At 43.3% G+C, this 57155-nt stretch carries 59 protein-coding genes and 1 pseudogene (2 of these 60 cut by a window edge); 29 read left to right on the top strand and 31 right to left on the bottom strand.

Annotated elements, in window-relative coordinates:
* Positions 1-246: the end of an adenylosuccinate lyase gene (gene purB, locus ASULF_RS02460; RefSeq protein WP_048098279.1), read on the top strand. Its footprint begins 1095 nt before the window's first position; the window shows 246 of its 1341 coding nt (coding positions 1096-1341); the start codon falls outside the window, past its left edge; the stop codon is at positions 244-246.
* A gap of 19 nt (positions 247-265) precedes the next feature.
* Here the strand turns inward: purB and ASULF_RS02455 are convergent, their stop codons facing one another.
* The 5 genes from ASULF_RS02455 to ASULF_RS02435 all read right to left on the bottom strand — a co-directional run bounded on the left by ASULF_RS02455 (position 266) and on the right by ASULF_RS02435 (position 3416).
* Positions 266-1240, bottom strand: a complete 975-nt coding sequence (locus ASULF_RS02455; RefSeq protein WP_236609706.1) for an NOG1 family protein — start codon at positions 1238-1240, stop codon at positions 266-268.
* Between the two features lie 26 nt (positions 1241-1266).
* Complete coding sequence (locus tag ASULF_RS02450; protein WP_015590113.1) at positions 1267-1542, bottom strand: hypothetical protein; 276 nt, start codon at positions 1540-1542, stop codon at positions 1267-1269.
* 135 nt (positions 1543-1677) lie between these two features.
* Entirely contained in the window at positions 1678-1998 is a 321-nt protein-coding gene (locus tag ASULF_RS02445; RefSeq protein ID WP_015590112.1) for an SHOCT domain-containing protein, read from the bottom strand.
* Between the two features lie 655 nt (positions 1999-2653).
* Complete coding sequence (locus ASULF_RS02440) at positions 2654-3040, bottom strand: hypothetical protein (protein ID WP_048098091.1); 387 nt, start codon at positions 3038-3040, stop codon at positions 2654-2656.
* A gap of 7 nt (positions 3041-3047) precedes the next feature.
* Positions 3048-3416, bottom strand: coding sequence for a TrmB family transcriptional regulator (locus tag ASULF_RS02435; protein ID WP_048098090.1), 369 nt, complete (start codon positions 3414-3416; stop codon positions 3048-3050).
* 54 nt (positions 3417-3470) lie between these two features.
* Here ASULF_RS02435 and ASULF_RS02430 point away from each other — a divergent pair, with 54 nt between their 5' ends.
* The 5 genes and pseudogenes from ASULF_RS02430 to ASULF_RS02410 all read left to right on the top strand — a co-directional run bounded on the left by ASULF_RS02430 (position 3471) and on the right by ASULF_RS02410 (position 9612).
* Positions 3471-4337 carry an ABC transporter ATP-binding protein gene (locus ASULF_RS02430; protein ID WP_015590111.1) on the top strand — a complete coding sequence of 289 codons (867 nt, stop codon included), beginning with the start codon at positions 3471-3473 and terminating at the stop codon, positions 4335-4337.
* Positions 4334-5433: pseudogene (locus tag ASULF_RS02425) on the top strand (ABC transporter permease). The gene ASULF_RS02430 and the pseudogene ASULF_RS02425 overlap by 4 nt, the downstream one beginning before the upstream one ends.
* The gene (locus ASULF_RS02420) at positions 5430-7004 is read left to right on the top strand and encodes a COG1361 S-layer family protein (RefSeq protein WP_015590110.1); all 1575 of its coding nucleotides are present in this window, start codon (positions 5430-5432) and stop codon (positions 7002-7004) included. Before ASULF_RS02425 ends, ASULF_RS02420 begins: the two are co-directional and overlap by 4 nt.
* 638 nt (positions 7005-7642) lie before the next feature.
* Positions 7643-8956 carry a phenylacetate--CoA ligase family protein gene (locus tag ASULF_RS02415; protein ID WP_015590109.1) on the top strand — a complete coding sequence of 438 codons (1314 nt, stop codon included), beginning with the start codon at positions 7643-7645 and terminating at the stop codon, positions 8954-8956.
* Positions 8953-9612, top strand: a complete 660-nt coding sequence (locus ASULF_RS02410) for a hypothetical protein (protein WP_015590108.1) — start codon at positions 8953-8955, stop codon at positions 9610-9612. Before ASULF_RS02415 ends, ASULF_RS02410 begins: the two co-directional genes overlap by 4 nt.
* Here ASULF_RS02410 and cca read toward each other — a convergent pair.
* Together cca and thpR are read right to left on the bottom strand one after the other, a co-directional pair.
* Positions 9596-10942: a CCA tRNA nucleotidyltransferase gene (cca, locus tag ASULF_RS02405; RefSeq protein WP_015590107.1), complete on the bottom strand. Its 1347-nt coding sequence runs from the start codon at positions 10940-10942 to the stop codon at positions 9596-9598. The two genes, ASULF_RS02410 and cca, sit on opposite strands and share 17 nt — an antisense overlap.
* 10 nt (positions 10943-10952) lie before the next feature.
* On the bottom strand, positions 10953-11501 hold the full coding sequence (thpR, locus tag ASULF_RS02400) for an RNA 2',3'-cyclic phosphodiesterase (RefSeq protein WP_015590106.1): 549 nt from the start codon (positions 11499-11501) through the stop codon (positions 10953-10955).
* 46 nt (positions 11502-11547) lie between these two features.
* Here thpR and ASULF_RS02395 point away from each other — a divergent pair, with 46 nt between their 5' ends.
* Together ASULF_RS02395 and ASULF_RS02390 are read left to right on the top strand one after the other, a co-directional pair.
* Positions 11548-12612, top strand: a complete 1065-nt coding sequence (locus tag ASULF_RS02395; RefSeq protein WP_015590105.1) for an AAA family ATPase — start codon at positions 11548-11550, stop codon at positions 12610-12612.
* Between the two features lie 66 nt (positions 12613-12678).
* Positions 12679-13281: a helix-turn-helix domain-containing protein gene (locus tag ASULF_RS02390; RefSeq protein ID WP_015590104.1), complete on the top strand. Its 603-nt coding sequence runs from the start codon at positions 12679-12681 to the stop codon at positions 13279-13281.
* A 23-nt stretch (positions 13282-13304) separates the two neighbouring features.
* Here ASULF_RS02390 and ASULF_RS02385 read toward each other — a convergent pair whose 3' ends face one another.
* Both ASULF_RS02385 and ASULF_RS02380 read right to left on the bottom strand, forming a co-directional pair.
* A complete protein-coding gene (locus ASULF_RS02385; RefSeq protein WP_015590103.1) occupies positions 13305-14498 on the bottom strand; it encodes an acetyl-CoA C-acetyltransferase in 1194 nt (397 codons plus the stop codon).
* A gap of 33 nt (positions 14499-14531) precedes the next feature.
* Positions 14532-15113, bottom strand: coding sequence for a DUF502 domain-containing protein (locus tag ASULF_RS02380; RefSeq protein WP_015590102.1), 582 nt, complete (start codon positions 15111-15113; stop codon positions 14532-14534).
* Positions 15114-15504: 391 nt separating this feature from the next.
* On the opposite strand from ASULF_RS02380, the gene ASULF_RS02375 reads away from it, so the two are divergent.
* Positions 15505-16377: a UbiA family prenyltransferase gene (locus ASULF_RS02375; protein ID WP_015590101.1), complete on the top strand. Its 873-nt coding sequence runs from the start codon at positions 15505-15507 to the stop codon at positions 16375-16377.
* Here the strand turns inward: ASULF_RS02375 and ASULF_RS02370 are convergent.
* The 3 genes from ASULF_RS02370 to ASULF_RS02360 form a co-directional block, all read right to left on the bottom strand.
* On the bottom strand, positions 16366-17712 hold the full coding sequence (locus ASULF_RS02370) for a hypothetical protein (RefSeq protein WP_015590100.1): 1347 nt from the start codon (positions 17710-17712) through the stop codon (positions 16366-16368). The genes ASULF_RS02375 and ASULF_RS02370 overlap by 12 nt on opposite strands.
* Positions 17713-17848: 136 nt before the next feature.
* Positions 17849-20134, bottom strand: a complete 2286-nt coding sequence (locus tag ASULF_RS02365; protein WP_236609703.1) for a hydrophobe/amphiphile efflux-3 (HAE3) family transporter — start codon at positions 20132-20134, stop codon at positions 17849-17851.
* Entirely contained in the window at positions 20112-21980 is a 1869-nt protein-coding gene (locus ASULF_RS02360; protein WP_015590098.1) for a COG1361 S-layer family protein, read from the bottom strand. Before ASULF_RS02360 ends, ASULF_RS02365 begins: the two co-directional genes overlap by 23 nt.
* A gap of 64 nt (positions 21981-22044) precedes the next feature.
* Here ASULF_RS02360 and ASULF_RS02355 point away from each other — a divergent pair, with 64 nt between their 5' ends.
* The gene (locus ASULF_RS02355; protein WP_015590097.1) at positions 22045-22749 is read left to right on the top strand and encodes a TrmB family transcriptional regulator; all 705 of its coding nucleotides are present in this window, start codon (positions 22045-22047) and stop codon (positions 22747-22749) included.
* 122 nt (positions 22750-22871) lie between these two features.
* On the top strand, positions 22872-24518 hold the full coding sequence (gene ilvD / locus ASULF_RS02350; protein ID WP_015590096.1) for a dihydroxy-acid dehydratase: 1647 nt from the start codon (positions 22872-22874) through the stop codon (positions 24516-24518).
* A gap of 56 nt (positions 24519-24574) precedes the next feature.
* On the opposite strand, the gene ASULF_RS02345 is transcribed toward ilvD, so the two are convergent.
* The 4 genes from ASULF_RS02345 to mer all read right to left on the bottom strand — a co-directional run bounded on the left by ASULF_RS02345 (position 24575) and on the right by mer (position 29714).
* Positions 24575-24862: a hypothetical protein gene (locus tag ASULF_RS02345; RefSeq protein WP_015590095.1), complete on the bottom strand. Its 288-nt coding sequence runs from the start codon at positions 24860-24862 to the stop codon at positions 24575-24577.
* A gap of 4 nt (positions 24863-24866) precedes the next feature.
* On the bottom strand, positions 24867-27167 hold the full coding sequence (locus tag ASULF_RS02340; protein ID WP_015590094.1) for a penicillin acylase family protein: 2301 nt from the start codon (positions 27165-27167) through the stop codon (positions 24867-24869).
* A gap of 55 nt (positions 27168-27222) precedes the next feature.
* The gene (locus tag ASULF_RS02335; protein ID WP_015590093.1) at positions 27223-28641 is read right to left on the bottom strand and encodes a flippase activity-associated protein Agl23; all 1419 of its coding nucleotides are present in this window, start codon (positions 28639-28641) and stop codon (positions 27223-27225) included.
* Between the two features lie 77 nt (positions 28642-28718).
* The gene (mer, locus tag ASULF_RS02330; RefSeq protein WP_015590092.1) at positions 28719-29714 is read right to left on the bottom strand and encodes a 5,10-methylenetetrahydromethanopterin reductase; all 996 of its coding nucleotides are present in this window, start codon (positions 29712-29714) and stop codon (positions 28719-28721) included.
* A gap of 117 nt (positions 29715-29831) precedes the next feature.
* Between mer and ASULF_RS02325 the strand changes: the two genes are divergently transcribed.
* The 5 genes from ASULF_RS02325 to ASULF_RS02305 are packed head-to-tail and all read left to right on the top strand — an operon-like array spanning position 29832 to position 34026.
* Positions 29832-30374: an HD domain-containing protein gene (locus ASULF_RS02325; protein WP_015590091.1), complete on the top strand. Its 543-nt coding sequence runs from the start codon at positions 29832-29834 to the stop codon at positions 30372-30374.
* Between the two features lie 56 nt (positions 30375-30430).
* Positions 30431-31669 (top strand): 2,3-bisphosphoglycerate-independent phosphoglycerate mutase, encoded by a 1239-nt coding sequence (locus tag ASULF_RS02320; RefSeq protein WP_015590090.1) that lies wholly within the window; start codon positions 30431-30433, stop codon positions 31667-31669.
* Positions 31662-32558 (top strand): acyltransferase, encoded by an 897-nt coding sequence (locus tag ASULF_RS02315; protein WP_174269874.1) that lies wholly within the window; start codon positions 31662-31664, stop codon positions 32556-32558. Before ASULF_RS02320 ends, ASULF_RS02315 begins: the two co-directional genes overlap by 8 nt.
* The gene (locus tag ASULF_RS02310) at positions 32548-32850 is read left to right on the top strand and encodes a DUF2095 family protein (RefSeq protein WP_236609702.1); all 303 of its coding nucleotides are present in this window, start codon (positions 32548-32550) and stop codon (positions 32848-32850) included. Before ASULF_RS02315 ends, ASULF_RS02310 begins: the two co-directional genes overlap by 11 nt.
* Positions 32851-32859: 9 nt before the next feature.
* Entirely contained in the window at positions 32860-34026 is a 1167-nt protein-coding gene (locus ASULF_RS02305; protein WP_015590087.1) for a redox-regulated ATPase YchF, read from the top strand.
* Positions 34027-34357: 331 nt separating this feature from the next.
* Here ASULF_RS02305 and ASULF_RS02300 read toward each other — a convergent pair whose 3' ends face one another.
* Entirely contained in the window at positions 34358-34555 is a 198-nt protein-coding gene (locus ASULF_RS02300) for a hypothetical protein (RefSeq protein WP_144060469.1), read from the bottom strand.
* Positions 34552-34989 carry a PIN domain-containing protein gene (locus tag ASULF_RS02295; RefSeq protein ID WP_015590085.1) on the bottom strand — a complete coding sequence of 146 codons (438 nt, stop codon included), beginning with the start codon at positions 34987-34989 and terminating at the stop codon, positions 34552-34554. Before ASULF_RS02295 ends, ASULF_RS02300 begins: the two co-directional genes overlap by 4 nt.
* A gap of 205 nt (positions 34990-35194) precedes the next feature.
* Here ASULF_RS02295 and yjeH point away from each other — a divergent pair, with 205 nt between their 5' ends.
* The 6 genes from yjeH to ASULF_RS02265 all read left to right on the top strand — a co-directional run bounded on the left by yjeH (position 35195) and on the right by ASULF_RS02265 (position 40430).
* On the top strand, positions 35195-36466 hold the full coding sequence (gene yjeH / locus ASULF_RS02290) for an L-methionine/branched-chain amino acid transporter (RefSeq protein ID WP_015590084.1): 1272 nt from the start codon (positions 35195-35197) through the stop codon (positions 36464-36466).
* A gap of 220 nt (positions 36467-36686) precedes the next feature.
* Positions 36687-37322, top strand: coding sequence for a DUF655 domain-containing protein (locus tag ASULF_RS02285; RefSeq protein ID WP_015590083.1), 636 nt, complete (start codon positions 36687-36689; stop codon positions 37320-37322).
* Positions 37323-37365: 43 nt separating this feature from the next.
* The gene (gene rsmA / locus ASULF_RS02280) at positions 37366-38100 is read left to right on the top strand and encodes a 16S rRNA (adenine(1518)-N(6)/adenine(1519)-N(6))-dimethyltransferase RsmA (RefSeq protein WP_236609701.1); all 735 of its coding nucleotides are present in this window, start codon (positions 37366-37368) and stop codon (positions 38098-38100) included.
* Entirely contained in the window at positions 38093-38644 is a 552-nt protein-coding gene (locus ASULF_RS02275) for a HemK2/MTQ2 family protein methyltransferase (protein ID WP_015590081.1), read from the top strand. The genes rsmA and ASULF_RS02275 overlap by 8 nt, the downstream gene beginning before the upstream one ends.
* A gap of 11 nt (positions 38645-38655) precedes the next feature.
* Complete coding sequence (locus tag ASULF_RS02270) at positions 38656-39309, top strand: DUF166 domain-containing protein (RefSeq protein WP_015590080.1); 654 nt, start codon at positions 38656-38658, stop codon at positions 39307-39309.
* Entirely contained in the window at positions 39306-40430 is a 1125-nt protein-coding gene (locus ASULF_RS02265; protein ID WP_015590079.1) for a coiled-coil domain-containing protein, read from the top strand. Before ASULF_RS02270 ends, ASULF_RS02265 begins: the two co-directional genes overlap by 4 nt.
* Here ASULF_RS02265 and ASULF_RS02260 read toward each other — a convergent pair.
* Complete coding sequence (locus ASULF_RS02260) at positions 40399-40641, bottom strand: hypothetical protein (protein WP_015590078.1); 243 nt, start codon at positions 40639-40641, stop codon at positions 40399-40401. The two genes, ASULF_RS02265 and ASULF_RS02260, sit on opposite strands and share 32 nt — an antisense overlap.
* A gap of 349 nt (positions 40642-40990) precedes the next feature.
* Positions 40991-41155, bottom strand: a complete 165-nt coding sequence (locus ASULF_RS11845) for a hypothetical protein (RefSeq protein ID WP_169336379.1) — start codon at positions 41153-41155, stop codon at positions 40991-40993.
* 262 nt (positions 41156-41417) lie between these two features.
* Between ASULF_RS11845 and ASULF_RS02255 the strand changes: the two genes are divergently transcribed.
* Genes ASULF_RS02255 through ASULF_RS02245 form a run of 3 tightly spaced genes read left to right on the top strand, consistent with a single transcriptional unit; the run spans position 41418 to position 43817 of the window.
* Complete coding sequence (locus tag ASULF_RS02255; protein WP_015590077.1) at positions 41418-42332, top strand: MetQ/NlpA family ABC transporter substrate-binding protein; 915 nt, start codon at positions 41418-41420, stop codon at positions 42330-42332.
* A gap of 22 nt (positions 42333-42354) precedes the next feature.
* On the top strand, positions 42355-43092 hold the full coding sequence (locus tag ASULF_RS02250) for an ABC transporter ATP-binding protein (protein WP_015590076.1): 738 nt from the start codon (positions 42355-42357) through the stop codon (positions 43090-43092).
* On the top strand, positions 43053-43817 hold the full coding sequence (locus tag ASULF_RS02245) for an ABC transporter permease (RefSeq protein ID WP_015590075.1): 765 nt from the start codon (positions 43053-43055) through the stop codon (positions 43815-43817). The genes ASULF_RS02250 and ASULF_RS02245 overlap by 40 nt, the downstream gene beginning before the upstream one ends.
* A 6-nt stretch (positions 43818-43823) precedes the next feature.
* Here the strand turns inward: ASULF_RS02245 and ASULF_RS02240 are convergent, their stop codons facing one another.
* Both ASULF_RS02240 and gatE read right to left on the bottom strand, forming a co-directional pair.
* Positions 43824-44684 carry a hypothetical protein gene (locus tag ASULF_RS02240; protein WP_015590074.1) on the bottom strand — a complete coding sequence of 287 codons (861 nt, stop codon included), beginning with the start codon at positions 44682-44684 and terminating at the stop codon, positions 43824-43826.
* Positions 44685-44688: 4 nt separating this feature from the next.
* Positions 44689-46551, bottom strand: coding sequence for a Glu-tRNA(Gln) amidotransferase subunit GatE (gene gatE / locus ASULF_RS02235; RefSeq protein ID WP_015590073.1), 1863 nt, complete (start codon positions 46549-46551; stop codon positions 44689-44691).
* Between the two features lie 49 nt (positions 46552-46600).
* Between gatE and ASULF_RS02230 the strand changes: the two genes are divergently transcribed.
* Positions 46601-46975: an ACT domain-containing protein gene (locus ASULF_RS02230; RefSeq protein WP_015590072.1), complete on the top strand. Its 375-nt coding sequence runs from the start codon at positions 46601-46603 to the stop codon at positions 46973-46975.
* Between the two features lie 3 nt (positions 46976-46978).
* On the opposite strand, the gene ASULF_RS02225 is transcribed toward ASULF_RS02230, so the two are convergent.
* Entirely contained in the window at positions 46979-47614 is a 636-nt protein-coding gene (locus ASULF_RS02225; protein WP_015590071.1) for a metallophosphoesterase family protein, read from the bottom strand.
* 94 nt (positions 47615-47708) lie between these two features.
* Positions 47709-48230, bottom strand: a complete 522-nt coding sequence (locus ASULF_RS02220) for a gamma carbonic anhydrase family protein (RefSeq protein WP_015590070.1) — start codon at positions 48228-48230, stop codon at positions 47709-47711.
* An 88-nt stretch (positions 48231-48318) separates the two neighbouring features.
* Here ASULF_RS02220 and ASULF_RS02215 point away from each other — a divergent pair, with 88 nt between their 5' ends.
* Positions 48319-49299: a DUF1616 domain-containing protein gene (locus ASULF_RS02215; RefSeq protein ID WP_015590069.1), complete on the top strand. Its 981-nt coding sequence runs from the start codon at positions 48319-48321 to the stop codon at positions 49297-49299.
* Between the two features lie 72 nt (positions 49300-49371).
* Here the strand turns inward: ASULF_RS02215 and ASULF_RS02210 are convergent, their stop codons facing one another.
* From ASULF_RS02210 to ASULF_RS02190, 5 genes are all read right to left on the bottom strand, one after another.
* On the bottom strand, positions 49372-49929 hold the full coding sequence (locus ASULF_RS02210) for an Lrp/AsnC family transcriptional regulator (protein ID WP_015590068.1): 558 nt from the start codon (positions 49927-49929) through the stop codon (positions 49372-49374).
* A gap of 321 nt (positions 49930-50250) precedes the next feature.
* A complete protein-coding gene (locus ASULF_RS02205; RefSeq protein ID WP_015590067.1) occupies positions 50251-51207 on the bottom strand; it encodes an NOL1/NOP2/sun family putative RNA methylase in 957 nt (318 codons plus the stop codon).
* On the bottom strand, positions 51204-51746 hold the full coding sequence (locus tag ASULF_RS02200; protein ID WP_015590066.1) for a ferredoxin domain-containing protein: 543 nt from the start codon (positions 51744-51746) through the stop codon (positions 51204-51206). Before ASULF_RS02200 ends, ASULF_RS02205 begins: the two co-directional genes overlap by 4 nt.
* A 39-nt stretch (positions 51747-51785) precedes the next feature.
* The gene (locus ASULF_RS02195) at positions 51786-52637 is read right to left on the bottom strand and encodes a UbiA family prenyltransferase (RefSeq protein WP_015590065.1); all 852 of its coding nucleotides are present in this window, start codon (positions 52635-52637) and stop codon (positions 51786-51788) included.
* The gene (locus tag ASULF_RS02190; RefSeq protein WP_015590064.1) at positions 52634-53332 is read right to left on the bottom strand and encodes a phosphoglycerol geranylgeranyltransferase; all 699 of its coding nucleotides are present in this window, start codon (positions 53330-53332) and stop codon (positions 52634-52636) included. The genes ASULF_RS02195 and ASULF_RS02190 overlap by 4 nt, the downstream gene beginning before the upstream one ends.
* A 498-nt stretch (positions 53333-53830) precedes the next feature.
* Here ASULF_RS02190 and ASULF_RS02185 point away from each other — a divergent pair, with 498 nt between their 5' ends.
* The gene (locus ASULF_RS02185) at positions 53831-54361 is read left to right on the top strand and encodes a ribbon-helix-helix protein, CopG family (RefSeq protein WP_048098089.1); all 531 of its coding nucleotides are present in this window, start codon (positions 53831-53833) and stop codon (positions 54359-54361) included.
* A 32-nt stretch (positions 54362-54393) separates the two neighbouring features.
* The gene (locus tag ASULF_RS02180; protein WP_015590062.1) at positions 54394-55689 is read left to right on the top strand and encodes a DUF22 domain-containing protein; all 1296 of its coding nucleotides are present in this window, start codon (positions 54394-54396) and stop codon (positions 55687-55689) included.
* Between the two features lie 12 nt (positions 55690-55701).
* On the opposite strand, the gene mtnP is transcribed toward ASULF_RS02180, so the two are convergent.
* Together mtnP and ASULF_RS02170 are read right to left on the bottom strand one after the other, a co-directional pair.
* On the bottom strand, positions 55702-56550 hold the full coding sequence (mtnP, locus tag ASULF_RS02175) for an S-methyl-5'-thioadenosine phosphorylase (RefSeq protein WP_015590061.1): 849 nt from the start codon (positions 56548-56550) through the stop codon (positions 55702-55704).
* Positions 56547-57155 carry the 3' portion of a phosphoribosyltransferase gene (locus ASULF_RS02170; RefSeq protein ID WP_015590060.1) on the bottom strand. The gene runs 90 nt beyond the window's last position, so the window shows 609 of its 699 coding nt (coding positions 91-699); its start codon lies beyond the right edge, outside the window; its stop codon occupies positions 56547-56549. The genes mtnP and ASULF_RS02170 overlap by 4 nt, the downstream gene beginning before the upstream one ends.

Here is a 57155-nt window from a genome sequence, read left to right as displayed (position 1 = left end):
GTTATGATTGAACTGACTAAAAGAGGTGTTGGGAGGCAGAGTGCTCACGAGATTTTGAGAGAATCGGCGATGAAGGCTTACGAGAGAAAGCTGAGTCTTTTCGAGGCTCTGAAGGACAACGAAGAAGTAAAGAAGTACATATCTTCAGATGAGCTAAAAGAGCTTCTGAAAGCTGAGAACTACCTCGGTACTGCAAAGAAGAGGGTTGAGATCGTTGTTCAATCCATCAGGGAGCTTCTGTCTTAGCTTGCTTACATGAGCCTGATTAGTTCAGCCCAGTTAGTGTACTCCTGATAATTTTCAATACCTCTTCTATTCCCTCTTTTGTATAGGCTGAGTAAGCTGGCTTATCCCTGAAGTCATGCAGGTCTGCCTTGCTGTAAACAGCTATGATCGGAACCCTGAACTCCCTCTTTATCTCTTCCAGAAGAGATTGCTGCTTCTCTACCTCAAACCCGCATGTTTCTGTTGGATCTATGACGAAAACAATGCAGTTCGCAAGGTACTTCAGGCTCAGAATCGCCTTCCTCTCTATCTTGTTCCTTTTCTGTATCGGCCTGTCGAGCAGACCTGGAGTATCAATTATCTGAAATGTAACTCCGTCTATTTTGCCTTTCCCGACAAAAATCTTCTTTGTTGTGAATGGATAGCTCGCCACCTCAGGCTGTACGGTGGATATCGCTGAAACAAGGCTCGACTTCCCAACATTAGGGTAGCCCGCCACAACCACAGTGGGCTCATCACTCAGCGTTGGAATCTCCCTCATCTTCTGCTTTGCTGAGTTCAGAAACTCCAAGCTATCTCCTATCTGCTCAACAATTGAGGCTATCCTTCCATATGTGGATTTCAGAACGATATCCGGATTCTTTCCACCCTTTATCTCCCTTATTCCCTTATTTATGACCTTCTGTATCGTCGTATCAGCCCATGATAGCGCTCCAAGACTCTTTCTGAGGTTTCCTATCCCAACAAGAATGTCTACAAGCTCCCTGTAGAAATCGGGCAGGTTGTTATAGCTCGGATGGGCTGAGATGATTCTGTCAAAGTAGTCCTTGAAGACATTTGATAGTGTTGAGAGCTTGTTTATAGCCCTCTCCTTTTTATTTCTTCCTACAACCTTTGAAGCCCTCCTGAAAGCTTTATCTATCAGCTCCTCAGCCGTGAGAACTGTTGGGAGCTTTCTCGGCTCGAATTTTCTGTGAGCAACATCAATTGCTTCATCAACCATTTCATCGGACATAATCAACATTCAATATTAAATAAAAATCAGGAGACATAATTCTCATTCTCTGATATTCCAAAAGCCAGATCCTGTATCATTTTGGATGTCAAACCCATTAAAAGCGGATCGTCATTGAGTATTTCCTTGATCAGGAGCAGAAATGCACCCTCTCTGAGTTCCTGACTCTTTATGCTATCGAGTAACTTGATCAGCTTTACAGCAAGCTTGTATATTTCAGCCAGTTTCGTATCATCATCCACATCTTCAATATCTTCGATGTCTTCATCTATGATCTCAAAGATTTCATCATCAAATTCCATTTACTTCACCTTTCCAACAAGTTTATTTATCTTTAACCTATTACTTTGGCAATTTAAAACTCTTTCTCTGTTTTGTTGAGTTTTATGAAAATGTAAAATTATGATAAATTGTTGCTGAGCTTTTGCCTGCTGAGCCTATTTCTCCAGTTCCTCCTTCATCCTTTTGAACTCTTCCTCGCTTATCTCTCCCCTTGCATACCGCTCTTTCAGGATATACATAGGCTCATCCCTTTCAGACTTTCCGGAAGTTTCTCTTATCACGATGTATATCAGGAGAAATATCAACCCAACCATGGGCAGGATGACGAGAATAAACCAGAGCGGCCCGTTCATTCCCCTCTTATTGGCATCCTGATATACTAGATAGCCTATAGCCAGAAAGATTATCCACCAGAATATGTTAAATCCATAGAAGAATCCGAAAGGATAACCGAACTGATGCATGAATCCATCCATGAATAATACTAGGAGTGACCAATCATAAATCTTTCTGTTTACATTCTGTTTATTGGCTTTTCACTTATGCATAATCCCCTGCAAGCAGTTATACGGTTGCAGGCAGATCATTTCTCCAAAAAATTTTAACACCATGAATGATGCATATCTAATTTAACAAATAGTTAAAACATCACGTTATTTGACACTTATGTGCAAACAAGCTATCACCTTTTTTGGAAAAAACCAAATTTACCACGTTCTATTTCCTGTTCTGTTTCAAATGATTGGAAAGTAGAGATAGATGAATTATAAACATGCTCCGTCGACTAATCCTCAATTAACCTCTCCTTCATCCTAATTTTTCCCTCAACTCTTTACAGCCTTATAGATCGTCTGGAACCCCTCCAGATTTAATGCCCTCCTTAGCACTTCGCGCTAATTCTAAACTCTTCCTCTATATCCCTGTAGCTTAAATTAAAATACCGTACAAATACATGGCTATTAACTACCAAAACTCGACTTCTTCGCCCCCTTTTTACTCGTGTGTCTCGGTAAGCTTTTTCTACAAAACACGTAACACTTCCTAGCTACCATCCCCTCTTCTTTACCGCATCCTCTTACCGTTCATTAAAATTTTTCAATAGGGCACATCTTTGAACAATATTCTCCCTCCTCATAATGTGAAGCTTTCCCATAAACTCTCAAACATGACCTTCTGAAGCAAAACTATCATTGGAATCATGATTGTGACTGCAACAAGCTCTTCGCCTTCTCTGAAAGCTAAAACGGATTTTTTACCATCCGATATACCAAGAAGACTCGGTTTGAATCTCACTCCATCAAAGATGTATCCATCGAGGAGTTTGGCAAATTTTCTGAAGAAACCGCCCGATTTCATCAGCTTCTCCTTATCAATTACCTTGAACGACTTAACTGGAACTGAGATCTTCTCGTAAAGCAAAATCCTTGTAATCTCTGGTTTTGAAATGCTAACTGTAAACTCAGAATCTATTACGAAGAGAAGGAGCTCCTCCTCTGCCCAATTCAAGAGCTCCTTCACTTTGCTCTCAACTGCAAATTTTTCCCCTCGAAACCCAGACGTGCTGGATCCTCTCCCTCCTCTCTACCTTTATCTTTTCTACCAGAGTCACGAACTCCTTTATCCTACTCACCATCTCCTGCTGAAGCTTTTCTGCAACTTCCGACGGCTCCAAAGCTCTGAAGATGGTAGGATTTCCCGGCTGAACCTCAATAAAACCCTTTTCAGCGAGCTTCTTTAGCACATCGTAAACCTTCGTCCTTGGAATTTTAGAATAATCACTTATCTCTCTCGCAGACGCTTCGCTTAGATGTACGAGAGTCACGAAAGCTTTTGCTTCGTAAGGTGTCAAACCAAAACCCCTTAGCTTTTCAACAACTTCATTTATCTCAATCATGTAACCAGCTTTAGTGACAACAAATTTTTAAATTTTTGCTCATAAAGAATTTGTATGGGTATTCTGGAAATCGAGAACCTCACAGTGAGATTCGGAGATTTTCTCGCTGTAAAAGATTTCAGCTTGAAGGTCAGGAGAGGAGAAATCCTCGGATTGCTTGGTCCAAACGGAGCTGGAAAGACTACTACTATAAGGGCGATTTTCGGAATGGTGTCTTATGAAGGCAAGATCAGAATCAACGCCGGTTCAATAGGCTGGATGCCTCAGAATTCCCCCCTCTATCTGAATCTGACGGTTGAGGAGAACATGAGGTTCTTCACATCCCTCCATGGAATAAGGAATGCGGAACAGAGGATCGAGGAGTTGCTGAGGCTCGTGAACCTATACGATTTCAGAAAGAGGCTCGTCAGAAATCTCAGTGGTGGGATGAAACAGAGGGCAATGCTTGCCTGCGCGATGATCCACGATCCCGATTTGCTGATCCTCGACGAGCCGACTGCAGGGGTTGATCCACCACTTAGAAAAACCTTCTGGGAACATTTCGAGGAGCTTAACGCTGAGGGAAAGACCATTCTCGTAACCACTCACTACATGGATGAGGCCGAGAACTGCGATCGAATAGTTCTGATGAGGAACGGGACAAAGATTGCGGAGGGTAGTCCTGAAGATGTCAAAAGGTGGGCTCTGGGTGGTGAAATTGTCAGAATCAGGGTTGATGACAGGCAGAGAGCTTTCAGATTGCTCTCTTCTGCTGACTACGAAGTTGTAGTTGATGATTGGGTTGCTGTAAAAACTGCAATGGCATCGCCCGAAGTTCCAAGAATAGTTGATCTTCTCAAGGCAGGAGGAGTTGAAGTTAAAGAGGTTGAGACTGTCAAAGCAACGCTCGAAGAGGCTTTTTTGAGGCTGGTGGAAGGATGAGGGTTGAGAAAATATACTCGGTGTTTCTCAAGGAGCTGAGAGTTATAGCGAGGGAGAGGAGATTGCTTGCTATAGTGATAATGCAGCCGATAATCCTCGTCTCCATCTTCGGCTATGCCTTTTCTGGAGAGATAAAGAACGTTGGCATTGCGGTTGTTGATGACGACGACAGCGAACTCTCGCAAAAACTCATCTCCGCTCTCCACTCAAGTGATGCGTTCGACATAAAGTACTTTGTTTACAGCAGGAGCGAGGCAATAGAGCTTATAAGGCTCGGTAAGGTACATTCCGCCATCTACATCCCGAAAATTTTGAAAAAGATTTTAGAAATGGTTCCGCTGTTTTGGAGGTTTACGTGGATGAGTCTAACTACAATGTGGCGAATTCTGCTGTTAAGGGGATAAACGCGATAGCTTCAGAGTTTTCAAAGAGTCTTTTTGGTGGTATAGCTGTTGAGCAGAGATACGTCTTCACGACAAAGAGCAGGCTAATAGACTTCATAGCTCCCGCTATCATTGGAGTAGTCACTCAGATGCTTGGCCTGATTCTGTCGTCAAGCTCAATTGCGAGAGAGAGGGAGGAGGGGACACTTGAACTCATCTTCTCAACACCGCTGAAGAGTTCCGAGTTAATTCTGGGAAAATTTGTCGCTGTGACAGCGATAATAATGCTTGATGTCTTCGTTGTCATGATTATAACCCATTTCGCCTTCGATGTGGAGATAAGGGGAAACCTCGCTCTTCTCATCCTCGCCCTGCTGCTATTTCTGACAGGCTCGATAGGTGTCGGTCTTGCGATTTCGGCTGTTTCAGCAACACAACTGCAGGGAATTCAGGCTTCAATGCTCTTTGCCCTGATAAGCATTTTTCTCTCCGGATTCTTCTACCCCCTCGAAAGCATGCCTGAAGGAGCGAGGATGATAGCCTATTTCGTCCCCTTAACTTACGCCAACATAGCTTTTAGGGAGATTATGATAAAGGGAAACGGTTTAGAAGTCGTTTATCCCCACATATCGATTTTGTCCATCTATACTCTCGTCAGCGTCTCGATTGCGATTTTGCTGTTAAGAAAGGTTATTGGAGGTGGTAGGAGATGAGAAGGATCTTATTATTTGCGGTTTTTCTGGTTTTGGTAGTTGGCTCAGCAAATGCTTATCTCGTTTCCGATGAGCCCAAACTGGACGCACACACCTTAACCAAATCTGTTCAGGCTGGAAAGATTCAGGAACTGAAAATAGTTATACTTAATGCAGCAAAGCATGAGTGGAGCGAGAGAGGGACTTTGGAGAAGGAAATAGCATATAACATGTCGCTAAATGCCTACAATCTGACTTTAGAACTTGAATCGGACGAGATAAAAATCCTTACCGAGAGAGTCAGAATACCGGTTCTGCCTGCCAATTCTCAGCAAGTAGTTAGCTTCCAGATCTCAGTGCCAAATAACCTTTCAGGAGAGCATACACTGACTTTAAGGGTAAACTATGAGAGAATAAGGTACGTAGATGTTACTGGGAATCTGTCAGGTAGCTACGAAGTCGACTATTATTACAGGGACGAGACGGTCGAGATTCCAATAAAAGTCGAGATTCTACAAACTGCTGAGCCTGAGTTCAGAGTTTATCCGCTGAAATCAACCCTCTACGCTTCAGAGCAGGATAGGATTGCTTTGCAATTGGCAAATGTTGGTTTGTCCGATGCGAGGAATGTAGAGGTCACTCTGGAAGGAATAGAGGTTATTCAACCTGGAAAGGTCATAGTGCCTCATCTTGGCCCATCATCGATTACTGTTGTCGAATTCGATGTTGTAGCACCAGAAAGGGAAGGAGAATTAAATGTAAAGGCAAGAATAAACTACACATACTTCGATGGGGAAAGATGGATCGATGGATTCGATGAAGTTACATTCAAAATATTCGTCGAGAAAATTGGAAGGGGTATTGAATTTAGTATTGGCAAAGATGAGCTTGAGAGGGGAGAAAGCGGAGTCATTGATCTATTCGTGATGAACAACTACCTCTATCCGATTAAGGGACTTGAACTGGTTATTTCAGAGCCTGATGGAATAGATTTCTCTGCAACGAAGTTTTTAATTGGATATCTAAATTCTGGAGAAGTTAAAGTAATCGGAATTCCATACAACGTTGACGAAAATGCGGATTTTGGAAATGGGGAGATAATGATTCAGGCTAAATACACAATATTGGCTTCAAAGCTCGAAGAGAGAGAAATCACAAAATCTATCAAGATAGTTGTTAAAGAAAACCCTGATTTCATAGTTTTGAATAAGCCCATCGTATACCACGGGGAGAACATCGTAAAGCTTGAAGTTATGAATGTTGGTGGGTATGCAAAGAATGTTCACTTCAAGCTGAATCCTAGTCCGGGGATAAAACTGAAGATGCCAGAAGCGTACATTGCTGAGCTAAAGAGGGATGAAAGAGCGAACATTAGCTTCAGAGTAGACGTTGATGATGATGTGATAGCGGGAAACGAATACAGAATCGACATCACCTATAAAGCTGAAAATACAGAAGGGGAGGAAATTTCAGACAGCTTCTACGCGTACTTGTTTGTCGAGGAGAAGAGCTGGGTTGAAAGGAACACTTTGATAATAGTCGCTGCGGTGATAGCGATTGCGATATTGTTGGCAATGTTGAAAAGGCGTTGATCGTTAGAGATGAACATGCGGAGACGGGTTTAACGGGGTGTTGGCTCACCCTTGCTTCTGAGGGTGGACGACGCATCTGAGAGTAAAAGCTCGATGTGGGTATGGATAGCGTGAAACCCTCAGAAGCTAGAATCACCCACTAGAGTGGGGGTGAGTGTCAATAACTGGCTGAGTGTAGGGTGCATACATTGTATTTGTTCTATTTATTTTTTGTTGTTATCTTGGCAGCACCAATGGGGAAATATAGAACCAACTATTGCTGAAAAGATTAAAAACTACTCTTAATTAACAATGAAAGCAGGAAGTTAAATCCATCAAAGAATAATTTATAAGCCTGTAAATTAAATTTAGAATTTCTTTTAGTATAACACTCAAACTACATTAAATTTCACCAAAAGAAAGTTAACATGCCTCTATATTTTTTATTAAATATTACAATTAAATTTCTATTATGATTATCTTGAGTTACTTTGTGAAGTACTGTGAAGCGGGGAGCTTTCTTTGCGACTTTTTGTAAAAATTGAGGACTTCTTTATCTTCGAGGAGTGGTTTCAGGAGCTTCAAAAATCAAAAAAGTTTCAATCAAAAAACTTTAAATCCATTGATACTATGTAACACATAAACAAGGGAGGTTCATCATGTATTCGGACAAATACTGGGAAAAAGAGGAGATAATGCCGCTAAAGGAGATTGAGGAGCTTCAGATGAAAAGATTAAGGTTCACTTTAAAAAATGCCTATGAGAATGTTCCGTTCTATCACAGGAAGTTTAGAGAGGCCGGAATAAAACCAGAGGATATAAAAAAGAGAGAAGATATGGCAAAGGTTCCGTTAACGGTAAAGGAGGACTTGAGGGAGAACTATCCCTTTGGACTCTTTGCAGTGGATAAAAAGGAGATCATAAGGATCCACACCTCCTCTGGCACTTCTGGAAAACCAAAGGTTGTGGGGTACACAAGAGATGACCTTGAGAACTGGATAAACATGGTTGCCAGGTGTCTGTACATGGTTGGAATTAGAGACCATGATGTCTTCCAGAACATGGTGAGCTACACCTTCTTCACTGGAGGGCTTGGATTCCATTACGCTGCCGAGAGGATTGGGGCAATGGTTGTACCATCAGGCACGGGCCAGACAGAGAAGCAGATCCAGTACATGTTCGATTTTGGCACAACGGTTATACACGCAACCCCAAGCTATGCGATGCACATAAAGGAGGTTGCTGAGGGCATGGGAATCGATCCCAGAGAGATCGGGCTGAGAATCGGATGCTTCGGTGCAGAACCATGGAGCGACAACACGAGAAAAAGGCTGGAGGATGCCTACGACATAAAGGCCTATGACTCATATGGATTGAGCGAGATGAACGGGCCCGGAGTTGCCTTCGAGTGTGAGGAGCAGTATGGACTGCACATATGGGCAGATCACTACTTCATAGAGATAATAGACCCAGAAACCCTTGAACCTGTTTCTGACGGAGAGAAAGGTGAACTTGTCCTGACCCCTCTGACCAAGCAAGCCCTGCCCCTGATCAGATATAGAACAGGAGATATAACCTACATCCTCGACGAGGGCAAATGTAGCTGTGGAAGAACCCATCCCAGGATACACAGGATACTCGGAAGAAGCGACGATATGGTCGTCATCAGAGGGATAAATGTCTTCCCAAGCCAGATAGAGGATGTCCTGATGAGAATTCCCGAAGTTGGAGACCACTTCCAGGTGCTGATAACGAGAAATGGATCTTTAGATGAGATAACGGTTAGAGTCGAGATGGTCGATGAGGTTTTCACAGGAGAGCTTTCAGACTTCCAGAGAATCCAGCAAAAGGTTCAGAGAGAGCTGTATAAGGAGCTCAATCTGAGAACGAATGTTGAGCTTGTTGAGAAAGGAACCATAGAGAGATTCAAGCTGAAATCGAAGAGGGTTATAGATATGCGAGACAACTTATGAAGACAGCCATCGCTAAGATAAACTCATACATGGAGAGGGTTCCGGAGGTAAGAAGGCTCTGCGAGAGGTGTCTCAGGACTGAGAGGTATGATGGAAATGTAGCAGCAATGGTGGTGGATGCCTCCTTCGTTTCCATAGGCCTTAACTACTTCAATGTAATAGTTCCCGCAGTGCTGAGGTTCAAAGAGACCTTCGGAGACATCAGTCTCTCGGAGTTTCTCGAAATTCCAGAGGATAAACTTTTTTCAATCTGGAAGAACAGAAGAAGCTGGAGAACTGCAAGAAATGTTGCGGAAGCGTTGCTCTCATTCGGCAAATCCGATAGAGAAATGCTGAGAAACTGGGCTTCTGAGTCCAGCCTTGATGGATGGAAAGAGGATGTCATAGGCAGGATAAAGGGAGTCGGGATCAACACATATCAGTATCTGAGGATGATGGGTGGGATAGACACCGTAATGCCAGATAAAATCGTGAGAAAGGTCTTTACCGAAATTTTTGGCAGTGTTCCAAAGAAGGACATAGAGTTCATAAAGTGGGTAGAAGATATTTCAAAGAAAACAGAGTACAGGAGCATCGAACTGTGCTGGATGACATGGTTCGTTCAGTATGATGACCTTAAAATAAAGAAGTATTTGCAGATCATGGAGAAAGCTTAAAGAACTCAAACAGGAAGGGGGCGATGCCTTCAATTTCCAGAATTTCTCTGCCTGAAAGCAGCCTGCAATTAACGATTTCTTCAGAAATGTTCTTCCCAAGCGATTTCGGATGTTTTCTTATGTAATCCATAACCGCCTCCTCTGGCTTAACATGCTCTCTGGTTGCGAAAGAGCAGTATCTTCCATTTTCAATAAAAGCACTGTAATCTTTCCTTTTTTCCCTGAACTTCCTTACATTTTTCCAGTCTTCAAAAGGAGGTCCAATAATTTTCCTTATGCTGGATAACCTGCTAACCTGAGTCTCAAATATCAGAATGCAGCTATCTTCGGTTACAGTGTAACCTGAGTTTAAAGGCATGAAATCCTGATCCTCAAGAACCTCAAAGAGCTTCTTCCTCGCCTTTTCAAGCTGGGTGTAGAGGTTATCCTCTACAATATCCGGTTTCCTGAAGATTAGAGAGAATATGGTTGTTCCTCTTCTATCCATCTCTTTTTCAACCCTGCTTTTTGCTATCTCAGGATCTATTTCCTTTTTGATGAAAAACTCTATTTTTGGACTGCTGTAGAAGTCCCGGCATATCTCAACGAACTTCGCGAAGTTATCCAAGCTGAGGTTAGCTGAGACATTTCTCTTGCTGTCTACCGGATCCACAACGAAAAGGACATGGTTCCTCTCAAATCCTTCATTCCCTCCAACCTCTATCTTCAACCCCCTCCTCCAGTTTATGGCCCTCTTAACAAGTTCCTTAAAGCTGCCGTAGTGTATTATCAGTAGCTCACAGAGGTATCCAGAGAAACCCCTGACCTGGTATTCCGCACCGTATATTCCGTTGGCCTTCAAAAACCCTTTCAGAATTCTCACATCATTTTCCTTTCCCTTCAGCCTCTCATACACCCAGTCATGATGAAAAGGAGTTCTGTCAACAGCGGATTTAATCTTTTCAGCACTTTTGAGCTTGTAGCAGGGAACTACATCCACCTCCACACCCATAACTGTACCATGTATGTATGGGTGTGAAGCGTATCTGGCTTCCCAGCTATCGAGCAGTCTTTTCCCTATCTCAAGCCCGATTCTCTCCAGATCTTTCTCGCTAAAATTTTCCGGGAACAGTATGAAGAGGTCAAGCTCAAGATTACCCTTCAACCAGGTATTCCTCGGAAAAGATCCAAGAAACCTGTACTCCAGTTCAGGATAATCCTTCAAAACATCTACAACCCTATTTTCAAGCTCTTTTTTTGCGAGATTTCCCTTTCTAACTTCGTCTTCATCCGGAACAACAAGCTCCAGTATTTTTGGTAGCAAAATCTCGAATTTTTCATCAAACTCCATCGCTATGCACCTATTTAAGCTCAAAAACCTCTACATCTTCATATATTGGTCCCTTAGGCGTTAGCGTGCTCTTTTTCAGCACAAATTTTTCAACAACCATATCTCCAAATTCTCTGTCTTCATATCCTTCCAGCAAATTCAGAATCCTAGTTTTATCCGATGGATTCAGTCTTTTAATCCTCGCTATGGTCGCATGTGCCTTGAACCTGTTCTCCCTCTTGAACTTCAGCTCAGCCAACCTCTTTTCAACCTCTTCAGCGAGAATGTTTATTTTTGAGTCGTCTTTTACACCAACCCAGATAACCCGCATTCTCGATATATTCGGGAAAAATCCAATGCCACGGAATGAGAGTTCAAACTTCTCAAAATCTATCTCCCCAAGCTTCTCCGTGATCTTATTCAGCTTACTTTCCTTCACTTCCCCAAGAAACTTCAGCGTTATGTGAAGGTTCTCCTTTTCAACCGTTTTTACTCCATTAAACGGAGTGAACGATCTCGTCAGTCTGTAAACTTCCTCCCTCACATTTTCACTCAGATCTACTGCTACAAACAGCCTCATACCAAGGGTAAAGAATATTAACAGGTTGAAATACTTTACCAATTAAATGACCAAGAAACAATCGAAGAACTCGGAAGTCAAGTATCTGATTCTCAAGCCCCTCGGTTATCCGCTGAAGGCGAGCTATCATGAGTATCCTACCGTAGATAACCTGAGGGTTTTTGAGAAGTATGCGAAGGATCAGTGGAAAGGAGAGTTTGTAGCCAAAGGCAAACTCCTGTTTGATATGAGGATGTTTCCCGATTTCGCATTTGAGGTCGTCAACCTCGATCCGGAATTCGGTATCATTGGAGAATCAACGATAATTTTTGTTGAATCTCAGAATAAAACCTTTGAGACCGAGATCGTTAGAGATGTAACGCTTGATGATGTTGTCGGGCATGAGGAGGCAAAGAAGAAGGTCAGAATCATCCTCGAATACCTCAAGAATCCGGAAAAGTTCGGAAAGTGGGCACCAAAGAATGTACTGTTCCACGGATATTCCGGAACGGGAAAGACCATGATGGCCAAGGCTCTCGCAAATGAGGCAAAGGTTCCCTTCCTGTCAATTAAGTCAACCAAGTTGATAGGAGAGCATGTCGGCGATAGTGCGAGGAGAATACACGAGCTGTATGATAGAGCGAGGAATCTCGCTCCATGCATTGTCTTTCTCGATGAGTTCGATGCGATAGCCCTCGACAGAAACTATCAGGACCTGAGAGGGGATGTCTCAGAGGTTGTCAACTCCCTGCTCACGGAGCTTGATGGTATCCAGAGCAATGAGGGTATCTGCACGATCGCAGCCACGAACAGAATCGAGATGATTGACTACTCTATCAAGAGCAGGTTTGAGGAGGAGATCATGTTCGATCTGCCATCATTCAACGAGAGACTAGAGATTCTCAGGAAAAACTTCAAGGACTTCCCGCTAAAGGTGAAGGCGAACCTAGAGATAGTTGCAAGCAACACCGAAGGGTTCTCTGGCAGAGATCTCGTTGAGAAGGTCATAAAACCAGCTCTGCACAGAGCCATAGCCGACGGCAAGGACTACATAGAGACCAACGACCTGATCACATCGATTATGAGGGTGAAGAAGCCCGCTGGAACTCCTCCAAAGCAGATGTTTGTCTGATCCATTTTAACCCTAAGCCAACAAAGTATGATAAAAGTAATTAAGCTATCCTGAATATCTATGCCCATGTTAAAGATCCAGATAAAGACAAAGCTTCCAGAGAACTGTGCCCTCTCAACCCTCAAGGAAATCTCAAAGGAGGTCACCCTCAAAATCGAGGGCTTAACCATATCCAAGAACAGAATCAAAGGACTCGTTAACCTCAAGGCCACGAAGGTCGGTGAGATTCTCGAAAACCTTCCATCCTTCTGCGATGGACTGGCCGTTTCCCAGAAAGAGGCCAAGGTTCTTATAAGGGAGCATACCTGCCTTGTTGCATATCCAATTCTTGAATCCGGCTGCATAATTACCGATGTCGATTTTGATAAGCAGAACATATTCTGGGATATAATATGTGATGATGATTCATTCATAACCCTGATCCGGAATTTAGAGGACTACGATGTTGATTTTGAGATAACCTACAAGGGAAAGCCGGAAAGCGATGAGAAAATAACCTACAGAGAGGAGGAGGTTCTGAGGATAGCCCTGCAGAAAGGATACTTTGACTACCCGAAGAAAATAAAGCTCGAGGAGCTTGCCAGCTACTTCGGCATAGCCCCATCAACACTGTCCGAGATCCTCAGGCGTGCTCAGAAAAAGGTTCTTGAGAGGTATTTTAAGGCCTGATGTTAAGGTTCACATTGCTCACATTAAACCCGCTCTATAACCATCGCAATTCCCTGTCCACCCCCTATGCATGCTGTAGCTACACCGTAGTCAGCCTCTTTCTCCCTGAGCGTTCTCGCAAGGGTGCCGATCAGCCTCGCTCCCGTCGCTCCAAGAGGGTGTCCAATCGCTATAGCCCCTCCATGCACATTCACCCTCTCAGGCTCAATACCAAGCTCATGGACTGCGTAGAGCGTTACTATGGCAAAAGCCTCGTTGATCTCCCAGTAGTCTATATCCGATAGCTTTAAATTCGCCTTCTCCACAGCCTTTTTACTTGCCGGCACGGGACCCTTTCCCATAACCGCTGGATGCACACCCGAATAGCCGAAAGCTTTTATTTTTGCCAGAGGTTCCAGACCGAGCTCTTTAACCTTCTCAGCAGACATCAAAAGAAGGGCTGAAGCTCCCGCATTTAGCGGAGAGGAGTTTCCGGCGGTTATAACACCGTTCGGCATAAATACTGGTGGCAGGTTGGAGATCTGCTCCAGAGTTGTATCACCTCTTATCGACTGATCGCTTTCCACAACGATCACACTACCATCAGCCTGCTCCGCAGATATCGGAGTTATTTCTCCCCTGAAATATCCGCTTTTAAGGCTCTCATATGCGAGCCTGTGGCTTCTCAATCCCCATTCATCGAGGTCTTCCTTGGTTATATTTTTAGCCTCCTGAAAAAGTCTTTCTGCAGTCAGACCCATGACAAACCCGATGTTCATCTCGTATTTCTTATACCTCTCATCCTGAATGAGCCTGAAGTTCGGGCTTATGTGCTGATTCTCCATTCCCATCGGAACCCTCGTCATGTGCTCATACCCGCCAGCTATTGCGACATCACAAACTCCAGCCATGATCTCGAGCGATGCCGTCTGGGCTGAGGCTATCGAAGATCCGCACTGCATATCTGTGATCATTGTTGCAGTCTCCACAGGGTACTCTGCCAGCAGCGAAATTCCTCTACCACCATAGGCCCAGTTCTCCCACACTCCAAAAGCACAGCCCATCACTATTCTTTCAACTATTTCTTTGCTGATGCCGGCCTTTTCAACGATTCTATCCAGAACAATTTTGGCCAGCTCATCTCCCCTTATTTTATGGAAAACATCCTTTTCCGGCTTCTTGGGTCTGCTTCTCGAGAATGGAGTCCTCACATAATCGACAATGTAAACTTCTCTCATGAACGAAAATCAAAAATGATAATATTTAAAAATTTAGATTTGCTGCGTAAATCCTCCGGAGATTACAACCTTGAGCGCATCCTCAACCTTCACATCCAGATATATCACCTCCTCTTCCGGCACTAGAATTACGAATCCAGAAGTTGGATTCGGAGATGTCGGCACGAAAACATTGATCAGTTTCTTCCCTGTTTTCTCTATCGCATCCTCTATCACCGATCCGGTTGTAAAACCAAGGGTGTAAACACCTTTCCTTGGATACTCAATTAAAACTACACCTTTGAGTCTCTCAGCTTCAGATACAAGAATAGCTTTGGTTGCCTCCTTAACCCCGACATAGATTGTCCTTATGATAGGTATCCTCCGCACCTGAGTTTCTGCATAACCCAGTATTCTGTTGCCCAGCGTGAATCTTCCAAGCAGACCGAAAAGAAATATTGTGAGTACCACTACAAGCCATCCCATCCCCGGAATGTAGTGTCCTGATTTTGCCAGATACGGGTATAAAAAGTCCTCGATGTACTTAAAAACCCAGAATATTAGGAAGAGAGTTGCGGAAATCGGCACAAAGATTAGCAACCCAGTTACAAATATGTTCTTGATTTCCTTTTTCATGCTGGTTTATTGGGTTCAGAGCTAATAACATTTTCATCGAAAATATTAGCTAAAGATAATGTTTAACCAAAAATAGTAAAATTTAAATTGGATTGAAAGCAGCACTATCATGCAATGTTTAGAAAAATTTTTATATATTTGGGAGTTCGAAATGGGCTTTTCTCCAAATTAAATTTGATAGATAATCGAACTATTATTTCTGATTTTCTGCTTAATCGATTAGAGAGTTTCATTATCGTATCAATAATCATAGTAATTATAATTAGTATTTCTATATTAAGAAAAAATTTAAATACTTGTAATTAAACCAAATAACGGTGATAAAAATGAAGGACAGGAGAAGAGAGGCTGAGGAGACATTCAAGAAGATAAAATTGTTCATGAGCTAAATATGAAACTTGCAAAAGATATTTTTTTACTTTCTTGTACACCTCTATCAATTTTTTACCCGATACCTCTGATTCAACTGTTTATTTTCGCTCTCTCCGGAAACAGAGAGATTGGTGATTTAATAAACACAATACTATTTACATTTCCATTTTTTGCTGCTGTAAATCTATTCAACCATGTCAACGATATTGAAGAAGATTTGCTGGCTGGAAAAAACAACATATTCTCAGACAAGAAGATCAGAAATCTTGGTTTAATCATCGTTTTAGTGCTGTATTCCTCATCGATATTGTTTTATTTCAGCATTAAAAGCGAGTATATAATCTACCCAATCATAACATTGATTTTTACATGGCTGTACTCTGACAAAATAGTGTTTGGTAGATACATTAAAAGGTTAAAAGAGCATTACATCACTGAGGTTCTAACTTACACTGTGACAGCCGTAACCTTCGCTCTATCGATTTGGTTTATTGTATCTGACTTTAATGTACGGGCATACTGTGCTGTAGCGGTAGTTCTATTCATAAACCTGTGGACGGTATTTTTAAAGGATCTAAAAGATGTGTCATCTGATAAACTTGCCGGATTATATACTATGGCTGTTAAATTCAGCCCTGAGACGCTATACACAGCTTCCACAGTTATACTAATCGCACTGTACTTATCGATTTTTTTGTTCTCAATGAATAACATTTTACCAAGACCAGCAATATTAGTTTCATTTGTGGGATTTTTTCCAGCCACAGTTCTTATAAAATTGGTAAAATCTGAGTGGGATTTCGCTTCAGTACATAAATATATTAGAATAATTCCCCAGATAAATATACTCAGCTTAGTTTTTTTGACAGTTATAATAGCATTAAAATTCTAATAACGTTGTTGATCCATAAGTTGTAAAATATAAACTATCCTTTATATTCGTGAAATATTTCGTGCTACTTTCAAAACTCATTGAAGGATTAGATGTAAAAAGAACTAACTTATTATTGCTTCCAATTCTCTCACTTAATCGTGTTAAATTACTACCAAAAGCAGGAATTACATTGATATCCATAAACAATATGTCAAAATTATCTAATTTCCTAAAATTAAAAATTTCCAAAAACTTGTCAATACCACCCTTAAAACTTTCCCCCACGAAAAAACAAGAATCAACAAAAAGATCTAAATTAAAAATTGAAGGATATACCTTCACAGGAGAAGTTATTAATCCCAATGGTGCACATCCGAAAGTAGCTTTACTAGTGAAGAGCAACCCATATGGTGAAACCATCTCAACCCTGCCCCTTTCAAGCTTGTTGATGAACTTGTTTTCATCTATTTCCTCGAAAGCTCTTCTACTTTTCAGAAATTCAATGGATGGCACACCATTGATCTCGCCTATCGCAACATCTGCCTTAACAACTTCAACTTCTTCAACATAAGAAAAATAACCCCTAATTATCTCCTCAACCTCTTCCAAACTACTACCTCTCTCTGGAAAGATGTCGTGATACATGGCGTTAACTTTTCCCTTAAAACACATTACAGCCAGCCCTCTTCCAATATCCCGATAATTCGCGAGAATGACTGGCATATTCGGCTGAGCTTCAATCGGCATCAGGTTCATCCCTATGATCTTAGCATTGCAATGTCTACCAAGTCCTTCAAGGACTTCATCAACAGGGTATATAAAGTTCTCTCTATAATACCTTGAAATATTTCTTAAAATCTCTTCTTTCTCCTCCTTCGTTCCTTTATTCCTGTATGAGACATACTGAATCCTATCCTTCAAAAATGCCTCCAGAAACCTCAGCTTACTAGGAAAATAGAATGCGGGAAACATAGCAAGCACAACATCCCATTTATCACCAATCTTTCTGCCAACTCTCTCACTTACAACCCTTGCATCATTACCACTTTCCCAGAAAACCTGAACCTTACCATCAAAATTCGCAAGCATTGCCACCAGTCCAATCGTCCAGACCTCCTCCTCAACCATATATCCTTCAATTACGCAACCAAGCATCTGAGCATCGGGAAAATTTTTCTTGAAAATCTCGTTGTATCTCAAATAATCATTCATCGTTCCTTTTGTGAAAAACAGAAGAATGAAATCCACCTCAAATCCAGATTTCTTTATTTTATTTATTTCTTCAATTAATTCCTCCCTTGCATGCTGGTACTCATTGAACTGTGTGTGGATTATTTTACCCTCCAGAGCCATTTTATCACTCCGTAATATATTTACCACACAATTGGAAATTTCTTTATTTAATGATATCGAAAACGAGATTTTTGAACTAAATAAAGATTTCTATAATACATTATGATGTGCTCGAATATCTCAAAAAATAGGAAAGTTAAGTTTCAGAGTTAGATGCAAAATTCTTTATTTCAGCGAGATTCGAACCGACCTTTATCTTTTCGGTAACCATTAGAAACGCTGGAACCACTGTTAATGCGGAAATCAAACTAAACACTATCGCTATCAACGCTATGAAGCCAAAGCTCTGCATTATCGGGAATGACGAGAACATCAGAGAGCCGAAGCCTCCAGCCATAGTTAGTGCAGAAGTGGTAATAGCCTTGCCTGTTCTCTCTATGGTTCTTCTTACTGACTCGATTGGCGAATAACTCTGCCTCTCCTCAAAGTATCTCTCGAGAACATGAATTGAGAAGTCTATTCCCAGACCAAGTGTGATCGAGTTCAAAGCTATAGATATCATCGTATGTTTTGTGCCAGTCAGATACATTATTGTGTTCATAACTCCGATTACTGTTGTAATTGCGATAAGTGGAACCACAGCCTTCCTGATCGATCTGTAAACGACGAGAAGCAGGATCACAATGAGGGCATAGGCTGTTAAAGTCATGGTTGTCTGGCCGTTGATCATTATGTTACCCATCTCAGCGTAGATTACCGGACTGCCTGTTACATAATATCCACCAGACCAGCCAAAGTACTGAACATCTCTCTTTATGGACTCATATAACCTTTCATACTCATCCTGAGAGTCTGCGTTGGTGTAGAAATGAACAGCTATCAAATTCCCGGAAATGTACTGTTTAAGTTCCGATTGCGGGAGAGAATCCAGTATATATGAGAGTTCTGCATCGCTTTCTGGAATCCCATCTCTGCCGTAAGCCGCTCTCACTTCTTTAATTACTTTTGTCACTGAACTATAATCGTAAACGAGATCTTCTCTCGAAACTATGTACTGTGAGAGTTCATCCACATCCTCAAGCGTCTTAGCACTGACTTCATCTGTATTCAGCACGAGGGTGTATATCGCCTGACCTCCGACAACCCTTTCAAGCTCATTGAACCTCTGCATTGCTGGAAGATCCTGAGGGACATATTTGTTGTAGTTCGTCTCAAGCTGTATGTAGGAGGAAGCGTAGAGACCGAATACGACGATAGCAAATGCAAAAACCAGTATTCCCACTGGTCTTGTGGCTGTGAGCGATGAAATCATCGCAAGAGATCTCTCCAGAATACCTTTTTCTTTCTCAACAGCCCTAACCTCAGTCTTCTCTCTGTCTATTAGTTTAAGAATCGCTGGAAGGAATGTGAGCGTGAATATGTATGCCATGATCAAGCCCAGAGAGGCTATTATCCCGAACTGTGCCATGGATGGTATGCCAGGAGCAAGCATTGACATGAAGCCTATTACTGTTGTGATCAGAGCCATAACAATCGCAACGCCTGTTCTCGTTATTGATATGACTATGGACTCATCCTTATCCCTGCCTTCCTTCCGCTCCTCCTCATACCTGTTCTGGAGCTGGGCACCATATTCTATTGCAAGTCCGATGAGCATCGGTAAAGCACCATTGGTGTGTTCAGACAGAGGTATGCCGAGTATTGGCATTAGCCCATAGACAGTCTGAACCGATACCACTGAGATCATAAGAGGCATCAGTGCAGTGTACTTTCTCCTGACGACACCACTGAAAGTAAGAAACAGAATCAGCACCATCAGTACGGTAGATACAGCCATTGTGACTCCAAAGCTCTTTTTGATCTCCTCCTGTATCTGGACATTTAGTGCCGGTATTCCAGTAACCTCCACCCTCAAGCCCGCTGGTGGGTGAGAGGTCTCAACTACCCTCTCAACTTCCTTGGATATCTCGTTCTGCTTCTCCTTATCGTTTGTAGCCAAATGAACGAATATCAGAGTCATCGTTTTTTCTGGAGCCAGATCCCTGGCATACCTCTCAGTCAATTGCATAAGCTGGGCTTCATCAGGTGGCAGATACCCTACAATTTCAACGATTATCGACGCTGGTGAGAGAGTCCCACTCACACCATCGATGTACTCCAGGCTTCGTTGGAGATCGAGCATGTACCTGTAAACATCCGTGCTTACAACTTCATCACCCTTTACAATGATGAAGATGTTCTGCGTTCCAGTGCCGAAGTCTTTCTGATATAGCTCGTACTGCTTGTAAACGACATTGTCCTTGTTGAACATCGATTCTGTGCCCGATGTGAGCTTTACATTCTGTGCTGAGATGGCGGATAAAATAATTAAAAGGGAGACTACTGAAACTACCAGTCCAGGCTTTCTGGCTACGAACCTCGCAACATTCTCCAGAAATTCCTGAAACATGCTCTCTTCCTTACTTCTTTCTCGATCTGACATACGCTCCAATCGCCACCAATGCTACAAGAACGAATACACCATAGAGCATGTACGGTGGTTTCGATGGTTTAACATCGATCAGTGCCTTAGCAGGTTCGCTTGTAACCCACTCCCCCTCCAGATCCTTGTACTTAACCTCCAGATTCAGAGCGTAGATCTTGGGGGTTGCATCTGAGTCAACCTTTATCTTAAACCTGACTTCCTTGCTCTCATTCGGTTTCAGATCTCCTATGAAGGACGTGTCGTCTGTTGATGTGAAAGGATCAACTATGGTTATCCTAGCATTGGCATCTTTTATCTCGAAATCTCCAGTGTTTACGATCTTGAATGTGACCACCTTCTCAGTCCCTGCCTGAATTGATGGTGTTCCAAGCACCTCAAAGGAGAGCTTTGGATTTACCTTAACCCCCACGCTGACCTCATCTGTCTCAGCATACTCGTTTAAGGCTCTGTACTTGATGTAAAGCTTCACAGGATACCTGACTGGCTTGGACTCTCCGGAAGCTTTGAGCTTGAATATCGCAGTATATTCCTTTCCTTTCTCAATGTTCCCTATGTAGTACTCAGAGCTGAGAACTGAGAGCGGTGGATTTGCTGAGATGAGCACGCTAGCATCCGATAGATTTGCAGAGGTTGTGAATGTAACCCTGAGCTCTCCCTTGGCATTAACATAGATGTTGCTCTTAACATCCTTTATCTCAATCACTGGAGATGCCTGCACATCTATTCCAAATGGAACGGCTTCAGTTTCTTTTACATCCCCATTCGCATCAACATACACTGCCCTAACCTTCAGCGGATATCTTCCTCCATCCTTCACATTGATTTTTATGTAAAATGTTGCTTCAGTCGTTTCATTCGGCTTTAGCTCTCCAACGAAGTAAGCTGCCTGTGTTGATGGCAGCGATGAAGATGGCGCTGATGGCATGGCCATAGACATACCCGTTGGCATCCCGCTGGGCAATCCCATCTGCAGCCCGCTGGGCATTCCTGCCATAGGTGTCATCGAAGATGGCATAGATGACATCGATGTCATGCTCAGCGCTGACGGTTCAAACCCGGATGGTGCTTCAAGAACAAGATATGCATTTCTGGCAGTCTTTTCCCCGGAATTCCTGACCTTTATCTCGATCTTCCCCTTTCCACCACCTATGAGGTCTTCTCCCTTAACCTCAACAACTTCAAGCTTCACATCGTCCTCTTTTACATAGATTTTGATGGGTATCTCCTGAGTTTCCTGCTCGTACAGCAGTTTATAGTTCCCTATGAGCTTCTTATACTGATACACGGTCGTGTTCGTCAGGGTAACATTCGTGTCCGTTGGATTTTTCGTAACGATGCTGTACTCATCGGTCATCGTGTTCGTGAACTGGCTCGGGACCATCTCAACTCCAAGAATGTTGAAGTATGAGAGATCACTGATTCTTTCGAATGTAACCTTGAGCTTCAGATTGTACTCTCCGGGCTTGATGCCCTCATCAACCTTGAGTAAATACTGAAGGTTCAGTGGAGTCATCGGTTTCAAAGCCGGGATTTTTTGTGGAGGGGTCTCAACAACAATCCCATCACATCCCTCAAGCTCGGCGGTGACATTGTATGCTATGAAGAGCATCGAACCGTCATCAAAGAACATCGACTCGATGTCGTTGAAGTAGTCTATTTTCACCTTTTTGGCCCCATTGAATACTGTGAGCATGATGTACTTCTCTTCACCCTTTGAAAAGTAGTTCGATCCGGCAACCGACACTTTAATGTTCGGCTTTTCCTCATACATCAGAGCAGAGCTCGTTTGCATGAGCAACAGCAGAATAAACATAACCATGCCAAACCTCAAAATCCCCTTCATGACACCACCTGTAGTTGCTGCACCTACGAAAAGTTATATAAAAGTTACCCACAACATTACTGTGATGAAGCTCGTAAACAAGCTGAAGGCATTCGGTTTCAGCGACTATGAAGCCAGAGCCCTGACAGCCCTGCTCTCGCAGGGAGAGATGTCAGCAAAGGAGATCTCGCTAATAAGCGGGATACCGAGAACATCCGTTTACGATGTGATGGATTCGCTCGTATCGAAGGGATTTGTGGAGGCTTATGGAAAGCCGAGAAAGTTCAAGGCTCTGCAGAGCGATGAGATAATAAAGATAATTTCAGAAAGAGTCAATCAGGATCTTGAATTCATCAAAAAAGAGCTTCCGAAGTTTGAATCTGCTAAAATCGAAGAGGTCAGGGTATATAGAGGAGATCTGGTTCTGGAGAAACTGAAAGAGTTCACAGAGAGTGCAAAGGAGAGCATCTATGGAATGCTGTCGTATATTCACGATGATGTTAAAGCCATCCTCGAGATGGCAAGATGCAAGCTCGTGCTCATGTCATTCAACGCCAGTACGGTCAGAAATGCTGAAGCCTACGAGTTCACAAGAAAAGAGCTTATGGAGGAACACAAAGACTACTGCAATGGTATGCTCGTGTTCGATGATATAAAAACGATTTTCATGTTCAAGGGAGAGAATGTGCTGGCGATTGTCAGCGAGAGTCCGGTGATTGCGATGTTCGCCAAGGAGATGCTCAATCCATTGCTTGAGTCGCTGAAGAAGAAAATTAAAAACGAAAGATAATGATAAAAACCGAAAAGTTAATATACAATCGTTAAGAAATTCCTATCGAATCCCCCTTCCCCCTATTTTACATAACATTAAGAACATTAAGGTTAAATAATACCCTACTTATTTAAAAAGCGATGAGAAGTGACGAAGTTAAAATTGGGATTGAAAGAACCGCACACAGGGCTCTTCTAAAGGCTTTGGGAGTAACCGATGATGAAATGGATAAGCCGTTTATTGGTGTTGCCAACGCATATAACACAATCGTTCCAGGCCATATGTCTCTGGATAAGATAACTCAGGCAGTTAAGGAGGGAATTTACGCTGCAGGAGGGGTTCCCTTTGAGTTTGGAGTCATAGGGATTTGCGATGGAATTGCAATGGGTCATGATGGCATGAAATTTGCTCTCCCGTCGAGAGAACTGATTGCTGACAGCATAGAGGCGATGGTTGAGGCTCACAGGTTTGACGGGTTGGTGGTTGTTGGTTCATGCGATAAGATAATCCCAGGAATGCTCATGGCTGTTCTCAGGCTGAACATACCAGCTGTTGTTGTGACCGGAGGCCCGATGAATCCCGAGAGGATTGACGGGAGGAATGTGACTATTTCTACAGCTTTTGAGGCTGCCGGAATGTATAAGGGCGGAAAGATCAGTGAAGAGGAACTCAAGCTGTATGAAGACTTCTGCGCCCCATACTGCGGTAGCTGTCAGGGACTGTACACCGCAAACACAATGCAGATAATGACGGAAACGCTCGGGATGAGCCTGCCATACTGTGCTACCTCTCCATGCGGTTCATCAAGAAAGCTCAGGATCGCGAAGCAGAGCGGTAAGAGGGTTGTTGAGCTTGTTAAGCAGGAGATAAATCCAAGAGAATATGTAACTGAGAAGTCCTTCGAGAATGCGATAACGATGGATATGCTGATAGGTGGTTCAACGAACACAGTTCTGCACCTTCCGGCTATAGCAAAGGAGGCTGGAATAAAGCTCCCGCTGGATCTGTTCGATGAGATTGGTAGAAAAACTCCGCACATAGTTGCCATAGATCCCGCAAGCAACTACACGATCGCAGATCTGGATGAAAGTGGTGGAGTGCCGATGTTGATCAAAAAAGCTAAGGAGCTTTTCAACAACGAGATGACCGTTAGCGGAATGAAGATCTACGATATCGCAGAAAAAGCAATATCGAGAGGTGGAAATATAATAAGAGATCTCAGTAATCCGATACATGAGCAGGGAGGAATAGCTATTCTCAAAGGAAATCTTGCGGAGAAGGGTGCTGTTATAAAATCAGCAGCTGTTAGCGAGGATATGATGGTTTTTGAAGGAAATGCCAAATGTTTCAACTCTGAACAGCTTGCCTTAAAGGCAATCCTCAACGGAGAGATTGAGGAGGGCGATGTTGTCGTTATCAGGTACATGGGACCAAAGGGTGCTCCGGGAATGCCGGAGATGCTTCTGCCAACTGCGGCCATCTCAGGCATGGGCTACAAGAGGGTCGCCCTGATAACAGACGGCAGATTCAGCGGTGCCACGAGAGGGCCATGTATCGGCCATGTCTCACCAGAAGCCATGGTTGGAGGCAGCATAGCCCTCGTGGAGGATGGAGACAGAATACTCATAAATATTCCGGAGAGAAAGATAGAGCTGAAAGTTAGCGAGGATGAGTTGGCTGACAGAAGGGAGAAGTGGAAGCCTCCGGAAAGAGAGCTCAAGGGTTATCTCGCCAAATACGCAAAGCTCGTTGGTTCCGCAGATGAAGGTGCTGCCTTTGTGGACTGAATTCGATACATAATGAAACTAATATAAAAAATTAAAATTTTATTTTTATCTAACATTTAGCTGGATTTCAGCAGCACAACCGAAGAAGACAGTAGGGGGAGCAGAAATGCTATTATAAAACTAAGATACGCTATCATTCCCATCGCAAAGAACTTCTCAAGCGAGATCATGGACATCTTTACTATGAAAGCTACTGAAACGATGATACTGAATGCTATGGCTGAAGCAAAGGCCTTCTTCGTGCTCCCAAATATCCCGCAAATTAAGCCACCTATGATCAGGCCGATCCAGTGGAAGTAAGTTATTGCAAGGGATACAGCCATCCCGATCAACAGCTTCCGCATACAATCACCTCACCATTTCCTTATATTCTCCATTGACCCACATCTCAAGCTGATCGTCGTAGTTCTTTGAGAAATAATTTCCAGAGTTTCCTCCCGGAATCACGCAGTATGCTTTATCAAAGCTAACAACCATCCTCCAGCTACTTCCAACCTGAAACGGCTTGTCATTGACCCTGAAGTTGAAGACAGTATATTCAGATCCATTCATTGGCAGATTCGGATAGTTGAGGAAGTCCAGGTTGAAGGGATGATTCATTTTCAGCCTGTTGTAGTCTCCATAAACTCTGTAGTTGTTCTTCTCAATCTCCTCCACAGCCTTGTCCATCGCCCTCGCCATTATATCTGCCTTGTTTTCAACCTTGCTCGTCCTTATGTCGTCGAACCACTTGCTGTTGTCATCGAGGTTCTGCAGAACCCATAGCTTCGGATAGTAGTCGCTGTCAAGCCCTGCAGAGTAGAACTCATCCCCAAAGGTCTCGTTGATGTAGTGCTTGAGCCATATCGCGAATATAAGAGCCTGTCTCGAGTTTTTATCCATCCTGTAATCCCAGTTCATCAGCTCATCAGCATACATCTTCGCCTTCTCGGAGAATTTCGGCTTTAGCTCTTTAATCTGCTTTATCAGGAACTCTGCCGGCTTGGAGTATGTGTCCCTCTGCATCTTCATGACATACTCCATATCAATCTTCTTTCCTGCTTTCACAGCATCATCTATCATCTCGTATATCCTCATTCCCCTATACGGGTCTGCGAAGTATCCGCTGTCTCCAAGATAGTACTGATAGTCAAAAACAACCCGCTGATTGGCTGTAGCCACATAATCCGGGTTTATCAGGTGGGGTATCTCTTCGAAGGGTATGAATCCCTCCCATGTCGATTTTCCGTATGGCTTGAATCCCTTCCACTCTCCCTCACCAGCAGAGCCGTTGAAGATTATGTTTCCAGTGTCTCTGATCGGGAACTTTCCGGCTGGATAGTACATTATATTCCCGTCAGCGTCAATATACACCAGATTCTGAGCAGGAACATCGAAGTACTTCAGACCCTCAATAAAGTCAGACATGTTTCTGGCATGGTTGTACTTGTAAATCGCATAGAACTCGTTTGTTGCAGCGAAACCTGTCCAAGCTATGGCGAACTCTTTCCCATTCTTCTCGATTACAGGTCCATGAACGGTCTTCTTAACCAGAACCGTTCTCTCCTCATATCCGTTTGCTGTTTTAACCCTCATCTTTTTCTCTTCAATCTCAAAATTCTTCCATTCTCCCTTGTACAGGTATTTGTCGCCTTTAGTGACATAGTAGTAGAAATCAATCACATCCGCACCGACATTGGTTACTCCCCACGCGACATGATCATTCATGCCAATTATTATTACCGGAATTCCCGGGAAGGTCACACCCCTGACATTTATCTCGTCCGTCTTTATGTGCATTTCATACCATACTGGTGGGACCGTAAGCGAGAGGTGAGGATCGTTGGCAAGAATCGGCTTTCCATTGGCTGTATACTTTCCGGAGATTACCCAGTTATTCGATCCAACATCACCTTTCTTCTCGAAAGGCTTCAGCCAGTCAAGGAGTTCTTTATCAACGAGGTTCGTCCTGATAATCGGTGATGTGTGGTTCAGATACTCTGGATAGAGTTCCAGAGCTGAAGGGAGTTTTTCAGCTATTAAAGCCCTCTTCAGATCCCAGAAGTTCCCGGTTAGCTCCCAGGATATTTCCTTATCGATGAGAAAAACATCTTCAGGCTTCCATGGTTCTGGCCTGTAGTTAAGGAGTCTGAACTCGAGCGGGAGGTTTGATGTCATGTAAGCGTTAACACCATCACAGTATGCCTCAATGAGATCCCCAAATGGGGTTTTGTTTATCTCCTCCCATGTCGCCTTCGCAGCTCCGTAAAAGTCGAGCTTGATGTGGAAAATGTCCGAGTCTACAAGGCTTTCTCCAAAAACTTCCGAAAGAGTTCCTTTCATCAGCCTTCTGTGCAGATCCATCTGGAAGAGTCTGTCCTTAGCCTGAACATAACCAACCGCATAGTACAGTGCCTTCTCATTTTTCGCATAGATGTGAGGGACACCATACTCATCGTAAGTTATCTTTGCCAGACCATAAGGGGTTTCAAGCTCATTAATATGCTCATCAGTTACCCGAGTTATCTTTGCCAGACCATAAGGGGTTTCAAGCTCATCAGTTACCCAGGCTTTCCCGCTCAGCGGGGCGAACAGTTCTATGTAGCTGTACATTTTGAAAACAACTGCCAGAAGAGCTATTAGCAGGATTATTCCGGCTATCTTCCGCATAATATTTAAATAAACCGAATAATATTTAAAATTTATGATTTATCGTTTAATTTACTCAACGACAGTTTTCAAGCAGAACCATGTAGTAGTATGGCCTTAACTCATATCTCTCTGCAGTGCAGTTGAATCGAGCCGTGTTACGCTCAGATGTGACTATGAAGTCGTAATCCCTGAAGTTCACTGGGCTGGAGGTGTAGGGTATGTCTATGTACCTCAGATACCACGGCAGTGGCCAGTAATCGTTTTCTGGCTCGAAGATTATTCCCTTCATGCCGCTATTATGCAGCTCAAGTATTCTGTTTGCGAGATGTACAGCAGAGGGCTGGATCTGGATGTATATGAGTTCTTCATGCTTGGCATCGTTGTAGTCTATGTAGTTTATATGCAGGGAGAAGGCCAGATAGATTACTGCCACAAACAGCAAGGCGAACCTGAAAGCCCTTTTCCTCCAGGCGATTACATCGTCCTTCAGCAGAATGGATGAGAAAAAGGCTAACGGGGCTACTAAATGCACGAGGAGCCAAGGAACTTTATGAGATAGTATCTGGTATATTGTGAGGGTGGTGACCACCCAGTAGGCCGAGAAAAGCTCCAGTCTGGAGATGTCATTTTTTCTCAGTTTCTTAACGAAGTTTGGAGTCGCGATTATCGCCAGCGCAAACGGCAGGAATTCATATTTTACCAGCAGCAGCCAATAGTACCACCATTGTTTTGCGTGATCGTTTATCTCATGCATCTTCACCCAGTGCTCCACCGCTCCGATGGTCGCCCTCCTCAGCCCGTCCATGTCTGAGAAGCCTGCCGTGTACAGCGTGGAAAATATTGCAATGAATATGACTGATGAAATGATAAGAATCCTGATTTTTTGCAGATTCCAGTTAATGAGCTTCTCCCTTATGTAGCCAGAGCCCTGAGTGTAAATTCCATACAGGAAGATGAAGCTCGTCAGTATGAAGAGGTATATGTACGAGTTCTCCTTTGAACATAGCATTATTGTGGCAAAAAGAACAGCCAGATACGCGAAAGCATCCTTCTTCAGACCATCAACTTCCAGATACCTGAAATAGGAGTAGATGATCAGGAGAAAGGAGGGTAGAACGATCATGTCGTTTCTGAGGTATCTGGAGTAGTAGAGGATTGATGTGGAGAATATCATAAAGAAAGTGAGAATGTAGGCTCCACCACCAATCCATCGCCTAAACTTCATCGAGACCAAGGCTCCGATAATGCTGAAGATGACGGGAACGAGCCTTGATGTGAAGTTGCTGTCTCCAAAGATCATGAAGATGGACGCGGTTGAGAAGTACAGAAATGGCCCATGATAAGCTGGATCATAGCTGTATCTTCCTTGCTTCAGCAGATCAAAGGACAGAAAAGCATGAATGCTCTCATCATGATCGATTGGTCTTGCATCCAGCATGACCAGCCTCGTAATCAGCAGAATCGCAAGCACTGCCAAAATCTTTCTGTCCATTGGCAGAAATTAAATCCGGAATTCAAAAAATTTTTGGATTGAGTTAGTTACAATGCTTAAGGATAAAAATAAAAAGATCAAAGCTTTGGAATTATCTCCTTGCCTATCAGCCCGATTGACTTCTTCTTGTCCGGGCCGATTGGGCTGCCGGCAACTACCTGCGTAACTCCAGCCTTCGAGAGTTCGTTTATCCTCTCGATGACATCATCCGGAGTTCCGCTTATGGAGAAGGTATCAATCATCTCATCCGTGACTGCCTTGCTGACTCCCGGCCAGTCTCCCTTTGTGAAGGCTGCATTCAAAGCATCCCTCACTTTCTGGACATCTTCCGCAGCAATTCCGTGCCTCTCGAATATAACCTCTGGGCTGCCGGCAACGATGAAAGCAACAACTATCTTGGCTGCGTTTCTGGCTTTGTCTCTATCCTTATCAACGCTCATCGATGCGTACGCAACAGTGTCAAACGCATCCCTGCTCTTCCCCGCCTTGCTCAATCCTGCATCGATGTTCTCCTTGGCAACCTCGAAGTCCTTTGGATGTGAAGCGTTGATCAGAACTCCATCTCCAAGCTCTGCGGCAAGCTGGAGCATCTTCGGACCCTGCGCACCGATGTATATCGGTATGCTACCAGCCTTAAAGTCCATTCTCGCTCCGTTGAACTTGAAGATCTCTCCGTCATACTTGACAGGCTTACCGGCATGCAAAGCCCTTATTATCTCAACCGCCTCTCTCATTCTCTTGAGAGGCTTAACCCAGTCAATTCCGATTCTCTCGAATGTTACCTTATCTCCCGCACCGATTCCAAGCACAGCCCTTCCATTGCTTATCTCGTTTATCGTGGCAATTGCAGAAGCTGTTACCGCCGGGCTGATGTGGTACGGGTTTGTTACACCGGGACCGAGCTTTATTGTGTTCGTTTTCAAAGCCAGAATTGTCAGCATCGAATATACATTCCTGTTGTTGTAGTGGTCTGTTATCCACACAAAATCGAACTTGTTGTCTTCGGCCAGTTTTACATAGTACTCCAGCTCGTAGTACTTCATGTTTGGCACAAATTCAATACCGAATTTCATGATACCACCAGAACCTAAGACTGAGAAGAACCAAATAATTCTTTCGATTTTTTATCGTATTTTATCTTTTACCACCGCCATCAAAAACATTAAATTTTACGAAAATTCATGTCCGCTATGCATGACATAGAGATTCTGGAGCTCGAAGAGGATGAGCTGATCAAAGCACTCTCAGAGTATTTGAAAGAGAAAGGAGTTTCAAATGATGTTTTAAATCATACTTTCACAGTTCTCGATTCAGCCTTAAGGATAGCAAACAGGATGAAGCTGTCAGATGAGCAGAGAAAGCTGATAATAGCCGGAGCCATGTTACATGATGTTGGAAGAAGTCTAAGCCATGGAATGGATCATGCGGTGCTTGGAGCTGAGATCTTAAGGAAAGATGGGTTTGATGACAGGATAATCAAGATAGTGGAGAGGCACATAGGTGCCGGATTGACGGCAAAAGAGGCTAAAAAATTCGGTCTACCAGAGAGGGATTACATCCCGGAAACCCTTGAGGAAAAGCTCGTCGCTCTTGCAGATAACCTTGTTGCTGGAGACAGAATTCTGAGGAAAGAGGAGTACATCAGACACATCAAACAGAAGTTCAGGGACGAAAAGGAGGTTCTTGATAGGCATTTGGCTTTGCTGAATGAGTTTGAGGAGTTCGTTGATTAGCCTGTTTGGCTATTGCTACAGCACAATATTTAAAAATTAGATGCCAAAGTTCTTTGATGAGTCTGAAAAAAATCCTCTTTATTGTCATAGATGGTATATCCGACAGGCTGATCGATAACAAAACCCCGCTCGACAGTGCCAGAACTCCAAATCTCGATTATTTCGCAAAGATTGGTATAAACGGGATAATGGACACGATAGCTCCCGGAGTTAGACCGGGAAGTGACACAGCCCATCTTGCTTTACTTGGCTACAACCCGCACGAATGCTATTCCGGAAGAGGGCCCATAGAGGCTGCAGGCTCTGGAATAGAGCTTAAAGAGGGAGATGTTGCATTCAGGGCTAATTTCGGGACAGTAGAGGGGGAGGGAAGCATTTTCGACAAGGTTGTTGTGGATAGAAGGGCTGGGAGAATAGACGAAACCGACGAGCTTGTAAAAGCACTTAACAAAATAGACTTAAGCGAGTTCGGTGTTAAGGTTATGGTAAGAAGAGGTACCGGTCATAGAGCGGCAGTTGTTTTCAGAGGAGAAGGACTTTCGGACAGGGTAACCGATACGGATCCAAAGAAGATCGGCAGCAAGGTAAAAATGTGCAAAGCATTGGATGAGAATGCTGAGAAAACTGCAAGGATTATCAACAAATTTATGGAGGAAGCTCACAGAATACTCGAAAACCATCCGGTAAACCTTGAAAGAGAGAAGAATGGTCTTCTAAAGGGAAATGCGATTTTGCTGAGAGGAGGAGGAATGGTTAAAAAGGTAGAGAGCTTTGAGGAGAGATTCGGGCTGAAGCTCGCGTTTATTGCAGGAACCACCCTCATCAAAGGAATAGGGAAGATCATCGGTGCTGATGTGCTTGAGGTTGAAGGTGTTACAGGAAACAAGCACACAAACCTGAAAAACAAGTTCAATGCAGCTCTCGAGGCTCTGAACACCCACGATTTTGTTTTAGTGCACATCAAGGCAACCGATGAACTTGGCCATGACGGAGACTTTGAAGGAAAGAAGAGCTTCATAGAAAAAATCGATCAGGAGATAGCCGTTCTCAGGGAACTCGATTTCACAGAGATCTGCCTTGTGATTACAGCGGATCACTCAACCCCTATCAATGTGAAGGATCATACAGCCGATCCGGTTCCAGTTATCGTTGTCCATGAAGGAGTTAGAACGGATGAGGTTGACAGGTTCTCAGAGCTTGTCGCATACAGAGGCGGTTTATGCAGAATAAGGGGTATAGATTTATTCAACATCGTTCTCGATCTGACAAACAACACATCAAAGTTCGGTGCGTGAAAGGATGGAGGACTTCAGCGAGCTGAAAAAGTTCGTCATACCCCCGAATACGAGGTTTGAGGAAAGGAACATAGTTGTTGAGAACGATGCGATAGTTGGGGCCGGCTCAAAACTCGGCTATGGTATAATCGGCAAAAAAATAATTGTAGGCGAGAGGGCCAGCATCGAAGGGAGCATTCAGGGAGAAGAGGTTAGAATAGATTCCTGGTGCTCGATAGGTGGAGATGTTTACTGCAATGGTGATGCGTACATCGGGGAGTTCGCTTCAATCGATGGAAAGCTCACAGTTTTTGGAGATCTGGAGATAGGCAGAAATGTGAGGATAGGGAAAGGATTCGAGGCAAGGGGATTGATAACCATACAGAATCCTCTGCCAGTTCTCATCTTCATATTCCTTTACATTCTTGAGCTTTTGAGGCTGGGAAGGCTGGAGGAGGCTGAAAAACTCTTTGAAATCGTGGAAAAAATTGAGTCTCCACTCATTATCTCAGAAAACAGCAAAGTGAATCTGGAGGTTCTCGAAACCGGAACGGATTTGATTGCTGAGAGCAGCAGAATCCTCGGTAACATAAAGGCAAAGAATGTTAAGGCTGACAGATGCGAGATATTTGGGAGCATAAGGGCTAAAGACATAGTTCTGAGTTCCTGCAGGGTTCATGGTGCGGTGGAGGGGAAGAGAATCTATCTGATCAACGAAACCGAGGTTTACGGGTATGTTAAAGGAGATAAGGTTTATATGGAGGAAAAATGCAGGATTGATGAATCGATTACAGGAAGGAAAGGCGTATGGATTAAAGGAAAGATTGAACTGCCAGAATTTGACTGGCTGAAAAGTGATGAAGATGCTGAAAGTCCTGAGAGTGTATCAAGGGGTGCAGATGATGCTTAACATTGATAATGAGAAGTTCAAAAAGATGTTTCCGAAGCTGAGCGATGAGCTTTCGAGTTCAGAATCAGTTGGGTCTTTAGTTAGAAAGAGAAAGCTTCCAACCATCATGGATCACATAGAAAGATGCGAGAACGATGAGGAGGCTATGGAGATCATAGACTTCTTCCTGAAGATAGGAGAGATAAAGGAAGAGGATGCGGAAGAGTTGAAAAACAACATCAAGGAGTTGAGAGATCTTTTTGGAACGAGAAAGCGTGGAGATTATGAGAGGAGAGGTTTGAATCTCAGATAGGTGATTTTGATGATAGAAATAGGAATAGCCGGAAAGCCCAATGCGGGCAAATCAACATTTTTCAAATCTGCCACAATGGCTGATGTGGAGATAGCAAATTACCCCTTCACGACCATAGAGCCGAATGTAGGAGTTGCACATGTGAGGGTTGATTGCGTTTGCAGAGAGTTAAACCTCGATTGTGGGAACTGTTTTGAAGGGAGGAGGTACATCCCGATAAAGCTGATAGATGTTGCCGGACTCGTTCCTGAAGCTCATAAAGGGAGAGGTCTGGGAAACGAATTCCTGGACAATTTGAGACAGAGCGAAGGGATAATTCATGTTGTGGATGCCTCAGGCTCAACCGACGCTGAAGGAAACGAGGTTGGTATCGGTGAGAGGGATCCAGTAGAAGATGTCAGGTTTCTGTATCACGAGCTGGACATGTGGATCTTCAACATCCTCAAGAGGAACTGGGACAGGCTTGCGAGAAGGATAAGCATGGAAAAACTACATGCCTACAAGCTGATAACCGAGCAGCTTGCAGGACTCGGATTCAAGGAGATTCAGGTCAAGGAGGCGCTCAAAGTTATTGGTAAAGAGGTCTGGCATTTCAGCGATGAGGACATCATGACTTTCGCTTTTGAATTGAGGAAAAAGAGAATGAGGATGATAATATCCGCAAACAAAGCTGACAAGGCTCCAGAGGAGCTTATCAACAGGCTGAAAAATCTGGAAGAAATAGTTATCCCCACATCAGCAGAGATAGAGCTTGCGTTGAGAACTGCGAGCAAGAATGGATATATCAGGTACTATCCCGGAGATATGGATTTTGAAATTATTAAGGAGCTGAATGAGAAGCAAAAAAAGGCTCTTGAGATAATGAGAAGCTTTCTGAAAAAGAACAATGGTACTGGTGTGCAGGAATGCCTGAACAGGATAGTGTTCGATTTGCTGGACTACATAGTCGTCTATCCTGTGGAGGACGAGAACAAATTCACGGATTCAAAGGGAAATGTTCTGCCGGATGCTATGCTTGTTAAGAAGGGAACCACTGCCAGAGAGCTGGCATACCTGATTCACACAGATATAGGCAAGAACTTCATCCATGCGATTGATGCAAAGAAGAAGATGAGGGTGGCAGACGATTATGAGTTGAAGCACAACGATGTGATAAAGATTGTTTCATCGGCTTGAGGTGCTTCAACCTGGCTTGGCAGGTAAACTCGAGAATCTCTTTTTTTCTCTCCTTCCGGACCGATCTTGCCATACAACCATCCTACTGAGGTTCACCATACTTGAAATGTTGTGGAAAATGCACCCGTTCACAATTGGAAAAATTAACACATCAAACCTGACACGGTGACTCACAATGGGACTTAAAAAGGAAGTATCTCTCTTTCATGCCGTCGGCATCTTCATAGGATCTGTTACAACCGTATTTTTACTCCAATCACCGACTTATTGCATTAACTGATCTAATTTTTAAATTTTTGTGTTGAGTGGTAAAGTTGCAAGTAGGAATAGTTCACTTACGCCTTCTTTTGATTTCATCTACAATCTCGTCTATACTCTGATCTAACCACTGCGAACGCTCTTTGGTATAATCTCCACTACCCAAATCAAAGCTCTGGATGAACCTGACCATTCCAATTGGCCCTAAAGCTTTTGCAAGAGCAGTAATACCAATTTTGCGTATTTCGTTAAGGGTTTTAGCTTCATTCATTCCAGCACCTCCATCAACCATCTTACAGGATTTTCAACCCTAACTTTAATAATATCTTTGTTAGCCTCAACTTTTTTCACTATCTCATCATCTGTCGTGAGCATAACATCCGCAGATTTCTCCGCACATGCCACGTGTAGAGCATCTACAGGTTTCAATCCAATCTTTTCAAGCTCTAAAGCTCGTTTGACAATATTATCATCAACGATGACTTTCTCCTTTGAAATCGATGCAAGAATTTCCACTTTCCTCCTCCTTTCTTCATCCGGAATTTTTGATATCTCGTAATCTGCTACTTCACTCCCTACAAGTATCCAGTCATCCATGCATCGGTTTAAAATTGCCAGTACTGCCTCGGATTCAATCCTGATTCTATCTTGAGTTTGATCATCAAATGGTCTGTTAAAGCAGCAAACGTCCATATATACCCTCATTCAAACACCTACTTTGTTATACAAATACTCTCTTACTCTTAGAAAACATTTACTTCTCTTCCCTACAGACCGATCTTTTATCCCTTGCCATACAACCATCATACCGAGGTTTGCCAAAGTGAAAATAACTCAAGGAACACACCCATTCACATAATTGGAAAAATTTAATTAACACATCAAATTGGCACTGACACAGTGAGGCATAATGACAAGAAGGCTTAAAAAGGAAGTATCTCTCTTTCAGGCTGTCGGTATTTTCATAGGAGTTATACTGGGCTCAGGAGTCCTGATATTGCCATCCATGGCCGCAAATGTGGCTGGTGCGGCATCCTTAATAGCATGGGTAGTTATGACTTTGCTTGCTGTGCCAATTGCCCTAACCTTCGGCTACCTAGCCTCAAAATTTCCATCTGCGGGTGGAATCTCAGAATTCTCGAAACAGGCATTTGGAAAAAGGACTGTTGGGAGCATCACACTTGATGCAGAAATGATTACTGGATTTCTCTTTCTGGCCGTCGTACCCATTGGACCCCCAATTGTTCTGCTCACCGGCGCATCCTATCTGGGCAGCATTCTTGGACTTGATTTTCCTGGGGTTGTTGCTCTCGCAATACTCATGCTCCTTACAATGTTCCTCATAAATCTGAGAGGTGTCAGATTCACCGGAAATATCCAGACAATGATAACGATCTCCATAGTTATTCTGCTGCTTTTTGTTGTTCTCACAGCATTTCATCTCGTAAATCCAGATAACCTGAAGTTCGAACTCGACATCTATCCGATTGGAAGAGCAATGGCACTGATATTCTGGTGCTACGTTGGATGGGAGGCTGTAACCCATCTGTCAGAGGAGTTCAAAAACCCCGAGAGGGATTTTCCCCTAAGCATTCTGATGGCCCTTGGAGTTGTTGGAATAATGTATTTGCTCGTCTCCTTTGTGGTTGTTGGTACACATACATATGGTGACAGCCTGAGGGGAATGACCTCCCTTGTCGAAATAGCGAACAGATCCCTTGGCATTAACGGAAAGCTATTTGTTGCGTTGATCGGATTTATGACTTGCTTCGCTTCTGCAAACGTTTATGTTGCATCGCCCTCAAGGCTGCTGTATGCCTTATCGAGAAGTGGATATCTGCCAGAGGTCTTTGGAAATCTGAACAGGAAGCACGCTCCACAGAATGCTCTGATTGCCGTGGCAGCATCCATGGTTTTCACGTTAATTGCCATGTATCTGTTCAGCATTTCCGTCGAAACTTTGCTCCTGCTCTCCAACAGCATTTTCATAACCCTCTACCTGATTGGCTCGATTGCTGGCATAATATTGCTTGAGAAGAGAGTGTATCCGATGATTTCGTTCGTTATCTGCTTTGCAACCCTGTTATTTGTTGGAGAAAGCGTGATTTACCCGGTGCTGGTTGCAGTACTTGCAATTACATACCTCAATTTGTATGCTAACCGCAAAACAAGCCGATTATGAATACGCAACCACAGCATCCCTCCACCAGAAGTTTTTCCCAGTGTTATACTCTAATTCTGCGATCTGGTTCTATTTATACAGCCAATGGCTTTTTCGTCAAGTCTCACATCAGGGTTTGTCAAAGTGGAAATAATTTCGGGAAAACACAAACAGTCTGAAGCTTGAAAAAAATTAAATAGTTTTATTTTACTATTTATCTCAAATCAAAAGAGGGGTAACCATGGATTCCGAAAAGTTCAACAGGAGATCTGATCAGAGATCAAGGTTTTCTGATCGAAGTAGAGGTAGAAAGGAAATTGATAAAACCAAAATGGAAGATTATGCTTACATTATCGATTTCATGCCCTACGGACATCCCGAGGATAAGAGGCCCATTCACAAGAGGGAACCCTTAGCCCAGATAGTGGGCGAAAAGAGCTTCACATTACTCGAGGTTAGCATAAAGAAGGATAAGAGTCCTCTCGTAATGGACCGCGTTTTTATCGGGAAGGGAGAAAGAGATATTGTCAACAAGATCAAGAGAAGGTTGAGGTATGAAGATTTAACAACTGCTGCAAAATCCGAGCTTCCATATGTTATCGAATATATAGTGAAAGAACATGAGCAAAGGTTCGTTGACTTCTTCAACAAGGCAGAGCCGATAACAACAAAACTCCACCAGCTTGAACTGCTGCCGGGCGTTGGAAAGAAGACCATGTGGGCCATCATCGATGAGAGGAAAAAGCAGCCTTTCAAGGACTTCAAGGATCTCGCAGAGAGGGTTAAAGGCCTTCAGCATCCGGAGAAGCTTATAACGAACAGGATAATATACGAGATAAAGAATCCAAAGACAAAATACAAGATTTTCACCTCATGAAACCCTCATGAAGCTTTTCAAATCGAGAGACCAGCACCTCCTCGTGAGCAAAAGCATCCTTTACAGAATCATACAGCTCTCCGAGCTTAAGGAAGACGAGACTGTTCTTGAGGTTGGATGCGGTACAGGAAACCTCACAGAGCTTTTACTGAGGAATTCAGGAAAGGTTATCGGTATCGAGAAGGATGCAAGATTTGTCAGATACCTCAGGTCAAAGTTTTATGATGAGATCCGAGAGGGAAAGTTCAGGCTCATCCATGGCGATGCTCTCAGGATCAACTTCCCCAGATTCGACAAGTTCATCTCCAACATCCCGTACAGCATCTCAACCCCTCTGACTTTCAAGCTGCTCGAAAGCAAGTTCGATCTGGCCATAATAACCTACCAACAGGAATTTGCTGAGAGATTAACGGCCAGAGAAGGAGAAAAAAGCTATGGAAGAATCAGCGTGGCTGTTAAAGCATACTGCAGAGTTAAGATTCTATTCAAGGTTCCCAGAACAGCTTTCAGGCCGATTCCAAAGGTTGATTCAGCGGTGGTTAAGCTCATACCAAAACCAGAGATAGAGGTTAAGGATGTTGATGTATTCAACGACCTCCTCAGAACCTCATTTTCAATGAAAAGAAAGCTCTTTGGAAAAGTTTTAAAGGAGTGGCTGAAAAAATATGATGCAGAGAGTGTTATTGATGAATTTGAGGAATATCTGGATTTACGCCCTGACCACATCCCTCCAGAGGTTTATGCCAGAATCGCCGATATGGTGAGCGAAAATGGATGATTACTCGAAAGTTTACCCTGTACTTGAGGATACCGAACTCCTGCTTGAGGCTGCCCTTAAAGAGGTAAAGAAAGACGACATAGTTTTGGAGGTTGGAACTGGAAGTGGCTATGTCGCCAAGAATGTGAAAGACAGGTGCAAATTTTTGGTTGCAAGCGATATCTCGCCTTATGCGGTTAGGGTTGCCCACAACCAAGGACTCAACGCAGTCAGAGGAGATTTGCTGACCTGCTTCAAAAAGAAGTTCACACTGATACTCTTCAATCCCCCATATGTCGAACTCGATGAAAAAGAGCTAACGGGAGACTGGTTGGATTTAGCGTTACATGGTGGTGAGAAAGGTGTTGATGTTATGAGAAGATTCCTCAGTCAGCTTGATGATGCACTGGTTGATGGTGGAAGGGCTGTGATGACATTCTCATCATACAACACGCCTGATGTTTATGAAATACTAGATAAAAGTGGCTTTAGCTTTGAGGTTATCAGCACCAAAAAGCTCTTTTTCGAGATGCTGTACGCTGTCAGAATATTTAAAGAGAGTTAAAGAGGGTTAAGATGAAGGTAGGAGTTATTCTGAGGAGTAGAGCGAGAGAGAAGGATGTTGAGCTGATGAAAAAGTTCTTCGATGTGGTTGTATTCAAAATTCCGGAAGATCTGCCAGAACTCATCGAGAATCCATCCGAGTACCTGAATCTCCCGGAGGAGTTTCTCGAGGCGGATATGTTCGTGTCATATGCTGGCCACCCGGACATAAACCTTGAGCTTCTGAAAAAGCTCAGCAACAAGCTCGTGATATTTTCTGGAGGAGCTAAAGCTGGCTCTTATGTCCAGCTCAAGAAAGAGGGTGAGAAGAGGGGCATTAAGGTTGTCTGGGAAGAGATATGCTGTGCAACTCCAGAGATTGATGACAAGAGATATCGAGAATTCTTCAAGCACTTCGGAAAGCCTGAGGTAGAGGTTAAGCTCGAGGGTGACAGGGTAGCTGAGGTTGAGGTTAAAAGAAGTGCCTTCTGCGGGGCAACCTACTTCGTTGCCGAAAAGATAAAGGGACTCGATGTGAATGAGGCTCCTTCAAAAGCTGGCTACTACACGCAGATATTCCCGTGTTACGCGACGAGAGGAATAGAGGGCGGAATACACAAGGCTGCGAGAGTACACAAGAGGGCTGTGGAGAAAGCAATACAGCGAGCCAGGGAGAGGACAGAATGAGATTCAGTCTCTTCAAAAAGAAAAAGAGGGAGCGTTTAACAATACCAGAGCTAAAAGAAGCTCTTAAGAACATTAAAAGAGATCAGGAGATAGAGATAGAGAGATTTATTAACTCAAGGATTTCAGATTTGAGAGATGCCGTTTCCGATTTTATCCTCGAACTTGAATCCTTCCCGATTGAATTTCTCCATCCAAAGCTTCAGGGCGTTGCGAAGAACTTCGTTGCCACGATGAAGAAGCAGTGGGTTTTCAAAGATAAAGATAACACAGAGTATTTCAACAGCGTTAGCAAAAGCACAGAGAGGCTTGTGATTGCGATTGCCAAGAACTTCAGGCTACTCTTTGCCGTGAAACCTCCGGAACTTGAAGGGCTGAATAATGCAATTAAAAGGATAACCGAGATAATAAAGCAGTATGAGGCTCTGAGAAACGATAGTAGATACCTGCTGAGCATAAACATGCTGGAAAAAATCACTCAATTTGAAAGGCTGATTGATGAAATCGATAGACTGAGAGAGAAGCTCAATGAGATCGAGAGAATTGAGAAAAATGAGAGCGAAATAGATGTTGCCGAGCTTGAAAGGCTGTATTCTAAAGAGAAAGAGCTAATGGATAAAGTAAACCAGATTGAAAGCAAACTTGAGTACATTCTGGGTGTTATCAAAAAGCCAATCAAGCTTTATGCCCATTCAACAGGGAGAAGAGTTGACTTCAAGTCCTACCGCTGTCTCGCCGATAGTGATTTCACAGAACTGGCATCTAAAACATCTACAGCCATTATGAAGGGTGAGGTGAGGGTTAAAGATTCCCAGCGGGATCTGATCCTGAAAAACCTGTCCATGGTTTCTGATGCGGACAAAATGATCGAGGAAGTTGACAATTTGAAAAGAGAGCTTACAGATGTTCAGTCCAGGATCAAGAATCTGAAGTCCATAATGGCTTCGAAATCATCGAATACAATTGATAAGGAGGTAAGGTCTCTGAGAAAGCAGATTGAAGAGAAAGAGAATGAGCTTAAGAAGCTTAAAACAGAGCTGTCTGAGATGGCTAAAAAGTTATATGACGCAGAAGTTGAGCTCGTGTTCGATGCTAAAGCAGATAAACTATATCTTTCTTCCTGACTCTATCCTTTACCTTTATACCTACCAGATCACCCGGGAGTGCAGAGTCAACTTTCTTGTGGTTTATCTCTATTGACTCGACTATCTGCTCAAAATCAGTTGTATTCCCTTTTATCTTTATTCTATCCCCAACTTTCAACTTTTTTGTTAAAACTACTGCGGCAACACCCGCTTTCGAAAAGTAGTGTGTGACCCTACCAGCTTCTTCCATGAAATACTTGTGAACATCAACATTTTTATAACTGTCGGCATTGGGATTTGGGATTCGATAATCTATTCAATTCTAATAGTTTTAGAGATCAAATCTTAATGTGTGGGGAGTAAGTCGAAGTACTTCTTTTTAGACATAACAACACTAGATTTGCTCAGTATTTTTAATTCCTACTCTTAATTCAACTAAAATCCTCGGGTAGTCACCTTTATCGGTTTTATCCAAGTAAAGTGATTTGAACTAGTTTTTATGATGGGGCACTCGATGGACTTTCGATATACCATGATTTCAACATAACTGATTGAATATTTCTCATCTGTTGCTCTTTCAATTCTACCATAGCTTGATTTCAACCAGCAAAACAGAAGAGTTCGCTATCATGTTGTTTGCTACTTTCAATCCTGCCATAGTCTGATTTTAACCACCAGTAATCTTCCCTTATTTTTCCCCAAATATAAATCTTCCAGCCTGCTTCAGTATTTAAGCTTCTGCAACCATCAAAGCTGCAACCCATTTATAAACATCACTGAGTCCATGATCGAGCTTTTTTATGAATTTTATGCACCACATTCACTTTTTTACAGCTAATACTCTTTAATCTCAAGAATAAACTCCAAAAAAATTTTGTATGCTACTCAAAACACCTAAGATTTTGTTAGGTACATTTTATAAATTTCATATATAATCTCATATCAGAATTAATGAACTTCAAGGATACCAGAACATGCCATCCAGAATATCGAAAAATCTTTCTGTTTAACATTCAAGTTCAACCCATGAAGAAGCTGACACTTTGCGTATTAGCCATAGTTCTTATAACCCTAACAGCCCTATCAGGATGCACTCAGGAGAAAAAGACATTGAAGATCGGAATCCTGCCAATTGAAGACTCCCTGCCGATTGTCGTTGCTGATGAGGAGAAAATATTCGAAAAATACGGTTTGGATGTTGAAGTGGTGACCTTTCAGAGCGCGCTGGAGAGGGACTCGGCTTTCACTTCCGCAAGCATAGATGGTATGATCACAGACCCGCTCGATGTGATACTGCTGAAGAACAGCGGTGTGGATGTTAAAATCGTATCGCTATGCCTTGGAAAAACTCCATCAGAGGGCGTATTTGCCGTATTAGCCTCGCCAAACTCCCAAATCGAGAAACCTGAAGATCTCGCCGGTAAACAGGTGGCAATATCCAAAAACACGATCATAGAATTCGTCACGGACATGATGCTCAGAGATATCCCCATCGAGAAGATAGAAATAAAGAAAATACCGCTCAGAATGCAGGCACTGCTCGATAATAAGGTGGATGCTGCTGTTCTGCCCGAGCCACTCGCGAGTTTTGCGGAATCCAAAGGAGCCAAGAGGACCATATCTGATGCAGATTTCGACAAGAGCATCTCACAGACTGTTATCGTTATGAAGGGTGATGTTGATACAGACACAGTAAAAAGGTTCCTCAAGGCTTACGATGAGGCTGTAGAGCAGATAAATTCGAACCCCTCAAAATACAGAAGCAAGTTCATAGAAATCGCGAGAGTCCCCCAGGACATAGCAGAGAAGTACAACATGCCCCTGTATCCAAAATCCCAGAAGTTCCCGAAGGAGTTCTATGACCGATACCTCGAATGGGCCATGGAAAAGGGTCTTGCAAAAGAGGTCCCTTACGAGAACGTTGTTGAATGGGTTGATTGAATTCATCAGATCTGCCGCAAACATGATTGAAGCCAGGAACATCTCAAAGATCTACGAGAACGGAGTTAAAGCCATAGAAAGCATAAGCTTTGAAGTGGAGAAAGGAGAAATTTGCTCGATAATCGGGCCTTCTGGTTGCGGAAAATCAACACTCCTTTTAATTTTTTCCGGACTGCTTGAACCGACAGGTGGAGAAGTGCTGATAGATGGAAAGATCGTTAACTCAGTCAGAAAGGATGTGGCCTTAATCCTGCAAGACTACGGTCTTTTTCCGTGGAAGACTGTTAGAGAGAACATCGCAATAGGCCTGAAGATCCAGAAATACCCGAAAGACGAGATAGATAACAGAGTGAAATTTTTGATCAGAAAACTCGGGCTTGAAGGGTTTGAAAACAGCTATCCCAAACACCTGTCTGGAGGTATGAGGCAGAGGGTTGCGTTCGCGAGAGCGCTTGCAATGAAGCCCTCGATACTGCTGATGGATGAGCCTTTCTCATCGCTCGATGCCCTTTCAAGAGAGAGACTCCAGAATTTTCTGATCAAGATATGGCAGGAAACCTCTGCGACCATTCTTCTTGTAACACACAACATAGAAGAAGCTGTGCTGCTTGGAAAAAAGATAGTCGTTCTCACGGAAAGGCCTGGAAGGGTTAAAAGGATTGTGAAGAATGAGGGTGCTGGAAGAGTGGAATACAGATATGAAGAGGGGTTCTTCGAAAAATGTCGGGAGATAAGGGAGATAGTGGGAATAGAAGACTGATAGCCGAATTTAAAGGATACTTCCTATCAGCCCTGACCATCATCACAGTCTGGAGTTTAACCAGCTACATAGTCTCATCACCAGCCCTGCCACAGCCATTTGAGGTTGTTATTTACTTTCTGATTAAACTGCCCGAACTCTCGAAGCATGTTGCCGTCAGCCTGTTCAGGGTTGTTTACTCGATAATTCTGGCTTTATCAATTTCCATCCCTCTTGGACTCATGTGCTTCAAAGACAGTGCTGACAGGATCATATCCCCATTCATTTTCTTGCTTTACCCAATACCGCACATAGTCCTCCTGCCACTGATAATACTCCTTTTTGGCATAGGTGATGCATCGAAGATCTTCCTGATTGCGATGATACTCTTCTTCCAGATACTCGTAACCACAAGAGATTCTGCAAGAAACATCAGTGAGTACTACATTCTCTCCCTCAAATCGCTCGGAGCGAGCGACTGGGATGTTTACAGGCATGTCGTATTTCCAGCTTCATTGCCCAGAATACTCACGGCGATGAGAATCAGCGTTGGAACAGCTATAGCCGTTCTGTTCTTTGCTGAGTCTTTCGCAACAACAACCGGGCTGGGTTATGTCATAATGGACGCCTGGAGCCGGGCAGATTATAAAAGTCTCTACGCAGGAATAATCTCCATGGCATTGCTGGGCTTCTCAATGTACATAGTTCTCGAGATCATTGAAAAAAGGCTGTGCAGGTGGGTATGAAAGGAACTATCTTAATATCACCTTGCCCTTTTTGATTTTCAGAAGTTTTGCCTTCTCGAGATCTCTGAGAATCTCTGCAAAAGCTTCTTTTGTGACCAGGATATGCATATCCTCTACTTCCATTTCCATGTTCTCTGAAATGAACTTCTCTATGCTCTTTTTTTCTTTCGCCTCCTCGAGAACTCTAACCAGCAGAGAATACATTGCCATTAGAGAAGTGGCAGTATCCATGTCGAGTTCCTCAACCCTTTCATCCAGGTTCAGGATATCAGCAACATTGGTGTAGATATCAACCATCTCATCAACCATCGCTTCAATCCTGCTCGAAACCTCAACACCTTCTGGTAAATCACCTTCAAAATCCATAACAGGGATACTCAGATACGGGTCATCCGGAATTCTTTTCTCGATCTTATCCTCATCATTCTGAACCTCAACCAGCTCGAGTATTTTCTCAATTGGATAACTCAAAAGAGCTTTTTTTATGGAAAAATCGAGAGCCTTTTTTATCTCCTCCTCATCCACACTTTCTCCCGCTTCAATTTTCAGCTTAATTATCTCGGAGATATCCTTTCCCCCTTCTGGAAGAAACCTTTCCATGAACTTATCTTTAAACTCCTTAATCATCATACCCTCTTCAATGCCCTGTTCGATGATTTCCTTCGCAGCATTGATGTATTCCTCCCACTTACTCACCTCAGGGAGGTTCATCTCCTTTAATTTGCTTAAATTTCCTTCAAGAAAGGTTAGTTCTTCATAGGTAACCTCGATATATCTTTTAACTTCCACATTCAAACCCATTTTTTTCAGTTCCTCAGCAATCTCGTTTCCATCATGCTTGCTAAAACTTCCAATCTTGACTTTCATAAGTTTAACCCCCCAGAAACTCCTCAATTTTTGCTTTAAGCTTGTCGGCAATTACCTTTCCATCAATTTTACCTCGAAACTCCTTCATAACCAGGCCCATGAGTGGTTTGAAGGCATTAATTCCTCTTTCTCTAATGAAATCTGACTTCTCGGTTATCAAACTGGATATAAAGGATTCGAGGTCTTTTTCCAGATCTTCAGTTCCACCAACCATCTCGATTATTTCTTCCTCACTCGCAGATGGATTGGAACAGAATATTTTCAGCACCTCGTAAACGCCCTCCTTTGCAATCTTTCCATCCTTTAGTAGATCAAGTGTTACAACGAAGTGCATCCTCTCAAGCCTAGATACATCAAAGCCATCCTTTTTCAGCTCTGATGGGGTTAGGTGCAAAACTCTCGCCACCAAAGCGGGAGCCAGATGCTTTGAATATTCTTCAAAGACATCGTAGTAAGGAGAGTCAGCGATGATGCTGGCTAAATCTTCTGACAGTCCCATTTCTCTATATCTCCTAGCTCTCTCCTCAATAAGCTCCGGGATCTCAACATCCAGCAGTTCTTCATCAACAACAACCGAAGATACATCCGTCTCCGGATACATTCTGGCTGAACCAGGTAAAGGTCTCAGGTAGGAGGTTGTTCCGTCTTCATTGGCCTTTCTTGTCTCCTCCGGAATGCCATGCAGACAGGCTTCAGCCCTCTCACATATCCTCTCCAAAGCTTTTATAACCCTGTCTCTGCTACCTCCAGCCAGGATTACAGCATCCTCCTCACCAGCATTCAGATACTCTCTAAGCTTTTCAACCTCCTCTTTGCTGATACCATACGCCGGTAGCTCGTCTGTATGAAATATCCCTCCCAATCCGAATGTTTTAGCAATATCAGAGAACTCTGTCCCAAGCCTTCTGTTCGGCTGGATCTCTCTGCCTACTATGCCCGCAAACTTCCTCAAAACGATCGCTCCAATGAACCCTGCCTTCCTGAGTATCTTCGATTTTGTATCCTTAAATACCTCCCTCACATCATAAACCTCGTGAACAACCTCTGCATTCCTCGATTTCAGCTCATCTCTGATCTTGAGCAGATTTATCTGCCTTATCACCTCATATTCAACGATTTTTGCCAGAATATCGAGTTCCTGAACACCTTTTATCTCAACCCTCGCACCATCTTTGATGCTTATGTTCACATCCTGCCTTATCGTTCCCAGACCTCTCTTGACTTTCCCGGTCGATCTCAGGATCATTCCAAGCTTTCTTGCAGTTTCCATCGCCTCATCAGGGTTTGTTATGTCAGGATCTGTCCCGATCTCTATTAGAGGAATGCCAAGCCTATCGAGGGAGTAAACAACATAACCCTCCCCCTCTTCAACCTTTCTGCAGGCTTCCTCCTCAACGCAGAGTGTGGATACTCCAATCCTTTTGTCGCCTATATCCAGGTGGCCGTTTAAAGCAACAAGAGCGGTCCTCTGAAAACCTGTTGTGTTGCTGCCGTCAATCACTATCTTCCTCATCACATGAATCTCATCCACAACATCCATGTTCAGCATCTTCGCAACCTGAATCGCTATTTTCAAAGCCTCTCTGTTAATCTCGGTGGGCGGCTCCTCATCAGCCTCAACTAAACATGTGGTGTCGTAAAACTTGTAGATGAACTTCTTACTCCTCAAAACTTCTTCTTTAGCTGCTCTATCTTCTTCACCCATTTCGCTTTTCTTGGCTCGCAAATACCTGAAGAATTCAAAATTTGAATCTTCAACATCCCTATGAAAGGTTGGACAGTTGCAGAATAGTTTTCTTTCAGTATCAAGCTGTTGATGGATCTCGATACCAACTTTCAATCCAAGTTTATCGTAATCAATTGACATGAGCTTAGTTCAACGAAAGCAATTAAAATATTTGTGGTGTAATATAGTTATGAAAGCTATCCTCTACAAAGACAAATTCGCTGTGGTCAAAGCTGACAGGATTGACAGTGTTAATCTCGATGGTGAGTTCTTTGCCATAATCAGAGACAGAGGTGAAATTACCGTGGTCCTCAGGGAGAGTGAGCTTGAAAAGATAGGCTATGCTGAAGCTGAAAGAGACTTCAGGCTCATAACCTTCGACCTCATTCTACCCTTCGATGTGGTCGGTTTCATAGCCAAGATCTCAACAGCCATGGCAGATGAAAATATAAGCATCTTTGTGATATCTTCGTACTCAACAGACAGCATACTTATCAGGGAAAAGGACTTAGACAGAGCTTTGAGAGTTCTGAAAGGTTTAGGGTTCGAGATTATGGAAAAATAGTCATCAGATGTTCTCTATCCTTCCAAGTTTAGTCCCGTCAAGCAAAAAGACATCGAAATTTGAGAGTTTGTACTGCTGAATGATTTTCTTTTCAAGATTTACTGCGAGTGATGAGCACAGATCGTTGAAGGCGGGCATAACCGTAACATTTCTATCACCCCACTTTCCGGAAAGCCAGACCCTCCTTTTGAACCCGCCAACGACATCCTGAATAAAAACAGCCGGATGTATGTGAGCGAACACGATGTTTCTCGACTCCAGCACCTCTTCTGGAGGCTTCCTGTGTCCATGGAAAAAGCCCGTATCCTTTGAAATGAAAAAGCCCTCAGTCTTGATAACCTCATCAATTCCTCCATCGTGATTTCCCTTAACCAGCACGATGTTGCCTTCATCAATGCCAAGATTGAGCAGATTATCTTTCAGGTTCTCGACTTCCTTCAACTCCCTCAACCTCAGGCCAATGTCGTGCTTCACGTCTCCAAGCAGGATTACCCCATCATAGCCCTCAGCCGCTCTGACAGCGTTTTCAATCACTTTCCTGTCAAAGTGAACCAAACCAAGATGTAGATCTGCCAGAACTATCCAGCGTTCTCTCCCCCTGATCTCGATCAATGGCTTATCTGGCACAATCCTCAACATCGAAAAAAGTTGTTTGAATTGTAGTTATAGGTTATGCCGTTGGATTATGTCGGATTGGATTATGAGCCGAATTGGAGTATCAATAGCCCAAACCTCAACTTCTCTTCGAGGCAATATGTAATTCTGCAAGCTCCCTGTATTCTTTCCAGCTTCTCTCTATCAGACTCTTAACTTCATCTTCTGTGACTTCCCTGACAACCTTGGCCGGAATTCCCATCAGCAGTGAGTTTGGAGGGTACTTCTTTCCCGTCACCACCGCTCCAGCAGCGACAATACTGTTCTCGGATATTTTCGCACCATTGAGGATTGCAGAGTTCAACCCAATCACAACATCGCTTTCAATTATGCATCCATGAATGACCGCTGAGTGGCCAATTGTAACCCTATCCCCGATCTCTGTAGGAAACCCCTTATCCACATGCACAACAGCGTTGTCCTGAATGTTAGTCTTCTCACCAACAACTATCCTCTCAAGATCTCCTCTAAGAACAGCATTGTACCACACGCTTGATTCCCTGCCTATCTCAACATCCCCAGCTATGGTTGCATTCTCAGCAATGAAAACTCCATCCTTTATAATCGGCCTCTTAGAGTTTATCTCGAGTATGTATGCCATGATTTTTGAGTTATTAATCAGGAGAAAAATTTTTCTGATTGGGTTTTATTCAGTTAAATTTATTTATGAGTCCAAGAGTTTTCAGCGTATGGGTAAAAGGTTGTCCAAGTCCTGGGATCTGATATTGCTTTCATCATTCTCGATCATACTTATCCTGATAATCTATCTGTTCCCGGACAGCTTTTTGAGAAAGGTTATCGGGCTCCCCTTCATACTGTTCTTCCCCGGATACTCTTTAATAACCTTCTTATTTCCTGAAAAGAAGGACCTGGATTCCATAGAAAGAGTTGCCCTCTCATTCGGTCTCAGCATCGCAATAACTCCACTTATAGGCCTGGCGTTGAACTACACACCCTTCGGGATAAGGCTCACACCGATCCTGCTCAGCCTCGCAACCTTCAACATAACCTTCTCTTTATTATCGATTTATAGAAGAAGTATTGCAAGAGATCCATTCATTCCAAGAATCGATTTTAGCTCGCTTGGTTGGGAGGAAATGAGCAGGCTTGACAGGATCTTAACGGTCATTCTCCTGATAGCCATTATAACATCCATAGCTGCCCTGATATACATAATAGTAACCCCAAAGCAGGGAGAGAAGTTCACCGAGTTCTACATACTGGGAGAGAAGGGAAAAGCTGCAGATTATCCAACCAAGCTGAGGGTTGGTCAGAACGCGACCATAATAATCGGCATTGCAAACCACGAGTACAGGACTGTAAACTATACTGTGGAGATATGGCTCGTCAATGCAGCATACTACAACAACACAACCCTGATACACCACATGTACTTCTTCGACAGGTTCAATGTAACCCTGAACCATACCAACATCAACATCGAGGGCAACTGGACTCCACAGTGGGAGAAAAAGTACACATTCTCGATAAGCAAAGCTGGAAAGTACAAGATGTGGTTCCTGCTCTTCAAGGATGTAGCTCCACCCCTCCCATCAAAGCCGGAGAGGATGAAAGATTTCGCTGGAACTGAGGCTGAAAAGAGAATTCTGGATGCGATAGATGGTAAAATTCTTAGCCTCAATCTGAACATCGATGTAAGTAAGATTTGAAGATGCATTGCGATCGCTGGACACCTGACTCAAATCATTCACTGACATCTTACACGATAAAAATCAGAAAAATCAGGAAACCCTCTCAGACTTCGAAAACAACACTTCTGAAACCTCAAAAGGATAGCATTTCAGTAGATCCCGCTCCTCCTTGATAACATTTAAAACGTACTGTGTGGAGGTTCGCTCCACCCCTTCTATGTTCGCTATCGAGTCTATAATCCTTTTGAGATCCTCCCTGTTCAGGGCTTTGGATATCACTATATAGTCTATATCTCCGAGTATATAGTAAACTGCCACAACACCAGGTATTGCAGAGATTTTTTCCCCTATCTCCTTGCCAGTCGCTCCAGCATATTTCCCACGAACAAAAGAGATTGCAGTTATGTCCAGACCAAGCAGTTCATCGTTCAAATCAACCATTATCTTCCTTATCAACCCAGAATCCTCGAGCTTCTTGTAGTTGTAGTACACTGTTGATTTTGGCACCCCGAGTTCTTTTGATATGACCTCCATATTCACTTCTCCATGTTCCGAGATCTTGTAGAGTATCTTTAGCTGTAATGGTGTTAGATCGACTTTTTTCTTCACATGGTTTATAATATTTTTAAATTCAGAGTCTGCATCCATTGATCTTCACCTGCAGGTAGCGAATACTGAATACTTTGGCATATAATTTAAGGTTTACTTGTTTATTTGAATTTGAATCAACTTATTTGCTCCTGAGTGAACTAACTTCTCAAACTATACCCTTTTCAATTTAGCATTCCAGTAATCCATCCAGTTCTGAAATGCCTGATTGACCATCTCCAAATAACTCATCCCTGCCCAGCAATGGCTTGCTTATATTCTAGAGTCTTTTCTGCAACCATTCTCAATAAGCTCTCCACCATCTACAGTTGATCTGCTATTAAGGGCGATACATTCACACAGCAAAAAAGATCAAGAGAATTAAAGCTTTCTGATTTTTGCAACGAAAAATCCAGAACATTGGTGTTTATGCGGATAGAGCCTTCTTGCATTTTTTAGCTCATCCCTAACACCATCCATTATCAAAGCTTTATCTCCATAAGGTATTGTTTCGAGCCTTAACTCAACCCTGCCATCGAAGTAGTCCAGAACCTTGCTTACCACGATCTCGTTCTCCTCTGGAGTCATCGAGCAAGTAGAGTACACAAGAACTCCACCCCTCCTCAGGGTTTTGATTGCAGAAATCAGCAATGAGAACTGAAGACCTGAGCAGAATGCTATGTCTTTTTCCCCCCTGCTGTGCTTTCTTGTTGGATCCTTGTGTATTATTCCCTCTCCAGTACAAGGAGCATCGAGCAATATCCTGTCCGCTTTTATTCCTGCTGAATGGATTTTTGTTGAGTCGGCGTTTACTATTACCGTGTTCATAACACCCATCCTGTGTATGTTATCCTTAAGTGCGGGGATTCTCTCCTTCTGAACCTCTATGGCGAGGATGACGCCCTTATTCTCCATTAGCTGCGCGATGAATGTTGTCTTTCCACCCGGAGATGATGCGAAGTCTATCACGACATCGGTTTTTTCAGGCTCTAAGGCAAGAGGTGGGATGCATGAGCTTTTGTCCATAACATAGTAGTAGCCCATTAAGTATTCCGGAGTTGCTCCGATCGAGTACGCCTCTTTCAAAACTTTGTAGCAGTAATCCACTTCAGTTTTTTCAAGGATGAATCCTCTCTTTTCAAGCCTTTCGATTAGTTCATTCTCCTCAATTTTCAGCGTGTTGATGCGAATGTACTTCGGTACTTTTTCCATCGCCTCGATTATCTCTACCGCCTCATCTCCAAAAAAGTTGATCCATCTGCGTACTATAAATTCATCATATCCATATTTTTCCGCAAGCTTTCTGGAAAGAGGAGAGGATGGAAAGTCGAGTATCATTTCCTATCGAAGAACGGATTCTTTCCTGCAGATGTTAGCGGAATTCCCATTACAATATCCGCCTTAGCATAGCCAAGCTTTCTCGCAGCAGTGCCAATCCTGTACATTATCCTATTGTCCACTCCCATAATGGAGGCAAGTTTGGCAACCGAACCGAGAGCTATGCCAAGATCTATCAGCTTGTATGCGCACATAGGCCCTCTGTAATCCTTGCCCTCTTTCTTTTCAGCCTTCTTCATCTCATCACATGTAAGCCCGCACGCTCCACAGTTCAGACCAATAACCCTGTCTCCAAAAACACCTATGAGCAGAACAGCCTGAGCTTTTTTAACCCCTTCAGCATCCCGGACAAAGTCCTTGTGTCTGTCCTTCATCTCCACCATTTTCTCAGCAATCCTTTCTTTCTCCTCACCATCCACATACAGAATCTCGAGAGAGTCTTCACCCTTGGCTTTGGGCGCGGTTCTTGCGGTAATCATCAGTTGCCGGGATATCTGCCTGATCAGCTCATCTCTGATTTCGGATTCATCGAGTATCATGAAAACCAGTTGGCAAAAAAGGATTTATTTATTGCGGTCTCAGAAAGCCCCAACCAGGAACCCTACCAATCCGAGAGCCATTGCCAAAAGGCTCTGCTTTCTGTACTTCGATATGTCCTCTCTTCTTGCACCTCTTAGCAGGTTGTGGGCTATCTTTATCAGGATTATGTCCGTGAAGAGTACGGGAATGAGATATTTTAAGTCCAAGAAGAATTCGTTGATGAACAGAAAGGGTATGGGACTTATAACAACGCTGATCAGGAAGAGCGCAGCCGAAATTCTGCCGGCAACATCTATTCCCTTTGTTCTGGCTACCGTTTTTACATCCCTCAGTGAATCTCCTTCAACATCTTCAATCCCCTTCATGATCTCTCTGGCTACGCCAGAAAGGAAGGCCATCAGAGAGAGCACAGCGGTGACCAATCCTATATCACCAGCAATAACTCCACCAAAGATGAACGGTGCACACATCGTAAAGCCAATGTATATGTTTCCTGCAACACCAAACTCCTTAAGCTTAAAATCATACAGAAGGCCAAGAATGGATATTATCAGCGCCAGAATGAACGCCTGAAGGTTTATAAGATAGGCGAAAAAAATTCCAATGGGAAACAGGATGATGGACAGGATTAAAGCCGTTTTTCTCGAAAGCTCACCTCTCACAAGTGGCCGATCAATCCTCTTGTTGGCAAGATCTACCTCGTAATCGAAATAATCGTTCAGGGCAAATGCTGAAGCCTGAAGGAAGATCGCGGTCAGCACACCAAAGAACATGTGCATGGGATTGAAGCTGAGCCGGGCAACCACAACCATACCTATGACTACACCAAAGGCATACATGAACCCGTGCTCGAGCCTCAGCAACTCCCAGATGGCCTTCAATTTGCTCATGGAACTGTCTCGAGGTATCGGTCTATTCCCTTCTCGTAGATGACATTCCCGACGATGATTATGTCTGCATAATTGAGCATCTCCATAGCCTTCTCCCTGCTATCTATACCTCCTCCATAAACGAGAACAGCCTTCTCAAGCACTTCGGAGGCCTTTTTCACTACTGCGGGGTTTCCGTAGGTTCCGCTGTATTCGATGTATATTATGGGGAGATTATATATCCTCTCTCCAACTATCGCATAACTGGCAACCTCCTCCGCACTCAAATCGCAGATGGATCTTGTAACCTTGGCAACCGCAGAATCCGGATTCAGAACAATATATCCCTCGATGATGGCTCTGTCGAGGAGCTTCTTGAACCTCTCCAGCTCGTTGAAGTGCATGCTGACCCATTTTGCGTGTTTTCCTGTGATCCACTCAGAATCCTGTGAGTTCAATACTGTTGGAACGAAGAGGTAATCGCCTTCATACACGACATTTTGAGGGTCAGAAGGTTCCACAACGATTGGCAGGTTGTAGTCCTTTATCGCATCGAAAAGTCTCTTGGCTTTATCAAGCGTAACCCCCTCAGTTCCGGAGACCATCACCGCATCGGTGCCACTTTCCGCAACAGCCTTTATTATCTCGTCACTGTTCTCTCTATCAGGATCAAGTTTCGTTATGTGTCTCCACTTCTTCCACTCTTCCTTAGGCATTGAAAGTCCTAAAATGGATAATATTATTAAGTTTTATCCTGTAGGGTTCTGTTCAAATAAGAGTTGTTAAAATGGGTTGTTAAATTTGTGTGTTGTGACCAGTAGATTCTAATGGGATTTCATAATTAGATATAACTCCTTCCCTTTGCTGCATTTGTGAATACCACAAACTCAGTAAAGCCACGATTACTTTCCATAGCCCGGATCGCATATGGGAATTTATTCCATGTACCATTTCATAGATCAGAAGACCAATATTGAAGACAAATGCAAAATAGCCGCCTCAAGATCTGTTCCAGGCACCCGAGACCACATAACCCAGTTTCTTCACTCCATATCATTTAAAAATATTGCGTTGATTGAACTGTTATTAATTCTTACGAAATTGTATTCATTTAAACTAAAATGTAGTGTAAAATAGTGCTAAGACACAAAAAATAACATTTTGAAATATTATTTAACAAAAAGTTTTATTTATTCTGCATGATACTATTTTTCATGAGCGGAAAACTGAGAAGGCTATCAGTAGCAATCGATGAGGAGACTAACGGAATACTGGAGGAGCTTGTTGAGAAAGAAAACAGGACAGCTTCAGAGATAATAAGACAGGCAATCACCCAGTATTACATGTTAAGGGATATTCATCCAGATTCCATAAAGATCTATTCTGATCTTCTCTATGGTAGGGAGTATATTATTCTCGATATAGAATTATGGATTGCGATGCTGGATGAATTGAATGAGAAAGCCTCTGATAGGTTCTGGGAGAATGTAAAGAGTATTGCTGAAGCTCACTCATGGCAGATAAGAAACAAAGGATTTAAAACACTTCCGGAAATACTCAGGTTCTTGGAGTACGAGAACCTGTTCAGGGTGAAAATGAATGGAGATAAGAGCATAACCCTCGTGCTATCATCAAGGAACGAACAGAAGTTCATGAAGATTTACCTCCAGACTTTGCTCGAAAAGCTCGGCTACAAGGTAAAGATAGTGGAGGGACTGAGGAAGATCCTGATCACCGAGATGTAAAAGCTTAATACTTTATTATTTAACAATTTACAATGGAAGTTAATATTCCAATTCTGACAAAAGATGGAATTTTCAGAGAGGCTAGGGAGTTTACCCCATTCGGCTTCAAGATGTCCGAGTATGTTAGATGGGGCTTTCTTGTGGCTGATGAAAGGGTTAAGGTTTCAAAAAACGAGCTGTTTCTGATCAAAATAAAGCCGATAAAGCTCCCGAAAAATACGATGATTTCCTCTATAGGCGTTGTGAGACATCCTGTGGTTACGGTTTTGGATGTTAAAGGAGATCATAAAGATGAATCTAAAGGTGAATCCGAGATCAGAGAGGCTCTTGTTATAGCCTCTGATGATGGAGTTGTTGAGAAAGGAGATCTTATAGGAACTATCAAGATAATCTTCATAGGGGTCGGGATAATAACGAGGTTGAAAGCAATAGAGGTTCCGGAAGCACCATACAGAGATGAGTTGTTCGAGTTCACGATAAAAACCAGAACAGATAGTGAGATTAAGTCTTTCCAAACCATTAAATCCACCCACGGCTACTGGAGGAGCAACTACGGCTACATAGAATACCTGATAAGCAACGAGAGCAAGAAAATCAAGCAAGGAGAGGTTGTTGAGGTGGAGATCAAGCAGGTTGAGATGCCATCCAACACCATTGCAGTTCCGAATGGATTGATCAGCAACATAGACGGATGCGTTATCGATTTGATAGGCAGCTTTCGCGGAATAGAAGAGGACAGGGTGTTAAGCAAGGTTCTCTTTATTCCAGTTGCTGATGGTAAAATATCGAAGAGTGAGCTGCTCGGAACAATATCGATATACTTCGTTGCCACCCATCCTGTTTCCCAGCCAAGGATGAAGGAGAAGAGAATAACCAAAGGAATAGTCAAGTTTCTGGATGCTGACAGAATTGAGGGGGATAAAGAAAAGAAGATGAAATACTTCCCACCCGTGTTCTACAAAAGAAAGAACACTGGCAGATGGGGGATTATAGTCGCGGATGAGAGAGTATATGTCAAAAAAGGAAAGCCCGTGATTGTGAAGATAAGGGACTTCATCCTCCCTGAGAGGTCGATTATAACCCCGATGTACCTCATGAAAAACGATATGGGCACACTGCTGGGTGTTATTCAGCCCGGAATCGCAGACATCCACAGTGAGAAGTACATCACCCATGCAGTGTTTCTGCCATTGATCGATGGCACTATTGAGAAGGGAGATCTGCTGGGAGTTATCAATGTCTATCGCATAGATAAGCTGACAATGGAAAAAATGTTGTCAGAGCTTGGATACTGGAAAGAAAGAATGGAATACAAGTTTGATACCTGAGGGCTGCAAATACTACAGATACCTTCCGATGAATATACCCAGCTTTTCCTTCGCTTCCTCATTTATTTTATCTGGAGAGGTCGTAATCGCATACCTGAGGGAGTTTCTGCATTCGCAGCTATCATCCCCTTCTATCTTCGGTATTATCTCCCTCAGGAGGGTTTTAACCTTCTCCTCGTTCTTCGCCATGTACTCGAGCACTGTTGCAACATCCACTTCACTCTCTTTCCAAACATCGTAGTCCGTTACAGTTGCTATTGTAGCATAACAGATTTCAGCCTCTCTCGCAAGCTTTGCCTCTGGAAGGGCTGTCATTCCGATTATGTCGAACCCTAAAGCTCGATACACCTGAGACTCGGCCTTGGTTGAGAACTGAGGGCCCTCTATGCAGACATAAGTTCCACCCTCGTGGACCTTGAAGTTCAGTTTTCTGGCAGTCTCACAGATTAGCCTGGATGTCCTTTTACAGAACGGGTTTGCGAAGCCTATGTGAACAACGATGTCCTCAAAGAATGTGCTGATCCTGTGCTTCGTTCTATCGTATATCTGATCCGGAACCACGATGTCGAGCGGTTCTATCTCTTCCTTCAGCGATCCTACCGCTGCTATGCTGAGAATAGTATGCACACCGAGTTTTTTCATGGCATATATGTTGGCCCGGTACGGAACATTGGTGGGTGAGAAAACATGTCCCTTTCCGTGTCTTGGAAGGAATGCAACCTTTTTGCCTTCAAACTCACCCAGAATTATCTCCGAAGAGGGTTTTCCGAATGGTGTGTCAACAGATATCTCCTTTATGTTCTCAAACGCAGACTGATCGTAAACGCCTGTGCCTCCGATTATCCCGATCTCCGCATTCACTCAACCAGCCTCCATCCTGACTTACCCTCAACTTCAACAGCCTTCACAATCCCTCTTCTCTCCATTTCCTTCATAACCTCTAAAAATCTGTTCGGCTGTGCTATCTCCAGATGTATCGGGTCGATCTGGTAGTAGCTATACAAACCCCACTTTATATCCCATTCAGTCCAGAAGTCCTTCTTCTCCTTCCTCATGAGCCGCGATATTATATCCGTCATGTCCTCAATGAAGTTCCACGGGAAGATCACCCATGCCCACTCCTCCATGTATTCGCCAAAGTAATCAGGAATGAACTTGGATGTATACAGTAGCTGTAAGGTTGCCGTTTTTATCTCCCCAGCGTTCTGAGACATGACATGTTCCTTTGCAGTCTTCAAACTCCCTCCAGTATCGGCTATGTCATCAACGATCAGAACCCTCTTGCCCTCTACAGATCCATCGGGCAGAGGATACTTTATCTTGACCTCTCCGCTTTTCGCTGCAGTTCCAACATAGTGCTCGATTTTTAGGCTCGTAAGGTCATCGAGGTCAAGAAGATCGCACAAAACCCTCCCGGCAAACCATCCTCCTCTTGCTAGAGCGACAATGATTTCTGGCTCGAATCC

It is taken from the genome of Archaeoglobus sulfaticallidus PM70-1 (assembly GCF_000385565.1).
Classification (GTDB): Archaea; Halobacteriota; Archaeoglobi; order Archaeoglobales; family Archaeoglobaceae; genus Archaeoglobus_A; species Archaeoglobus_A sulfaticallidus.
This window is presented reverse-complemented; position numbering and strand designations above follow the sequence as displayed.

Coding starts and splice junctions, on each gene's coding strand:
- ASULF_RS02455 (WP_236609706.1), bottom strand. CDS start 1,240: ATGTCCGATGAAATGGTTGATGAAGCAATTGATGTTGCTCACAGAAAA.
- ASULF_RS02450 (WP_015590113.1), bottom strand. CDS start 1,542: ATGGAATTTGATGATGAAATCTTTGAGATCATAGATGAAGACATCGAA.
- ASULF_RS02445 (WP_015590112.1), bottom strand. CDS start 1,998: ATGGATGGATTCATGCATCAGTTCGGTTATCCTTTCGGATTCTTCTAT.
- ASULF_RS02435 (WP_048098090.1), bottom strand. CDS start 3,416: ATGATTGAGATAAATGAAGTTGTTGAAAAGCTAAGGGGTTTTGGTTTG.
- ASULF_RS02430 (WP_015590111.1), top strand. CDS start 3,471: ATGGGTATTCTGGAAATCGAGAACCTCACAGTGAGATTCGGAGATTTT.
- ASULF_RS02420 (WP_015590110.1), top strand. CDS start 5,430: ATGAGAAGGATCTTATTATTTGCGGTTTTTCTGGTTTTGGTAGTTGGC.
- ASULF_RS02415 (WP_015590109.1), top strand. CDS start 7,643: ATGTATTCGGACAAATACTGGGAAAAAGAGGAGATAATGCCGCTAAAG.
- ASULF_RS02410 (WP_015590108.1), top strand. CDS start 8,953: ATGAAGACAGCCATCGCTAAGATAAACTCATACATGGAGAGGGTTCCG.
- cca (WP_015590107.1), bottom strand. CDS start 10,942: ATGGAGTTTGATGAAAAATTCGAGATTTTGCTACCAAAAATACTGGAG.
- thpR (WP_015590106.1), bottom strand. CDS start 11,501: ATGAGGCTGTTTGTAGCAGTAGATCTGAGTGAAAATGTGAGGGAGGAA.
- ASULF_RS02395 (WP_015590105.1), top strand. CDS start 11,548: ATGACCAAGAAACAATCGAAGAACTCGGAAGTCAAGTATCTGATTCTC.
- ASULF_RS02390 (WP_015590104.1), top strand. CDS start 12,679: ATGTTAAAGATCCAGATAAAGACAAAGCTTCCAGAGAACTGTGCCCTC.
- ASULF_RS02385 (WP_015590103.1), bottom strand. CDS start 14,498: ATGAGAGAAGTTTACATTGTCGATTATGTGAGGACTCCATTCTCGAGA.
- ASULF_RS02380 (WP_015590102.1), bottom strand. CDS start 15,113: ATGAAAAAGGAAATCAAGAACATATTTGTAACTGGGTTGCTAATCTTT.
- ASULF_RS02375 (WP_015590101.1), top strand. CDS start 15,505: ATGAAACTTGCAAAAGATATTTTTTTACTTTCTTGTACACCTCTATCA.
- ASULF_RS02370 (WP_015590100.1), bottom strand. CDS start 17,712: ATGGCTCTGGAGGGTAAAATAATCCACACACAGTTCAATGAGTACCAG.
- ASULF_RS02365 (WP_236609703.1), bottom strand. CDS start 20,134: ATGTCAGATCGAGAAAGAAGTAAGGAAGAGAGCATGTTTCAGGAATTT.
- ASULF_RS02360 (WP_015590098.1), bottom strand. CDS start 21,980: ATGAAGGGGATTTTGAGGTTTGGCATGGTTATGTTTATTCTGCTGTTG.
- ASULF_RS02355 (WP_015590097.1), top strand. CDS start 22,045: ATGAAGCTCGTAAACAAGCTGAAGGCATTCGGTTTCAGCGACTATGAA.
- ilvD (WP_015590096.1), top strand. CDS start 22,872: ATGAGAAGTGACGAAGTTAAAATTGGGATTGAAAGAACCGCACACAGG.
- ASULF_RS02345 (WP_015590095.1), bottom strand. CDS start 24,862: ATGCGGAAGCTGTTGATCGGGATGGCTGTATCCCTTGCAATAACTTAC.
- ASULF_RS02340 (WP_015590094.1), bottom strand. CDS start 27,167: ATGCGGAAGATAGCCGGAATAATCCTGCTAATAGCTCTTCTGGCAGTT.
- ASULF_RS02335 (WP_015590093.1), bottom strand. CDS start 28,641: ATGGACAGAAAGATTTTGGCAGTGCTTGCGATTCTGCTGATTACGAGG.
- mer (WP_015590092.1), bottom strand. CDS start 29,714: ATGAAATTCGGTATTGAATTTGTGCCAAACATGAAGTACTACGAGCTG.
- ASULF_RS02325 (WP_015590091.1), top strand. CDS start 29,832: ATGCATGACATAGAGATTCTGGAGCTCGAAGAGGATGAGCTGATCAAA.
- ASULF_RS02320 (WP_015590090.1), top strand. CDS start 30,431: ATGAGTCTGAAAAAAATCCTCTTTATTGTCATAGATGGTATATCCGAC.
- ASULF_RS02310 (WP_236609702.1), top strand. CDS start 32,548: ATGATGCTTAACATTGATAATGAGAAGTTCAAAAAGATGTTTCCGAAG.
- ASULF_RS02305 (WP_015590087.1), top strand. CDS start 32,860: ATGATAGAAATAGGAATAGCCGGAAAGCCCAATGCGGGCAAATCAACA.
- ASULF_RS02300 (WP_144060469.1), bottom strand. CDS start 34,555: ATGAATGAAGCTAAAACCCTTAACGAAATACGCAAAATTGGTATTACT.
- ASULF_RS02295 (WP_015590085.1), bottom strand. CDS start 34,989: ATGAGGGTATATATGGACGTTTGCTGCTTTAACAGACCATTTGATGAT.
- yjeH (WP_015590084.1), top strand. CDS start 35,195: ATGACAAGAAGGCTTAAAAAGGAAGTATCTCTCTTTCAGGCTGTCGGT.
- ASULF_RS02285 (WP_015590083.1), top strand. CDS start 36,687: ATGGATTCCGAAAAGTTCAACAGGAGATCTGATCAGAGATCAAGGTTT.
- ASULF_RS02275 (WP_015590081.1), top strand. CDS start 38,093: ATGGATGATTACTCGAAAGTTTACCCTGTACTTGAGGATACCGAACTC.
- ASULF_RS02270 (WP_015590080.1), top strand. CDS start 38,656: ATGAAGGTAGGAGTTATTCTGAGGAGTAGAGCGAGAGAGAAGGATGTT.
- ASULF_RS02265 (WP_015590079.1), top strand. CDS start 39,306: ATGAGATTCAGTCTCTTCAAAAAGAAAAAGAGGGAGCGTTTAACAATA.
- ASULF_RS02260 (WP_015590078.1), bottom strand. CDS start 40,641: ATGGAAGAAGCTGGTAGGGTCACACACTACTTTTCGAAAGCGGGTGTT.
- ASULF_RS11845 (WP_169336379.1), bottom strand. CDS start 41,155: ATGGGTTGCAGCTTTGATGGTTGCAGAAGCTTAAATACTGAAGCAGGC.
- ASULF_RS02255 (WP_015590077.1), top strand. CDS start 41,418: ATGAAGAAGCTGACACTTTGCGTATTAGCCATAGTTCTTATAACCCTA.
- ASULF_RS02250 (WP_015590076.1), top strand. CDS start 42,355: ATGATTGAAGCCAGGAACATCTCAAAGATCTACGAGAACGGAGTTAAA.
- ASULF_RS02245 (WP_015590075.1), top strand. CDS start 43,053: ATGTCGGGAGATAAGGGAGATAGTGGGAATAGAAGACTGATAGCCGAA.
- ASULF_RS02240 (WP_015590074.1), bottom strand. CDS start 44,684: ATGAAAGTCAAGATTGGAAGTTTTAGCAAGCATGATGGAAACGAGATT.
- gatE (WP_015590073.1), bottom strand. CDS start 46,551: ATGTCAATTGATTACGATAAACTTGGATTGAAAGTTGGTATCGAGATC.
- ASULF_RS02230 (WP_015590072.1), top strand. CDS start 46,601: ATGAAAGCTATCCTCTACAAAGACAAATTCGCTGTGGTCAAAGCTGAC.
- ASULF_RS02225 (WP_015590071.1), bottom strand. CDS start 47,614: ATGTTGAGGATTGTGCCAGATAAGCCATTGATCGAGATCAGGGGGAGA.
- ASULF_RS02220 (WP_015590070.1), bottom strand. CDS start 48,230: ATGGCATACATACTCGAGATAAACTCTAAGAGGCCGATTATAAAGGAT.
- ASULF_RS02215 (WP_015590069.1), top strand. CDS start 48,319: ATGGGTAAAAGGTTGTCCAAGTCCTGGGATCTGATATTGCTTTCATCA.
- ASULF_RS02210 (WP_015590068.1), bottom strand. CDS start 49,929: ATGGATGCAGACTCTGAATTTAAAAATATTATAAACCATGTGAAGAAA.
- ASULF_RS02205 (WP_015590067.1), bottom strand. CDS start 51,207: ATGATACTCGACTTTCCATCCTCTCCTCTTTCCAGAAAGCTTGCGGAA.
- ASULF_RS02200 (WP_015590066.1), bottom strand. CDS start 51,746: ATGATACTCGATGAATCCGAAATCAGAGATGAGCTGATCAGGCAGATA.
- ASULF_RS02195 (WP_015590065.1), bottom strand. CDS start 52,637: ATGAGCAAATTGAAGGCCATCTGGGAGTTGCTGAGGCTCGAGCACGGG.
- ASULF_RS02190 (WP_015590064.1), bottom strand. CDS start 53,332: ATGCCTAAGGAAGAGTGGAAGAAGTGGAGACACATAACGAAACTTGAT.
- ASULF_RS02185 (WP_048098089.1), top strand. CDS start 53,831: ATGAGCGGAAAACTGAGAAGGCTATCAGTAGCAATCGATGAGGAGACT.
- ASULF_RS02180 (WP_015590062.1), top strand. CDS start 54,394: ATGGAAGTTAATATTCCAATTCTGACAAAAGATGGAATTTTCAGAGAG.